Here is a 56,452-nt window from a genome sequence, read left to right on the forward strand (position 1 = left end):
CGTAGTACGGGCCGATGTCGAACAGCGGGCCTGCACCCTGCTGGAACAGGAACGCCGGGTTCGGGTGCCAGGACTCCGGTCCGGGGCTCTGCACGAGGGTGAGCGCGGTCTGCGGCTCGCCGATCGCACCCGACTCGAGCAGGCGACGTGCGGTCTGGATGCCGCCTCCGAGGAAGGTGTCGGGGGCGCACGCCGCACGAACTCCGGCAGCCTTCGCCGCCTGCAGAACCTGCTGCCCGCTCTCGCGGTCGAGCGCGATCGGCTTCTCGCTCCACACGCTCTTGCCTGCGGCGATGATCTGCAGGTCGACCTCGGAGTGCACGGCGGGGATGGTGAGGTTGACGACGATCTCGATCTCGGGATCCGCCAGCAGCTCCTCAACGGTGCCGTGAGCCGGGATGCCGAACTTCTCGGCCTGCGCCTGCGCCGCCTCAGGGATCAGGTCGGCGATGAACCGCACCGTGACATCGGGGAACGACGTGAGGTTCGTCAGGTACTGCGTCGAGATGTTGCCTGCGCCGATCACTCCGACGCCGACGGGTCCTGTCTTGGTCTGCTCGCTCACGCGAGGCCCTCCTTCGTGAGGTAGCTGAAGCTGTCGGCGACAGCGGTGAAACGGTTGTCGTGCGAGTCGTCGAGCTCGATGACCCGCAGCGCGGTGGGTGCGGCCTCGATGATCGCACGGATCGGCAGGCTGCCGGATCCGACCGCCACCTGATCCTTGGTCTCCTTGGTCGCGGGGCCGTCCTTGATGTGCAGCGCGACCACGCGGTCGCCGAGGCGACCGAGCACCTCGACCGGATCCTCGCCACCGACGGCGACCCAGTAGGTGTCGAGTTCGATGACGACCTCGGGGTCGAGCTTCGAGGCGAAGTACTCGAGGGCGTTCTGGCCGTCGATCTTGTTCTCGAACTCGTGGGCGTGGTTGTGGTAGCCGACGCGCACGCCGTGGTCGGCGGCGATCTTCGCCGCGTGGTTGAGCTCGGCCGCGATCGCCTCGACGGACTCGGCCGTCTTCCAGCGCTCGTCGCCGGCGTGCGGATCGATCACGGTCTGGATGCCGATCGTGCGGGCGGCGTCGAAGATGGCGGCGAGCTGTTCGTCGCTCTCGCCCAGGAAGTGCACGTGCACGGTCGGTGCGGTGAGGCCGGCGGCGACGAGCGCGTCGCCGAGGCCGGGGAAGTCGGTGAAGCTGAACGGCTCGACCTGAGTGAAGCCCACCTCGGCGAGCTTGTTCAGGGTTCCCTGCAGGTCGTCCTGCAGCGCTTCACGCACGGTGTAGAGCTGCACGGAAACAGGTGAGGTGGTCACGATTCTCCTCGTCGAGAGCCTCGATGCGGTACACGGACGGGGTCGCCGCGGTCCAGGTGGAGGCCGGATTTTCGTTAGGGCACGCCCGTGCGATGCACTCGGCATGCACACGGAAAGCCCTGGGGTCGAATCGATTGAATCACACTTCTGCCGTCAGTCAAGCAAAAGTTGATAGACATGCGTCAACTTCCGTCATCCGTTCGGCGGTGTGGTTCAATCGGTCTATGTCGGCCCCGTCTGCACCATCAGGCACCCCTCGCGGCGGCCTGGTGCCGAGCGATGCGGCGGAGCTGGTGGGCATCCTGCGCGACGGGATCCCGCGAACCCGCGCCCAGCTCGCGGAGCAGACCGGCCTCGCGCGGTCAACGGTGTCCTCGAGACTCGACGCTCTGATGGATGCCGGGCTCATCACCGCGGCCGCCGACGCCGCGTCATCCGGTGGTCGCCCGCCTGCACGGGTCACGTTCAATGCCGGCGCGCGGTACCTCGTCGCCATCGACCTCGGCGCCACGCACGGCGTCATCGCGCTGGCCGACCTGGCCGGCACCGTGCTGCTCTCCGAGGCCGCCCCGCTGACCATTTCCGAGGGTCCGGAAGTCGTGCTGGACTGGGCGCTCGCGACGGCGAAGCGGCTCGTCAAGTCGTCGAGACGCCCGAGAACGGAGCTCGCCGGAGTGGGGATCGGTCTGCCCGGCCCCGTACAGCACTCGAGCGGCATGCCTATCAATCCGCCGATCATGCCCGGCTGGGATCGCTTCGACGTGCCAGCCTACGTTCGCCGGACGTTCGACGTACCTGTGCTGGTCGACAACGACGTCAACGTGCTGGCTCTCGGCGAGCACGCCGTCTCCTGGCCGACAGAGGACGACCTGCTCTTCGTCAAGGTGTCGACCGGCATCGGACTGGGCATCATCGCGGGCGGACGCCTGCAGCGGGGTGCCGCCGGATCCGCGGGCGACCTCGGTCACGTTCGCGTGCCGTTCACCCGCGAGACGCCGCGCCACGGCGACGAGAACGCCGACCTCGAGGCGCTGGCCAGCGGGCCCGCCATCGCCAGGTACATCGCGGAGCGGGGCACGCCGGCCGCCTCGAGTGCGGATGTGCTGGCGCTGGCGCGGGGCGGGCATCCGGATGCCGTGGCCGGCATTCGCCAAGCCGGCCGCGACCTCGGCGAGGTGCTCGCCACCTGCGTGAACCTGCTCAACCCTTCGGTGATCGTCGTGGGCGGATCCATCGCGCGCGCAGGCGAACACCTGCTGGCCGGCGTGCGCGAGATCGTCTACCGGCAGTCGACGCCGCTGGCGACCGAGCACCTGCAGATCGTGCCCGCCGCCGCGGGCGAGACGGGCGGTGTGCTCGGCGCGGCGATCATGGTCGCGCAGCACCTGCTCGAACCGGCGTAGCGCACGGCTGCTCGCCGATCCATCGTCCCTTCCGTGACTACGGATTGGTCGGCTACTCGACCGGCCCGTCGGCGGCCGGCTCGCCTTCGTCGACGCGAAGGCGCGCGAGCGCTGCGGCGAGCGTCGCAATCTCCGATGCGTCGAGCGCCGCGGTGAGTCGCCTGGAGGTCTCGTCCGACACGATGGCGGATGCCTCGGTGAGCATCCTCGCGCCCCGCGGTGTCACGCGCACGATCGACGACCGTCGGTCATTCGGATTCGCGGCCCGCTCGACCCACCCGCGGCGCTCCAGCCGGTCGACGGACTTGCTCGCGCCGCCGACCGTGATCCGCACGCCACGTGCGATGTCCTGAACGCGACAGTCGGCCGTTCCGTCGATGACGCGGAGCGGCAGGTACTCGATCAGGAGCATGTCGAGCTCTGAACGGAGCCGCCTGTCGACCGCGTTGAACGCCTCGACCTGAACAAAGACGAGGTCAGCGAGGAGTTCACCGTAGTCGAGGCGCATCGCATCATCGGGTTGCATAGTTTAGATTCCCAGGAATAATCTTCTGACTAAGCATGTTCCTGATTGTACAACCGGCCGATGCCCCGGATCCGCCCCGCGGTCCCGGACAGACCGCCACACCGAGGGAGACGAGACACCATGACAACGACGACGACCGACGGATCCGCAGCGCAGGGCACGCTCCCCGAACGAAGCGCTCCGGTCGCGCAGGGCGCTCCGGCCGAGGAGAGCACGCACGCGGAGCAGACCCTCCCGGAGCAGGTGACCGGCACCCGTGCGTTCTACCGCAACGACCTCGGGGTGCGGCCGTATGCGAACGACGTCACGGTCTCCCCGGGCTCGCTGGGCGGCATCCCCACGGTCGAGGTGCGCACGCCCGGCGTGCGCGAGAACGCGGTCCTGTTCTGGGTGCACGGAGGTGCCTACATCGCCGGATTCGCTGCCGCAGCCACCGGAATCGCGGCAGCCGTGGGCCGCGCCGCACACGTGCGAGCCATCTCGGTCGAGTACCGGCTCGCGCCGGAGCATCCGTTCCCGGCGCCGCTGGACGATGTGCTCGCCGCATACCGCGGCCTGCTCGCGAGCGGTGTCCCTGCCGAGCGCATCGTGTTCGGCGGCGAGTCCGCCGGCGGCGGACTCGTGATGGCCGCACTTGTCGCGCTTCGGGATGCCGGCGATCCGCTTCCGGCTGCAGCCGCCGTGCTCTCGCCGTGGGTAGACCTCTCACTCACCGGCGACAGCGTGATCGACCGCGCCGCACTCGACACCGTGCTCTCGCCCGAGGTGCTGCGCGACGCGTCCGAGTGGTACGCCGGGGCGACGGACACTTCGGATCCGCGCCTCAGCACCGTCTTCGCGGACCTGACCCGACTTCCGCCGCTGACGGTTCTCGTGGGTTCGCACGAGATCCTGCTCGATGACGCCATCCGACTGGTGTCGCGCGCCGCACGCGCCGACGTGGCCGCCACACTGACGGTGATCCCGGCGGGAACGCACGGTTCGGAGATGACCGAGATCGAGGATGCCGCTGCCCGCGGACATCTGAAGACCGTTGGCGAATTCCTCGCGGCGCAGCTGCCCGACTGACCACGTCAGCGGTGCGCCGATCCGGATCCGGGATGCCGAAACCCCGGGTCCGGGTCGGCCGGCACGCATGGCCGACGGCAGAATGGACCGGTGACCGACACGATGCTCTCTCTGTTCGACGAGGAGATCGAGGCCACCCTCCGTCCCGCCGGCGCTCGGCAGGATGCCGTGATCCGGCCCGCCGCGGTGCCGTTGCCCCCGCATGAGCGGCGCATCCTGGCGCATTCGTCCGACCGCGTCGCGTGGCTGCGCGCCCGTGCCCGCGGCATCACGGCGACGGACGTCGCGAAGCTGTCCACACCGGCGTCGATTCTGGCTGCCGCGCGGCAGAAGGTGCACGGATCCGGCTTCAGCGGCAACGTCTACACCGAGCACGGCAAGGCCAGAGAGCCGCAGATCGCACAGTGGGTACTGCGCGAGCACGGCATCGAGCACAGCGACGCGCTCTTCCATGCCGAGCGGGATCGCCGCCATCTCGCCACGCCGGACGGACTTGCGCTCCGCGATGACGGACGACTCGAACTCGCAGAGATCAAGACGACGAACAAGCCGTGGCGAAGCATCCCGCGGCATTATCTGCGCCAGGTGTGGTGGCAGCAGTACGTGCTGGGCGCCGAGCGCACGCTGTTCGTGTGGGAAAGGCACGACGGGTTCGTGCCCGTCGGCGACCCCGAATGCCGGTGGGTCGACCGGGACGAGAACGAGATCGAGGCCCTGGTCTCGCTCGCCACCCAGCTGATCGCGACGCTGGCGTCCGGTCGCGTGTAGAGCCTGCCTGGCACCTTTTCGCGCCATTTGCGCATTATTGCGCCAGTCTCGCCGGCGCAGTAGTGCGCAAATGGCGCGGTTGCGGACTTATCCGGCCGCGGACGTCGGCGGATCTGCCGCGGCGCCGAGCGCCTGTTCGAAGACGAAGTCGTCCTCCCAGTTGTCGCCGACCAGGAACCGTTTGACGCCGACCTTCGTGAAGCCGCTCTTCGTGTAGAAGCGCTGCGCGCGCTGATTCTCCTGGTTCACGCCCAGCCAGATGCCGCCGGCACCGCGATCGCGGGCGACGTCCACGGATGCCTGCATCAGGCGCCCCGCGACACCCTGGCCATGGTGCCCCGGCAGCACGTAGCACTTGCTGAGCTCGCTGGCCGGGCGCAGCGTGATGGCGGCGGCGACATCCGCATCGTGCGGTTCCCCGAAGACGACCATCGTGTAGCCGATGGCCTGGCCGTCCTGCTCGGCGAGGAGGAGGACGCGGTCGGGATCCGCGAGGTAGCCGCGGAAAGAGGCCGGCGAGAGGTTCGCGACGACGAAGGATGCGGCATCCTCCCGCGTGGTGTGCGGAGGGCAGGCGAGCGGGAAGGTGACGGCGGCGAGGAAGGCGAGGGAGTCGGCATCCGACTCAGCGGCTCTACGGATCGTCACGTCGGTCATGGCATCACGATAGCGAGGCCGCGGACTCCCCCGGCCGAAGGAGGAGTCCGCGGCCCCGCACTCTGTCGACAGCAGGCCGGGGTGGTCAGCTCACCAACTCATCGACTCGCTGTGACATCCGACCGCCGAGACGGCGGTCGGCGCTGGCGTCGCGGCGGAGGCCAGAAATGGCCTCCGCTTTCAGCTCCAGCGCGCAGGTGTGCTCCAGCGCCGGCTTCGGCGAGGCTGCCGGGGTCTCCGGCGACTCACCGTCGGACAGGTACCGCGTGTACGCGGTGACCGTGAGGAAGGCCGGGTACTCGGGGCGGAGGGCGACCTGCTCGAGGATGCGCGCGGCATCCGCGAACCGGTCCCCCGCGAAGCGCGGCAGCTCCGCGACGATCTCGTCGCGCAGACTCTGCACGAGCGGCACATCGATCAGCTCGCCCTCGGTGGTGACGACGCGGTTCTCGATCCACTGCCACAACTGCGAGCGCGAGATCTCGGCGGTCGCCGCATCCTCCATGAGGTTGTCGATCGCGACCGCGCCTGTGCCGCGCAACCACGCCTCGACGTACCGGAGCGTCACCGAGATGTCGTCGCGGACGCCGGCCAGCGTCACGTCACCGGTCGCACCGGTGAGATCGAGCAGTTCCGATGCCGTCACCCGCACCTCGTCCCTCGTGCGTTCCAGCTGGTTCGGCCGGTCGCCGAGCACGGCGTCGAACTCGGCCTGTGCGGTCGCGATGAGATCCGGATGCGCGACCCACGTGCCGTCGAATCCGTCGCCCGCCTCGCGTCGCTTGTCGTCCGTGACCTTGGCGAACGCGCGTTCCGTGACCTCCGGATCGCGTCGGTTCGGGATGAACGCGCTCATGCCGCCGATGGCATATGCACCGCGCCGGTGGCAGGTGGAGACGAGCAGCTCGGTGTAGGCGCGCATGAACGGCTGCGTCATGGTGAGACGCGACCTGTCGGAGAGCACGAAGCGGCGGCCGCGGGAGCGGAACGTCTTGATGATGCTGAACAGGTAGTCCCAGCGTCCGGCATTGAGCCCGGCGCAGTGGTCGCGCAGCTGGTAGAGGATCTCCTCCATCTGGAACGCGGCCTGGATCGTCTCGATCAGGACCGTCGCGCGCACCGTGCCCTGCGGCATGCCGATGCGGTCCTGCGCGAAGACGAAGATGTCGTTCCAGAGCCGCGCCTCCTCGTGGTGCTCCATCTTCGGCAGGTAGAAGTACGGACCGCGTCCGCCGTCCACCAGGCGCTGGGCGTTGTGCCAGAAGTACAGCCCGAAGTCGGTCAGGCTTCCGGATGCCGGCAGCCGCCTGCCCTGCCTGTCCACGAACTGCAGATGCTTCTCCGCCAGGTGCCAGCCGCGCGGGCGCATCACGATCGTGGGCGTGCGCTCCGCCGTCACCCGATACTCCTTGCCCTCAGGCGACGTGTATGCGATGGTTCCCCGCACCGTGTCGTAGAGCGAGAGCTGGCCCTCGATGACGTTCACCCAGGTGGGGCTCGTGGCATCCTCCTGGTCGGCCAGCCAGACGCGCGCGCCGGAGTTCAGCGCGTTGATGGACATCTTGCGGTCGGTGGGCCCGGTGATCTCGACGCGGCGGTCCTCGAGGCCGGGCGCAGCGCCGGCGACTCGCCAGGTGCGGTCCTCACGGATCCATGCCGTCTCGGGCATGAACTCCGGATCGCGGCCGTTCGCGATGTCGACGCGGCGGCGCATCCGATCCGCGAGCAGCTCGTGCCGTCGGTTCGCGAAGCGGTCGTGCAGTTCGGTCAAGAAGTCGAGCGCGCCCGGCGAGAGGATCTCGTCGTGCCGCTCGCCGAGAGGCGCGACCACCTCGATGCGCGGCTCGTGCTGTTCCGTGTGATTCATGATCGGTTCCTTCGTGTCGGTGACCGTGCGTCCCGCTGGCTGAGCCATGTCGCTGGTTGAGCTTGACCTGCCCTGAGCCTGTCGAAACCAGCGCGTTGAGAGCGTGGGCTGATTTCGACAAGCTCGACCGGCGGTGACAAGCTCAACCAGCGGCGAGGAGCTCGAGCGACTATGCGGTCCGTGCGGTCAGAACTGTTCCTGTTCGGTCGAACCCGCGAGGGCGAGCGTGGCGCTCGACGGGTTCAGTGCCGTGGCGATCAGGTCGAAGTAGCCGGTGCCGACCTCCTGCTGGTGGCGGGTGGCGGTGTAGCCGTCGAGTTCGGATGCGATCTCGGCTTCTTGCAGCTCGACGTACGCGCTCATCTGCCTGCGCGAGTAGTCGCGGGCGAGCGTGAACATCGAGTGGTTCAGGGCGTGGAATCCGGCCAGCGTGATGAACTGGAAGGCGTATCCCATCGCGGCGAGCTCCCGCTGGAACGAGGCGATGGTGTCGTCGTCCAGGTGCCGCTTCCAGTTGAACGATGGCGAGCAGTTGTAGGCCAGCCGCTTGTTCGGGAAGTCCCGGTGGATGCGCTCAGCGAAGCGCCGCGCGAGATCCAGGTCGGGCTCGGAGCTCTCCACCCAGAGCAGGTCGGCGTACGGCGCGTACGCCAGACCCCTGGCGATGACCGGTTCGATGCCGTTCTGCACCTCATAGAAGCCCTCGGCCGTGCGGGTGCCGGTGAGGAACTCGCGATCGCGCTCGTCGTGGTCGCTGGTGAGCAGCGTGGCGGCGAGCGCATCCGTGCGAGCCACGATCACGGTCGGCACGCCGGCCACGTCGGCGGCGAGACGCGCCGCGTTCAGCGTGCGGATGTGCTGCGACGTCGGGACCAGCACCTTGCCTCCCATGTGCCCGCACTTCTTCTCGCTGGCCAGCTGGTCCTCCCAGTGCACGCCGGCCGCACCCGCCTCGATCATGGACCGCATCAGCTCGTAGGCGTTCAGCGGACCGCCGAAGCCGGCCTCGGCATCCGCCACGATCGGCGCCAGCCAGTCGATGCTCTCGCCGGTTGAGCCTGTCGAACCCGCCCCGCTCGTCGCATCGATCTGGTCGGCCCGCAGCAGTGCGTTGTTGATGCGTCGCACGACGGCGGGCACCGAGTTCGCCGGGTAGAGGCTCTGGTCGGGGTATGTCTGGCCGGAGAGATTCGCGTCGGCCGCAACCTGCCATCCGGAAAGGTAGATGGCCTCCAGTCCGGCACGCACCTGCTGCACGGCCTGGTTGCCGGTCAGAGCGCCGAGGGCGGCGATCCACTTCGGGTCGTCGGTCTGCTCGCCTGCCCGCGGAACCTCGGTGCGCTGCAGCTGCTCCCACAGTCGCTCCGCACCGCGGCGGGCGAGCGTGTGCTCCTCGCCGACCCGGCCGCGCAGTGCGATGACGTCTTCCGCTGTGTAGTCGCGACGCACGTCGTCCCACCGCGGATCGGCGCCCCACTCGAGCTCCAGCTCGACGGCGGTCTGCAGCTGGTCGCCCGAACGCTCCGACGTGGGGCGGGAGCTGTTCTGCTCGGTCATGGTGTGTTCTCCTGACGGTCGTTCGCGGGTCGTTGCATCAACACTGCGGGCGGCGAGGCTCGTCGGCGCCCGATTCGGAAGAAGAAGGTGCGGCCGACTTCTGAGCCTCGGAAAATCCCGGACTCCTCCCCCGAACGCAGAAGAACGACGGTTCTTCTGCTCTCCGTCGAGCGGATGCCCAGGCGCACGATGGCAGCATCGGTTCATGATCACCGCGGATCACGCACGCGCCACTCCCGCGCAGAACGCTCGCCAGCAGGGCATCCACGCCCACACCGCCCACCAGCGGAGCGCCCAGGGCGCTGCACCGGAACAGCGCGGCAGCGACGAGCTGGATGCGCTCACGCTCGGCCGTCGCATCCGCGAGCGCCGGCAGCACCTGGGCCTCACGCTCGACCAGCTGGCCGCGGCCGTCGACCGGGCACCGTCCCAGGTCTCGATGATCGAGAACGGCAAGCGCGAGCCGCGGCTGACGATGCTGCGATCCATCGCGAACGCGCTGCAGACATCCGTCGACGAGCTCATGCGACCCGATGCGCCGACGGAACGCGCGGCACTGGAGATCGCTGTGGAGCGGGCCGTGCGCGGACCGGTGTTCGCCTCGCTGGGGCTGCCGGGCATCCGCGCGTCCAAGGGGATGAGCGACGACGTGCTGAAGGCGCTGCTCGGACTGCACGGCGAGATCGAGCGGTTGCACCGCGAGCGCGCGTCGACGCCCGAGGAGGCGCGGCGCGCGAACGCGGAGCTGCGCCGCGAGATGCGCGATCGCGACAACTACTATCCGGAGCTCGAGCGGCGGGCCACCGAGCTCCTGACAGCCGCCGGCCACACCGGCGGACCCGTGTCGCAGCAGACCGTCAGCGACATCGCCGGGCGCCTCGGCTTCACGCTGCACTACGTGAGCGACCTGCCGTATGCGACCAGGTCGGTGACCGACAAGCGCAACCACCGCATCTACCTGCCGGTGCAGCAGTCGTCGTCCCGCGACTCCCGCTCGCCGGTGCTGCAGGCGCTCGCGAGCCAGGTGCTCGGGCACGACGAGCCGCGCAGCTATGCCGACTTCCTGCGCCAGCGCGTGGAGACCAACTACCTGACGGCCGCCATCCTGCTGCCCGAGAAGGATGCCGTCGGCCTGCTCTCCGAGGCCAAGAACCTTCGCCGCATCTCCATGGAAGACCTCCGCGACGCGTTCGCGGTGTCGTACGAGACCGCGGCGCACCGTTTCACCAACCTGGCGACCACACGACTTGGGATCCCGGTGCACTTCATGAAGGTGCACGAGTCCGGCACCATCATCAAGGCGTACGAGAACGACTCCGTGCGCTTTCCCTCTGATGCCACCGGTGCAGTCGAGGGCACGACGGTGTGTCGCAACTGGACGGCGCGAACGGTGTTCGAGGCATCCGACCGCTTCAGCCCCTGGTACCAGTACACGGACACGCCGACCGGCACATACTGGTGCACCTCGCGCATCGAGAAGGCCAAGGAGGGCGAGTACTCGGTGAGCGTGGGCGTGCCGTTCGCGCACGTCGGCTGGTTCCGCGGCCGGGAGACGACGAACAGGGCACGCTCGCTGTGCCCGGACGAGTCGTGCTGCCGCACCGCGCCGCCCGAGCTCGCCGAGGCGTGGGCCGCCAACGCCTGGCCGGCAGCGCGCACCCCCACGTCACTCCTCGCGGCGCTGCCGACCGGCAGCTTCCCCGGCGTGGACGAGACCGAGGTGTACGAGTTCCTGCAGGCACACGCGCCCGTCGCGGAGGGCGGCGAGGCAGCTCACTGATCCAACGGTCCACCGCCACCTCTGGCTCCGCTGTCCCGTTGTGTCGTGACACGGGCCCGGAACCGACACGACGGGACAGCGGAGCGGCGAGGCCGACACGTGCGACGAACCGTAAGGTGGAAGCGGATGCCGCGCCGGCGCACAAAGCCGGCCGACGGCATCCGTATCGCACGACGTCGTAGCGGATCCTGCCGCGACGTTGCAGCCGGAGAAAGGACTCCCATGAGCGACTACGCCGTGGTAAACCCCGCGACGGGTGAGACCGTCAAGGAATACCCGACCATCACCGACGAGCAGTTGGGCGAGGCGATCGGGCGAGCGGATGCCGCCTACCGCGGCTGGGGCCGCACCTCGACGCCTGCGGAACGCGCGGAGCTCATCCGCAGGGTCGGCGACCTGCACTCGGAGCGGCGGGACGAGCTCGCGACCATCATCGTGCGCGAGATGGGCAAGCCGATCGAGCAGGCATACGGCGAGGTGGACTTCGCCGCCGACATCTACCGGTACTACGCGGATGTCTCCCCGAAGGTCCTCGAGGACGAGCCCATCCCGCTGCTCGCGGGCGAAGGCAGCGCGGTCATCCGTCGGAGCCCGCTGGGCGTGCTGCTCGGGATCATGCCGTGGAACTTCCCCTACTACCAGGTGGCGCGGTTCGCCGGGCCGAACCTCGTCATCGGCAACAGCATCCTGCTGAAGCACGCGCCGCAATGCCCGGAGTCCGCCCTCGCCATCGAGCGGATCTTCCAGGACGCGGGGTTCCCCGACGGCGCCTACGTCAACATCTTCGCCACGAACGCCCAGATCGAGCACGTCATCGCGGATCCGCGCGTGCAAGGGATCTCGCTCACGGGGTCCGAGCGCGCGGGCGCCGCTGTCGCCGAGATCGCAGGCCGCAATCTGAAGAAGGTCGTGCTCGAGCTGGGCGGATCCGATCCGTTCATCGTGCTGTCCGCCGACGACCTCGACAAGGTCGCCGAAGACGCCGCTGCCGCACGCCTCGACAACAGCGGCCAGTCCTGCAACGCCGCCAAGCGGTTCATCGTCGTGGACGACCTGTACGAGCCGTTCGTGGAGAAGCTGACGGCCAAGCTGGCGGAATCCCAGCCGAGCGATCCGACGAGCGAGGAGGCCAAGCTCGGCCCCCTCTCGTCGACCGCCGCCGCGGACCGGCTGCAGGATCAGCTCGACCGAGCCGTCGCATCCGGAGCCACGCTGCACGCCACCGGCGAGCGCAACGGCAACTTCTTCGCACCGATCGTGCTCACCGACATCGGCGCGGACAATCCCGTGCGCCGCGAAGAGTTCTTCGGACCGGTCGCCTCCGTCTACCGGGCCGCCGACGAGGACGAGGCGATCGCGATCGCCAACGACATCCCGTTCGGCCTCGGGTCGTACCTGTACACCACGGATCCGGAGCAGGCTCAGCGCGTGGCCGACCGCATCGACGCGGGCATGGTGTTCGTGAACCTCGTGCTCGCTGACGGCGTCGAGCTTCCGTTCGGAGGCGTCAAGCGCTCCGGCACCGGACGCGAGCTTGGCCGCCTCGGCGCGGACGAGTTCGTGAACAAGAAGCTGATCCGCATCGGATGATCGGCGCCGGCCGATCGGTGCTCACGGCTGGTGGTTGACGGTCAGCTCCGCAGCGGGCGGACCAGGATCAGCCACGACTGGTAGTGCTCCTGCACCGTTCCGCCCAGCTCTCGGACGGCTGCGCCGGCCTGCGCCACCTCATCCTGCGACCAGTCGCTGAAGGTGCCGAACAGTCGCTCCACCCGGTCCGCGTCCAGCTCCATGCTCCAGCGATAGGTCGTCGCCGACTCGACCAGGAACGCTCCGTCGCGGGTCAGTCGCTCGGCGGTGGCGTCCATGTTCTCGGCATCCGGGAGTCGCCGGGACGGTTGCAGTGCACCGCGCCGAGCAGGTTGCGATGCACGCCGTCGCACGATCGTCTCGACCCGATCGCGGAACGGCGTCGCCACGTCCGGGTCGCCGAACACGTTGCGCCACACGGCGAACGTCCCCTGCGGCGTCAGGAGTCGCTCCACGATGTGCAGCACGATGTCGAGGTCGAACCAGTGCACGGCGGTCGCCGCGACGACCACGTCGAACGAGGCACCCGGAAGGTCGAGGTCTTCGGCGCGCGAGACCACGACGGATGCCGCGGGGTAGCGCATCCGCAACCGCTCGGCGAGCCGCTCCCCCGGCTCCACAGCGGTCACCTGCAATCCGGCATCCAGAAGCGGACCGGTCGCCAACCCCGTGCCCGCGCCCAGGTCCAGAGCGCGCAGCCCGGGTTGCAGCAGACCGTGGGTGCGCAACGTCTCCCAAAGCGCTGACGGATACGGCGGCCGTGCACTCTCGTAGTCGTCGACGCGCCCGTCGAAGTGCATCGGGTCCGGCGCCGGGGCCGGGGCGGATGCCGATGCGGACGTCCCGGCCGGGATCCGCCGGCCTGCTTCCCGCGGGTCGCTCACGCGGCGTCGATCTCGTGCATCCGCAGGCGGATGAGGTCATCCACCACATCGGCGGGCAGCGGATGGTCGACGCTGAAGCGGACGGTCCCGGTCGACATCGAGAATCCGGAAAGACGATCCGCCACCTGCGAGACGACCTTTCCGCTGAACGGATAGACGGCCAGGTGAGTCTTGGCCTGCATCGTCGACAGCAACCCCTTGCCGCGGTAGAGCAGCGCCGGCATGCCGTAGCTGCGGCCCTCGACGGCGTCGGGCACGAGTTCCAGCGCTCGTCGACGGATGCCGTCGAACAGCGCGCGCACCTCAGCGGGCAGCGTCGCGTAGTACTCGGTCACATCCCCCATGCGCGCCAGCCTACGGCCGCGACCGACCCAGCACGACAGGCGGTTGTGGTCAGGGACCCGCGATCAGCACGCCGCTGGGGACACCGCCGGACGGCGGATGCCTGACGCCTGACGCCTGACGCCTGACGCCAGGGAAGATGCCGCGCATCGCCATCACCTGCGCATCGGTGCAGACACCAGGGGCCGGCCCCGAAGGACCGGCCCCTGGTGCGCTAGGCGACCTCGTGCATCAGTGTCTGCCGAGCGCCAACAGGTGGGCGAGATCGAACGAGATCGCACCCATCCCCGTGACGTCGTCGTAGCCCTTGGTGACCGTCAGCGAGGTGTCCGTGTTGAGGGTCATCAGGAACGATCGCCCGCTCGTGCTGCTCGTGTAGACGACCGCGACCGGCTGCGCCGGCGGCTGCACATCGCGGAACGCCGACGGAGCGATGCGGTTCAGGCCGTACAGCGTCGGGTTCGCGAACCCGATCGTCGTGTGGGTCAGCTGCTGAGCGAGTGCGATCTGCGCAGCCGTGAGCGGGGTCGCCAGCGAGGTTCCGCCGTACGTCTCGTTCACATACGGGCCGGTCTCCAGCGTCGAGTCGTCGACGATCGGCTGGAAGCCGATCTCGAACCCGGTGTAGGGATCGGCCAAGGCGCCGAGATCCGGCGAGACGCGGTGACCCTTCGCGAGCGAATCCGGCACGACGCCCTTCTGGTAGGCGGGTTCCGCGTTCACCGCGCTGACGCCACCACCGGCACCGCCGGCGAACAGCGACCCCGGAACGGGATCGGTGTACTGGAGGTTGCCGGCGTCATCCTTCACGATCACGTCGCCCTGCACACCCCAACCGACCTCCATGGCCAGCTTGCCCTTCTTGTCGACGCCGATCGACGTGCCGCCGACCGAGGTGACGTAGGGCGAGGATGCCGGGAAGTCCGGCGAGGCGTAGCCGAGCGCATCCGCCTCGTCTCCGTTGTCACCGCTGGAGAAGTAGAGACCTACGCCCTCGGCCGCGGCCTGCAGGTGGATGTTCTGCTCGCCCGCGATGACGTCGGCAGGGACATCCTCACCGACGTTGCCGTAGCTGTTGCTCACGATGTTCGCGAGCTTCTTGTCGAGGATGGTCGACATCGCGATGTCGAGTCCGCCGCCGCAGTTGTATCCGCCGACGTAGAGCACGTTCGCCTTCGGGGCGATGGCGTGAACCGATTCGACGTCGAGAGTCTGCTCGCTCTGCCACCCGCTGGGTTCCTGGCAGAGTTCCTGATCGGTGAACTGGCTGGGATCGGGCACGATCTGCGAGTACTGACCCTTCGCCATCGCCGGCTCGCCGTTCTGCGCCGAGTACTGGTTGACGTCGGCGAGGATGCTCGGCGATGCGTATGCATCGATGATCGCGACTGTCTGCCCCGAGCCGTTCACGCCGAGCTTCGACCAGGTGTCGAGGTTGTAGGCGGAGCGGAGCTGACTGGGCACGTACCCGCAGATGTTCGTCGGATACTGCGTCTGCCCGTTGTACGCGGGCGGCACCGTCACCGTGTTCTGACCCCAGTAGGTCGAGCACGGCGCATCGACGGTCGGTGTCGCGGCGGCGAACGACCGCGCCTGCGGCGCGACGGTGCTCGAGGAGGCCGGGATGTCGCCCTGCTGAATCGAATCGGGCCGCGTCAGGGTGCGCGACTGGTCGAGACTGACCGCGCTCACGGATGCTCCGACCGCGGCGGGCAGCGACGGCACCGTCGACGGCGCGATCAGCTGGCGACCGCTGTGCGCGTACGAGTGCAGAGTCGTTCCGAAGGCCGCGTTCAGCTGATCCGTCGTTCCGCGGAAGACCACGTACAGCCGGCTCGCGGGCGTACCGGTGATCGTCAGGCCCTGCGACTGCAGGTACGCGACGGCGGCTTTGTAGTCCCTCTGGGTCGGCGAGTACGTGTTGATCCACTGGTTCGGATTGAGCCAGTGCCGGTACTGCCGGTTGCCAGGAGTGGAGACGGCGAGAGCGAGCTTCGCCGCACCCTGCTCGTCCCTGAGGTTCAAATAGATCTCGCCCTCGACCGTGGTGTCCGCCGCTGCGGCTCCCGTGTCGTTGGCACTCGTCGCCCAGGTGGGCACGGAGCCCGCGTAGTCGACCCGTGTCGCCGCCTGTGCGGCGGGCATGCCCACGGCCGACAGTGCCACAATGCACGCCGCCGCAGAGAGTATGGCCGTCGTGCGCCTTGTGAGCGCCGCCCGGCCGACTCGTATCGTCATCCGATCGATTCCCTTCGATTCGCTCGTGCGCCACCCCTCGGGCGCACGTGATTCGAACGCTATGCCCGCACACACGCCCCTCACAAGGGGGGCACGGGAATGACATCGATCGGAATCACATCGGCGCAGGAGCGCGACATAGCGGGTCGAATCGTAGCGATGGAAGCCCCATGCGGTCTTCCGCCCCTGGTGACCGGATGTCGCTAGCCTGGCGAAGCCCCGCAGACATCGTTCCCGATATTCCCGAGCGGGGCGTCCCGACCGGGGATGACCTGGTCGGGTCACTACCGAAAGGCGGACATGTTCACCCTGTCTTGGCTGCTCCTCATCGGCGTCGGCGCCGGTGCACTCGGCGTGATCGATGGCATCCTGCGTGTGCGCGGTCGCGGGACCTCCGTGCTCGGCATCATCGAGATCATCGTCGCCGCACTGTTCCTGCTCTCTCTGTTCGTGCCTGGCATCCCGTTCGGATCGCTCACCTTGGCGATCGTGCTGCTGATCGTGTTGGTCGTCGCGATGATCGCCGGCCGGCTCAACCTGGCGGTCGCAATCATCGCACTCGTGCTGACCGTGCTGTGGATCGTGCTCAACCTGCACTGGATCACGATCGTCGGCATCAACGCCTGATCGGCGGGAGATGATCCCGCGTGAAAATCACGAAGGGCCCCGCTCGCGCGGGGCCCTTCGTGATGCTCGAGACGAGCCGATGCCTAGATCGCGTTGACGTCCAGCGGGATGCCGGGGCCGAACGTGGTCGACACGGCGCCCTTCTGGATGTAGCGGCCCTTGGCCGCCGACGGCTTGAGGCGAACGACCTCGTCGAGGGCGGTCTTCAGGTTCTCCTGGAGCTGCTCCGACGTGAAGCCGGCCTTGCCGACGACGAAGTGCACGTTGGCGTGCTTGTCGACGCGGAACTCGATCTTTCCGCCCTTGATGTCCTCGACGGCCTTGGCCACGTTCGGGGTCACGGTGCCGGTCTTCGGGTTCGGCATCAGGCCGCGCGGGCCGAGCACCTTACCGAGACGACCGACCTTGCCCATGAGCTCGGGGGTGGAGACCGCGGAATCGAAGTCGGTCCAGCCGCCTGCGACGCGCTCGATGAGCTCGTCGCCGCCGACCTCGTCAGCACCGGCCGCGATGGCGGCCTCGGCTGCGGGTCCCGTCGCGAAGACGATCACGCGGGCGGTCTTGCCCGTGCCGTGCGGCAGGATGACGGTGCCGCGCACCATCTGGTCTGCCTTGCGCGGGTCGACGCCGAGCTTGAGGGCGACCTCGACGGTCGAGTTGAACTTCGCCGAACCGGTCTCGCGTGCGAGCGCGACGGCCTCGTCGGGGCTGTAGAGCTTGCCGTCTTCGATCTTGGCTGCTGCGGCCCGGTAGGCCTTGGACTTCTGTGCCATTTTCTGACCTACCTTTCCTACTCGACCGTGATGCCCATGGAGCGGGCGGTGCCGGCGATGATCTTGGATGCCGCGTCGAGGTCGTTCGCGTTGAGGTCGACCATCTTCGCCTCGGCGATCTCACGAACCTGGGCCGCGGTCAGCTTGCCCACCTTGGTGGTGTGCGGAACGCCGGATCCCTTGGCCACGCCTGCGGCCTTCTTGATGAGCTCGGCAGCCGGCGGGGTCTTCAGGACGAACGTGAACGAACGGTCCTCGTAGACGGTGATCTCCACCGGGATGACGTTGCCGCGCTGCGACTCGGTCGCGGCGTTGTACGCCTTGCAGAACTCCATGATGTTGACGCCGTGCTGACCCAGCGCCGGACCGATCGGCGGGGCGGGGTTGGCGGCGCCGGCCTTGATCTGAAGCTTGATCAGACCCGTGACCTTCTTCTTCGGTGCCATTGATTTTCCTTTCCTCGAGCGGATGCCATGGCTTCCGCTCTCCCACGGTCCCGGCCTTTCCGGGGCGTGGTGAAGCCTGTGCTGACGCACAAACCACACAATCTTACCTGATGCGGATGCGCGGCCTCGCCATCCGCAGTAGCGCGAGCGTCCCAGGCGTCCCGGACATCTCTGGCCCCGGGCGTCCCTCTGCGCGTTCCCACTTCAGGACAGGGCGCAAGCCGGCGACTCTATGCGGCCGGATCCGCGCCCGTCCTGAAGACGGAACACGTCGAGCCGGGCGCCGTGGCCGGCTTGCGCCACACAGGCGAAGAGGCCGCCCACCTCGACGGTGCGCGGCCCCTTCGTGCAGAGTCTGCTACTGCTTGGTGACCTGGTCGAAGCTGAGCTCGACCGGAGTCTCGCGCTCGAAGAGCGAGACGAGGACGGTGAGCTTGCCGCTCTCCGGCTTGATCTCGCTGATCGAACCGGGCAGGCCGGCGAACGAGCCTTCCTTGATGGTGATGGTCTCGCCGATCTCGAAGTCGACCTCGATGGGCGCGACGCGAGCGGCGGCCTTCTGACCCTTGCCCCCAGCGGCCTTGCCGGTCTGAGCCGGCTCGACCTGCACCAGGGACTTGAGCATGTTGAACGCCTCGTCAAAGCGCAACGGCGTCGGGTTGTGGGCGTTGCCCACGAATCCGGTGACGCCCGGTGTGTGGCGAACGACGGACCAGCTGTCCTCGTTGAGGTCCATGCGCACCAGCACGTAGCCGGGGATGCGCACGCGGTTGACCATCTTGCGCTGGCCGTTCTTGATCTCGACGACGTCTTCCATCGGCACCTCGACCTGGAAGATGTAGTCCTCCATGCCCATGGTGGTGGTGCGGTTCGCGAGGTTCTGCTTCACGCGACGCTCGAATCCGGCGTACGAGTGGATGACATACCACTTGCCCGGCAGGTAGCGCAGTTCGCGCTTGAATTCGTCGTACGGGTCGACCTCGACGTCATCGGCCTCGTCGGCGTCCTCCGCTGATGCCTCACCCTCGGCGGAATCCCCGTCGACCTCGTCTTCGTCCTCGATCGCCTCGAACGCGGCCTCCGCCTCGTCGGCGTCGTCGATCTCGAGTGCGTCGTCCACGACGGCGTCAGCCTCGGGGTCGGCGGTCTCCGCCATCGCGTCGAGGACGGCATCCAGGTCGATCTCGTTGCCGTCGGCGTCGGTCACGTGCAGCGCCTCACGTTCGGCGGCATCCACCGACTTCTCCTCGGCTGCCAACTCGTTGCCCTCCTGGGCTTCGTCGTCTCCCGCGGCCTGTTCGGCAGCGGTCGCCCAGTCGACGTCGTCGCGCTCTCGTTCAGACACTTGTTCGATCCCTATCCATTCCTGTTGTTGCGCGGTACGGTCCGCGCCGCCGATTCATCTCAGGCCCGTCGTCACGCGACTCGCACCCCCGCCGGCCTGTCGGCTGTCAGGAGCCAGAAGTTCCGAAGACGAGGATGACGAGCCACGAGAAGAGCTGGTCGAGTCCGTACACGATCGCCATCATGATGATCACGAAGACCAGCACAACACCCGTGTAGCTGAACAGCTCCTTGCGCGTCGGCGTGACCACCTTGCGGAGTTCGCCGAACACCTGCCGGATGAAGAGCGCGATCCGAGAGAAGGGGTTGCGCTTGGCATCCCGCTCCTTCTTGGCGTTCGCGACGACATCCTCGCTGGGCTCGTCGATGACTTTTCGGGCCACCTCATACCTTTCGTGGGTCGGAGCCACAGCACCGACTTGCAGGGCGGACAGGACTCGAACCTGCAACCTGCGGTTTTGGAGACCGCTGCTCTACCAATTGAGCCACCGCCCTTCGGCGAAGAAATCCTGACGGTCCCACCCTGGGTGAACGCTGGATCGGTGACCGGCGGACTCGGGGAGGGGCGTCGTCACCAGTCCCTCTCGCGTCCAATAAAAAGGGCGCAAAAAGCTTGGCTGACTTCAACAACCTCGGTCAAGTGTAGGCGAGCCGGGCCGTCTTGTGCAAAGCCGCGCGACCCCTCCGCTCATTCCGGCCGGTTCGCGTGATCGCAGCCTGTACCCGTCGCTACGATCACACACCGTGGCCGTGCGGAAGCGGCCACCACAACGGCCGAACACAACCATCCCGAAAAACCGACCGCGGCACACCGGACGGGGACCGGCACCACCCCACAACCGCAACACGCTCCACAAGGCGGCGACCCGTACCTCCACCGAGCGAACCATCCCAAGAACCTCGACCGCGGCACGCCGGACGGGGACCGGCACCACCCCACAACCGCAACACGCTCCACAAGGCGGCGGCTTGTACGCCGCCGAACACAACCATCCCAAGAACCTCGACCGCGGCACGCCGGACGGGGACCGGCACCACCCCACAACCGCAACACGCCCCACAAGGCGGCGGCTTGTACGCCGCCGAACACAACCATCCCAAGAACCCAACTGCGGCGCGCCGGGCGGGGACCGGCGCGCAGAACAACTCAGAGAAGCCTTCGCGCGAGCGCCCAAGCCATGAGTTCGTGGCGGGACGAGAACTGCAGTTTGCGCCGCACTGCCGACACATGGGTCTCGACGGTCTTGACCGAGATGAACAGCTCCCCCGCGACCTCTTTGTAGGCGTATCCGCGGGCGATGAGCCGCATCACCTCGCGCTCCCGTGCGGTGAGGCGGTCGAGCTCGTCGACGCTCTCCGCCTGCTCCCCGGATGCCGCGCCGAACGCATCCAGCACGAACCCGGCGAGCCGAGGCGAGAAGACCGCATCCCCTCCCGCCACCGCGTGCACGGCGCGTGTGACGTCGGCGCCGGAGCTGCCCTTGGTGATGTATCCGCGAGCGCCGGCGCGGATGACCGCGACCACGTCCTCGGCGGAGTCGGAGACGCTGAGCGCGAGGAACCGCGTGGCAGGAACGTGGGGTGCGGCGCGGCGCACGACCTCGGCGCCGCCTCCACCGGATCCGCCTGGCAGGTGCACGTCGAGGAGCACGACGTCGGGGTGCAGGGAGGTGACGGTCGCGATGGCGGAGTCGACGGCATCCGCTTCGCCGATCACGCGGATGCCGTCACCGAGGTCAGCACGCAGCCCCGAGCGGAAGATCGAGTGGTCGTCGACGATGACGACCGTCACGTCGGCTGCCGACTCGGCATCGCCGACTGTCGGGTCGACTGCGGGGTGGGCGACGTCGGCCGCCTGGGCCGGGACGCGGTCGGCGGAACCGACCGGGATCCGCTGGTCGGATGAGGCCCCATCGCCGTTCTCGCTCACGCGCGCTCCTCGCCGTACTCGTAGTGCAGACGCACCTCGGTGCCTTCACCCTCTGCGGTGCGCACGGATGCCGTTCCGCCCGCGCGGCGCATCCGTCCCAGGATCGACTCTCGCACCCCCATGCGGTCGACGGGAACGCCATCCAGCGAGAAGCCGGGACCGCGGTCGCGCACGAAGACGTCGAGTGCGGTCGCCGTGCTCTCGATGTAGACGCTCACGTCGCCGCCGGCGTGGCGTGCGGCGTTCGCCATCGCCTCCCTCGCCGCTGCAGCCACCTCGCCGGTGGACCGCTCGCTCGTCTCCCCCACGGCGACGACGTCGAACCGCACCGGATAGTCCAGCTCGAGAGCTGCAGCCACGTTGCGCAGATCGGTGACAAGGTCGCTGTCGACCCGCGCCTCGCCCGAGTACAGCCACTCCCGCAGCTCTCGCTCCTGCGCCCTCGCCAGGCGCGCAACCTCGCTCGAGGCCCCCGCCCGCGTCTGGATGAGCGCCAGCGTCTGCAGCACCGAATCGTGCAGGTGCGCAGCCATCTCGGCACGCTCCTCCTCGCGCACGCGCTTGGTGCGCTCGGCGATGAGCTCCCGCCAGAGCCGCAGCGCCCATGGACCGGCGAGGACCGCGACACCGGCCAGCAGCGCGGCGACGAACAGCAGCCATGCCCAGCCAGGTGCCGCGCTGCCCCAGGCGAAGGGGCCGAGGAAGCCGACCGCGACGAGCACGGCGCCGCTGGAGATCCTGAGCCATCGTGCGGCCGTGGGCGTGCGCGGCGCCTGCGCGTCGACGAGCTGGTCCCAGACGACGGCTGCCGCGCCGAAGACGATCGCCCCCGTGATCGCGGGCAGCAGCGCGGTCGGGGCGACCTCGCCGGCACGGAACGCGCCGCCGAGACCGAACACGATGAGTGCGAACGCCCCGGCGAGAGCCACCAGTATCCACGGCACGGAGACGCGGCGGTGCACGATCCCGTGGGTGCCGTCCGCCTCGGGCTCGAGTGGTGTGAGCGCCCACAGCCATCCGTAGAGCAGGATGCCCGCCCCGCCGCACAGCGCCAGCCCCACCGCGAGCCAGCGGGTGGCCGTCACACCCCATCCGAGGTGGCGCGCCGTGGCGACACACACGCCGCCGAGCACGCTGTCCCGCGGGCGCATCAGCGGCGGACGCTGGACTGTGCCAGGTGCCGCAGCACCATGCCCACCCGTAGCGCGCGCATCCCGAGCCGACGCACCGGTACCGCGCCCGCGCCCCGCCGACCCACCGGAATCGGGCGCGGGAGAGGACCGGGTGGACATACTGGCATCCAATCATCCGAGGGTCGCGGCCGGATCCCTCGGGGGCGGATCTCAGGGACGGATCAGGGGCATCCCCGATCGCGGCGGGCTCCGCCGGTCCGGCACGATCGAGGTATGTCGGATCACAGCAGCACTCCCCCGCCTTCCCCGGATGCCCGGAGGGCGGCATCCGGCGAGAACTCCGCACGATTCTTCGGCTGGCTCCGCAGCCTGGGCATCGCACGCGGCAACGGATGGATCGGTGGAGTCTGCGGCGGCATCGCCGCCAGGCTGGGCATCGATCCGCTCATCGTGCGCGGCATCGCCGTCGTCATCGCCCTTCTCGGCGGACCCGCACTCCTGGTCTATGCGGCCGCTTGGCTGATGCTGCCGGACCGGAACGGCGATATCCATCTGGAACGCCTGATCAGAGGGCATTTCGAACCGGCAATGGTCGGCATTATCGTGATCGCCTTGTTCGCATTCCTGCCGTTCTCGCAGGGCTTCTGGTGGACCGGCGCCCAGTTCTGGAGCGGATTCTCCTGGTTCGCCACCCTCGGCCGAGCGCTCTGGGGCCTGCTGATCATCGGCCTCATCGTCGCGTTCATCGTGTGGGCTGTGCGCAATGGGCGTATCCCCCCGACTTCGCCCCAGCAGTCGTATGACCCTTCCGCGACAAGCCGAAGCGGATACGGCACGACTCAGGGCTCGTGGTCTTCACCCGCCCCGACGGCCGACGCTGCGGCGGGAGGCGGAGCCGCGTCAGCAGCGGGGGCTGCGACGGCCGCGACGACTGGACCATTCACGTCATCGACTTCACTGACGGATGCCGGCGGCGGCGCCACGGATTCGGGTTCCGCAGGCGCCGCCCCGGCATCGACCCCGCAGAGCGCACAGCAGGAGACGCAGCAGGACGCGACCGACATGGCCGACTGGCGCGCCCGACAGGATGCGTGGCGTGCGGACTACGCGGCGTGGACCGCTCAGCAGGAGGATGCCAGGGCGATCCGCGCGCAGCGATCCGCCGAGCTCCGCGCACAGGCCGCCGTACTGACCGCGGAGGCGGAGGAGGCGCGTCGGCGACGACGGGCCGCGAATCCGCGCACGAGCGCTGCTTACGTCTTCATCGTCCTCGGTCTGGCACTCATCGGCGGGGGCGTCGCGGGTGCCGTCGCACTGACGGGCTCAGGTGCCGCGTACGCACTGCCGATCGGAATTGCCGGCGCTGCCACGGTGACCGGTATCGGGATCGTGACGGCGGGCATCCTGCGCAGGCGAAGCGGATTCCTCTCGTTCGTCTCGATCGTGCTCGTGCTGCTCGCGATCGGCACGGCTCTGCCGCCCCGCGGTGGCGGACTCGTCTGGCCGGCGGTGTCGTACACGGATGCCAGCTCGGTGCACATCTACCAGCCGGTGGGGTCGACGCAGCTGCGCTACGAGTCGACGGGCTCCTACGTCGCCGACGTCACGCAGTCCGCGGGCGAGGTCACAGTCGTCGTCTCCGGGGACGTCACAGCACGGATCACCATCGTGCAGCACACGCCGGGAAGCGACATCGACGCGTTGAGAGACCCGATCGACGGGAGCGGCGACAACACCCTTCCGGCCGCGAAGGTCGACCCGTCCAACGGCACGCACACGTACGTGCTCGGCGACGGCCCGGCGCAGGCGAACGTGCACATCGATCAGGGTGCGGGCAACGTGACCATCAGGTACCTGCCGTCCTCCGACTGATGCGCGGATGACACCAAGCGACGCGATCAGCGCACCCGATCCGGCCGGCCCAGGCCGGCACGACGACCTCACGAAAGGACGACCGATGTCCGACTCCACACGACACGACTCCGATGACGCCGATGGCCGCGCCGCCTCGACGGATCCACACAGCATCGGTGACGCTGACGAGAACCCCACTCTCCCGACCGTCCCCCTGAGCTCCGACGCCGGATCCTGGGCCTCGGGCCAAGAGTCCGAGCCGTCGGGTTCGGGCGGTCACTCGAGTCAGGATGCCGACACCGAACGCCTCGGCACGGCGCCGTTGATCACACCCGCTGGCACGCCCCTGACCGGAAGCACTCCGGGCGCCGGCACGCAGGGTGCCGAGGCTCGGGATGCCGGGGCTCGAGGTACCGAGGCCCCGGGATGGGTCGACTCCTCAACGGCCTCGGCCGCCACCACCCCGATGGATACGCTGCTCGGCATGGGCTCCGCCGCGGATGCCGGCGCCCCCGCCCGCCCCCGGGTGCGTTCCGGTGCCATCGCTTGGGGCCTGATCGTGATCCTCGCCTCTGCCGCGCTCATCGCGCTGACCGCGGTCCCCGCCGCTGCGCGCTGGTTCGAGGACTGGACGAATTCGCTCACGCCGGCCGGATTCGCCGTGGTCGCCGTAGTGGTCGTCGGAGCGTTCGTGCTCTTGCTCGCTGGGCTCTCCGCCATCCGCGGGGCGCAGCGTCGCGCCGCGGAGCGGAGCCGCTGAGGCCGTCCAACTGGTCCGCCCGTTCCCACTCGTCGACACCCCGGCGAGTGTGCAGAAACGTCCTTCGAATTCACAGGAAGGACGTTTTCTTCGCACTCGCCGGGTGGGGGGTGGGGGGCACGCAAGCGGCGATGAGGCGGCGGGCACGACCAGCGAAGGTCTAGAGTTCGAGCCCCACCAGCACCGGCTCCGGGTGCAGCAGCACCCCGAACTCGGACTGCACGCGCGACTGCACGTACGACGCAAGCTGGGCGACCTCCAGAGCGGATGCCCCGCCCCGGTTCGTGATCGCGAGCGTGTGCTTACTCGAGATGGCCGCGCGAGATCCCGGCAGCCCGAAGCCACGGGTGATCCCGGCGTGCTCGATGAGCCAGGCCGCGCTGAGCTTCACCCCCGCGGATTCCGAGCGCGTGCGGTGCCGCTCCCGGTCGGCAGCGGCATCCGCGAGGATCCCGACCGCCGTGCTCTCCTCCGCCGTCGAGCCGTCGAGCCGTGCGACAAGATCCGGCTCCTCTTCGGCGAGCGGCCAGCGGGGCGCATCGGACGGCAGTGTGCGCGCAAAATGCGTCGAGACAATGGGGTTGGTGAAGAACGACCCGGCGCTCACGGAGTCGGGGTCATCGGGATCCAGCACCATCCCCTTCGACGCCCGCAGCGACAGCACCGTGCGCCGGATCTCCCCGAGCGACACCTGCGTGCCGACCTCGACGGCGAGGGCGTTCGCCAGCTGCGCGTACGCGATCGGCTCGGCGAGCGCTGCGCCCACCTCGGGGCGCTGCGTCAGCTCCAGCTCGACCGCGATCACCACGCCCTCGAGTCCGCGCTTGAGCACCGAGGTGCGATAACCGAGCTCGAGGTCCGCGGCGGTCATGCGGCGCACGTCGCCGGTGGCCGCGTCGAGGAAGTCGACCGCGACGAGCACGGAGCTGAGCTCCTGCCCGTACGCACCGATGTTCTGCACCGGGGCGGCGCCCACACTGCCGGGGATACCGGACAGCGCCTCGATCCCCGCCCAGCGGTTGCGCCCGGCGAGGGCGACGAGCCCGTCCCAGCTCTCGCCGGCCTGCACGCGCACGCGCACGGCATCCGGATGGGATCCACCAGGCACGTGCTCGACACCACGCGTCGCGATCCGCACCACCGTGCCGTCGAAGCCGTCATCGCTCACGACGGTGTTGGATCCGCCGCCGAGCAACAGCACGGGCCCACCGCTGGCGTAGGCGTCGGCGGTGAGCGCGATCAGCTCCTGCTCGTCCCTCGCTGTCACGAGGTTCAGCGCAGGACCGCCGACGCGCATCGTCGTCAGCTCTGCGAACGTGACTTCACCGGTCATGCGGACGTACACCCCAGCTCACGGGCGACGAACACGCTGCGACGGTCTGGCGTCACGCGAGCGACACCCACGCCTGGGCCTTGCCGAGCACGGTCTGCCCGCCGTAGGTGACGGTCAGGTCGATGCGCGCCCTGGCGCCCTCCGCGTCGAGCGCGCCCACCTTCGCCACGACCGACACCGTCGCGCCGTCGTTGCGGTCAACGACGACCGGGCGCGTGAAGCGCACCTGGTAGTCGACGACCCGGGCCGGATCGCCCGCCCAGCCGACGACGGTCTGCACGGCGACGCCCATGGTGAGCATCCCGTGGGCGAGCACACCGGGCAGACCGACGAACTCGGCGATGTCGTCGCGGTAGTGGATGGGATTGAAGTCTCCGGATGCTCCGGCATAGCGCACGAGGGAATCCCGCTCGAACAGATGCTCGGCGCTGGCCACCTCGTCGCCGACGGCGAGCGTGGAAAGTACAGGGGTGTTCGGCATCAGTCTTCTCCTCGTACGACGAGGGACGACGTCGCGGTCACCACATGCTCGCCTGCAGCGTCACGGATGGCGGTGGCAGCGGTGACCATCGCGTTCCCGCCGAGCAGCTTCACCGAGGTCACGGTGAGCTGCGCGGTGAGTTCGTCTCCCGCCACGACCGGCCGGGAGTACTCGAAGCGCTGATCGCCGTGCACCACTCGGGCGAAGTCGATGCCGGCATCCTCGTCGGCCAGCAGCTGTGCGAGCGTGTGCTCCTGCACGACGACCGGGAACGTGGGCGGCGCGACGACGTCGGCGTGGCCGGCGGCCCGTGCGGCCTCCGGATCGAAGTTGATCGGGTTCGTCGCGAACACGGCTCTGGCGAACTCCCGCACCTTCTCCCGTCCGACCAGATACGGAGGCGTCGGCGGGTACGTCCGCCCTTGAATCTCGGGGTTCACAGGCACGCACCTCATTCTACGGATGCCGCACTCGGCCCCCTCCGCCGCTCGGCCCCCGCGTGGCCGGCAACGCTTGCACCCGCTGAACCGACCGTCGCGTCGTCCGAGTCGCGTCGTCCGAGGAGGCGCGCACGAGAGCGGCGCGCACGAGAGCGGCGCGCACGAGAGCGGCGCGCACGAGAAAGCCCCCGACCTTTCGGCCGGGGGCTCCTCGCAGTTCTGCTACTGCTGTGCGTCTAGCGCTTGCAGACCGTGCCTACTGGCAGCTGTCGCACTGCAGAAGGTCCATCGGGTCGACGGGAACTGCGTAGCCGCCGACAGTGTCGTTTTCGTAGTCCATGATGACCTCCCCTGAATATTCGACCGGAACGGAATTCGCCCGATACGCCTCTCCGCGATTCGGGTGCGGAAACCGGCCCCCCAATGACTCCGGCCCAATGTTCCGTGCGGTGTTCACCCACTATATAACGTGAATCACACGATTGTCATTCCACTAGATGTTGTGTTTGGAGAGATTTTCGTCCTCACGAGTCACGGTAGCCGCAACCCCCGACATTTCGCGGCGGAAACGGTCGCACCGGGTCGGCTCAGGCCGACCAGGAGACGCGGATCTCGGCGTGTCGCCGATCCCCCGGCGCTTCGCCGGGTGTCACCTCGTCGACCGACCGAGAACCTCGACCAGGGGCCGATCAGATCGGCTTCATCTCATAGGACGCACGTACCTCCCCAAAACGGGGGCCATCCCGACGCGCTCCCCTTCTCGATCCCCACGTGTGCTTGTAGCGTCGAGAAAGGTTCGCACAAAGGAGTCCGCTCGTGGATCGCGCCGAGGCACTGCCGCAGCGGAGACTCCTGCGCCTGCTGCTCTGCGGGCTCGGGGTCGCCGGTGGTCTCGTGCTGCTCGGTCTCGCGTTCGGTGCGCTCTCCGCCTCCGCTGAAGAGCCGGGCGGGTCTTCGACTCCCCCTGCATCGAGCCCGGCGTCACCTTCGAGCTCTGGGCTGCTGGGTGCCGTCGGGTCGATCGTCGGGGCAGTCACCGCGCCGGTGACCGACACCGTCGGTGTCGCGACCTCGACGGTGACGTCGGTGATCACTCCCGTGACGCAGACGCTTCCGCAACCGGTGCACGACGCGGTGCAGCCTGTGACGGATGCCGTCACCACCGTGACCTCGTCCGTCTCCGTCACGCAGACCCTCGCGCCCGTCGCCGGCGCCGTCGACCAGCTGGTGAACGCGGTCCCGGCCGTCGGGCCCACGCTCAGCTCCACCCTGGGATCCGTCTCCGGGATCACAGCACCGTTGGCCGGAGCCGTGGACAGCACGCTGGGAGACGTCGAGACCACGACCGGCAGCGTGTTCGGTCCGCCGCCGCCGTCGGCCATCCCGCCGGACCCGGGCGGATGCGGCACGCCGGAATCAGCGGACAACGGCTCCGGACTCGCGGCGGTCGCCACCACGAACACGTCGGGTCCGGTGGCCTGGGGATCCGGCCCATCATCCGCGTCGACAGTGCCCGGATCCGCTTCCGCACCGCCATCGGACGTCGGCGGCCTCGGCACCGGTGACCCGGGCGTTCCGTGGCCGGCGGGTGATGCATCCGTCCCGCCGCCGGGGAGCGGTGCGTCCGGATCCGGTGCGCGTGCAGGCGGCGGCTCTGGGGGCTCCACGGTCGCCGGAACCCCCGAACTTGTGGCCTTCGCTGACTCCGTGGGCGCTCTCGGCGCGGTACCGCGCGACGACAGACTCCCTTCGACGCCCACCTTCGACACCGACTCGTCGCCTGACTGAGCTGGTCCGCTCCGCCGTGCCGTGGTGCGGCATCCGATGCGATGCCCTGCGCCCTGCCCGGCGGAAGACGGGACCCAAGTCTTCCCGCTTCGCGGGGTGCGCTCGCGTCTGAAAGCGGATGCCCACGGGCATCGACGGCAACGCGCGCTCCAGCGGGAAGCAGCAGAACGCTCTTCTCAGGGAGTTACAACCATGAACAGAATCGTGTCGAGAGGACTGTGGTTCACGGTCATCCTCGGCGGCATCTCACTGGCGGGGATCGGCGCGGCGAACGCCGCAGAGCCCTCAACGAGCGGCAACGACGGAGCAGGCTCCGGCGATGTGCTCGGCATCGACCTGAGCGCTCCGATCTCGCTGGCGGGCAACGCCATCAGCGGGATCGGTGATGCGCTCTCGAACGGTGCGACGACCGCGCCATCGTCCGCTCCGGCCGCGACATCCTCGACCTCGACGGGATCGGGGGCACCGGATCCGGGGTCGGGCTCGGCAGCATCGGGCCCGGCGACCTCGGGAGATGGCGGCATCGCATCCGGCGACATCGTGTCACCGACGGTGAGCGTGCCGATCACGCTCTCCGGCGACGCGGTGAGCGTCGTCGGAGACTCGACGAGCACCGACGCGACGACGGCGGCACCGTCGCCCGACAGCTCATCGACATCGACGGGCGGCACAACGACCGGTGACGACAGCCTGCTCGGCGGGCTCGTCGCACCGATCGCGGTGAACGCGCCGATCACCGTCAGTGGCAACGGAATCAGCGTGCTGGGCGACTCGACATCCGACAAGGCGGACACGTCGACCAGCACCGGGGGGCCTGTTGCCACTGCCGGTCCGACGTCCACGGCGGGCAGCGACAGCCTGCTGGGCGGGCTGCTGCTGCCGATCGGCGTGAATGCGCCGATCACCGTCGGCGGCAACGCGATCAGCGTGGTCGGCGATTCGACCACAACCGATGCGACGTCAACGTCCGCCCCCACCGCGGCCTCCGGCCAGGGCGGAGCGGACGACCCAGGCGGCAGTACGACAGGTGATGACAGTGCGATCGGCGGCCTGCTGGCCGACGTCGGAGTGAATGCACCCGTAACCGTCGGCGGCAACGCCATCAGCGGAGTCGGTGACTCGACCACCTCGGATCCCACCACCACAGGTGGGGCTGCAAGCTCCGGCACCAGCGGATCCACCGCCGGCGACGGCAGCCTGCTCGGGGGCCTGCTCGCTCCGGTCGGCGTGGACGTTCCGGTCACGGTCGGGGGCAACGCCGTCAGCGTGATCGGCGACTCCACGACGACCGGATCCGACACGGGAGCCCCGGGAACACCGGGCACACCCGGCGATCCGGGCACACCGGGAACTCCGGGGACGCCGGGTACTCCGGGAACACCCGGAACTCCTGGCACGTCCGGCGGCGTCGTGCCCGCCTCGTCGGTGACTCCGGTCTCCGCCGTGGCGACGAGCGATGTCAGCGCATCCGGCGCACTCGCCGACACGGGATCCGATTCGCTCGGCGCGCTTGCCGCTGCGCTGCTCGGTCTCCTGGCGGGACTGGGCGTTCTGCTCCTGGCGCGACGGGCGACTCGAGCCTGAGCCGGTCGTCAGCGGGCTTCGGGCACAGCATCCGCTCGAAGCCCGCTGACGCACGCCCTGCCAGAGGCAACGGCCCGTCTTCCGCCGTCACGAAGTGCGAGTCGTGCCGGAGCGAACTTCGTGAAAGCGGAGCGCAGCGTGGACGCCGGGTGCGCGCCGTGGCAGAGCGAACGCCGTCGCGGAGTGCTGCCGATCGACCTCAGGCCTGGATGACGGCGAGCACGTTGCCCGCCGGGTCGCGGAACCACGCGATGTCGGGGCCCCACTCCGGCTTGTCCGGACGGGCGATGCCCTTCGCATCGGTCGGGAACTCCGCATCCGAGTAGATCTTGGTCGTCACGCCCGCCGCGTTGAGTTCGTCGACCGCGGCGTCGATGTCGTCGACCACGAAGTTGAGGATCGTGAACGACGCCGGCGTGTGATCCGGCTTGCCGTAGATGAACACCTCGGCTCCGCTGGGCTGCGTGATCCGGATGCCCATGTCGCCCTCGCCCTCCACCCGGAGTCCGAGGACGGTTCCGTAGAACTCCTTGGCCTTCTGCAGATCGTCAACGCTGAATCCGCTGAACGAGTCGATCGCACTGAACATGAGTCACCCCGCTTGTGTCGTCGGGCACCGGCTCATGCCGCGAGCCCACGTGTCACGATCCCATCACCCGGATGCCGTGTCCACCCTTGTCGCGTCAGCCCTGCTCGAGCAGTCTCGCGAGCCGCCGCGATGCGCCGCGACCGTGCAGCACCTCACCCATGACGCCGCGGAGAGCGCTCGTGCCGTCGTCGTCCTGTTCCAGCGCGGCCTGCGCCCGCGTCTGCCGCAGCGTTCGCTCCCCCGCCGCACGGCGGACAGTCTCGTACGCGTCGAGCTCATCGGCTGGGCCGCCGGACCGCAGCACGGCCGTGAGGCGCTCCGCGAGGTCGATCGCGTCGTTCAGGCCGACGTTGAGAGCGGATCCGCCCGCGTTGAAGACGTGCGCGGCATCGCCGGCGATCAACGTCCGTCCCGCACGGTACGCATCCGCCTGCCTGCTGTTCGCGATTGTGCTGCGCTCGGCGGCGGCATCCGTGAACGGCAGGTCGGCTCCCAGCACACGACGAAGGCTCGCTCTGAGCTCCTCGACGGGGAGCGGATCCGTCGGCTCGACCTCGCCTCGAGGCTCGTGGGTGCTGATCAGATAGAGGTCGTCAGGCGCCGAGGGGTCGAGCGCGCGAACGGGAGCGATGGAGAAGCCGCCGCCTGGCATCCTATTCGGGCGCATCGCCGCAACGCTGCCGACCCCACGGATCGTGAGCTTGTCCGCCGTGCGCGTGATCGCTTCCGCCGGAATGGTCACCCGGGCGATGCGGGCGATCCGATCGCTCGTGAAGCCGGGGAATCCGATACCCGCGCGCTTGCGAACGACGCTGTGGGCGCCGTCGCATCCCACGAGGTACAGCGCCCGGACGGATGCCGTCTCCCCGCCGTCTCGGACCTCGGTGTCCACACCGTCGGCGTCCTGGGTGAAGCCGGCAACCTCGCATCCGCGCCGGATCACGGCACCCGCGGCGACCGCACGCCGCTCCAGCAATTCCTCGAGTCGACGCTGGGGCACCGGGAGGATGTGCAAAGGGTTGCCGGGTCCGAAGCCCAGACGCAGTGGCAGCGAACCGAACTGGAATCGCGGCGGAGACACGACGCGCAGCCGCGTTCCCGTGAGGATGCCGCGTTTCGCCAGTGCGACCGCCGCGCTGCCCACGACGCCGTTCGCCTTCGGCTCGGTGTGCGGCTCGGCCGCCTGTTCGAGGACGACGACCCGGACGCCACGCTCGGCGAGATCGCCCGCCAACAGGAGTCCGACGGGGCCGGCACCGACGACGGCGACCTCGGGGTCGCTCTGCGATGCGTTCTGTGGATCCACGACAAGGGACATGGCGTCAGTTTGAGTTGACAACGGGGTTCTTGTCAAGTCAAACTGACACCGTGGAACCTTTCGACCTCGCCGCGCAGCTGCGCGTCGCCGATCCCGCCGTCGGGCTGCGCGCGGCCGACGCGCTGCGTCGTCTCGCCGAGCGCGTCGAAGCCGAGCACGTCGCCCAGGCGCGTCGGCTCGGCTGGTCGTGGGAACAGATCGGGGATGCGCTCGGAGTGACGCGCCAGTCTGTTCACGCCAAGTACGGAAAGGAGTCGCCGGATGTTCGAGCAGTTCGCAGCCCAGGCACGCAAGGCCGTCGATGATGCCAGATCGGAGGCCAGCCGTCGCGGCGATCGACGGATCGGCACCGAGCACCTGCTCGCTGCCCTTCTGAACGACGCCGCGCTTGCAGGCGTGGTGGGAGCGGATGCCGCCGCAGCGCGCACTGCCGCCGACGATCTCGATCGCGTGGCACTGGCATCCGTCGGGCTTCCGTTCACGGGCCTGCTGCCCACCGGTCGCGCCGCGCTCGGGCGGCATGTGCCGTTCACGGTCGGCGCCAAGGCTGTGCTGCAGTCGGCCGTCGCGAGGGCCGTGTCCGAGCGGTCCCGCAGGCTCACGACGCGCCACCTGTTCCTCGCCGTGCTCGATCGCGCGGCGCCGGATCCCGCAGCCACGCTCGTCCACGAGCTCGGACTGCATACCGGCACGATCCGTGAGCGCCTCGAAGCCGCGTACTGACCAGCCGTGCACCGCGCAGACCGTGCGGAAACAGCAAGCCCGATGGGCCGAGGATCTCGGCTCATCGGGCTGGAGTTGGGTAAGCGGGCGAGTGATCAAATGGGCCGCTTGCTCACCGCCCCCACGGAGAGCAATGAACGACCCAAGACGAGCTTGGTCCCGGCCGGCGAGGGTTGTCAAGCGTTGCCGGATCCATTCGTCCGCATGCGACGTGACCTTTTCGCGGGGCGAGCCGAGCTGTTCGCGTTGAGTCCGACAGCAGTTCGCCGGTCGAGGCCAACCCCTGTTCGACGTCGAGATCAATGCTCCTTCGAGGACGGGAACAATCCTCGTTCCACCTACAAATAGCGCTGTTCGCTCCAGGGCGAAGAACGATGGCTGCACACCGAACGGGGTGGGCGCCCGGACTCCGCGTTCCCTGTGCGACGTGGCCCTCGCTGCCTGGGACCGCCGCAACGATTCGGATGACGATCTCGGCGTCCCGCGAAGTCCCGACGTAGCCTGGAAGAGTCGCGATGGGGCGACGCGGGCGAGGGAGATGGTCAGCATGCGCGCAGAGGTGGGCGAGCGCATCGTCATCCGCGGAATGACGGTGGAGACGCCGGACAGGCATGGCGAGATCGTCGAGGTGCGGGGCGAGAGCGGGGCGCCGCCGTACCTCGTGCGATTCGACGACGGACACGAGACACTCGTCTACCCGGGGGCGGACGCGACGGTCGAGCATCCGCAGTAGCCGCCCACCGATCCGGAACCCGTTTCAACTGCAGAAAATGCTCTTCGTCGGTGCGACGAAGAGCATTTTCTGCAGTTGAAACGCGATCTCGGCGAGACGCGATCCCGGCGAGTCCGCGGAGCCGAGCGGAACAGAACCCGCCGCTGGCCTCAGGCGCGGAGGTCGAGCCAGCGCACCTGCTCGGGCGTGAGCGTCACGTCGAGACCGGCCATCGAGGTACGCGTCTCCTCGATGCTGCGCGGCCCGAACAGCGGGAATGTCGGGAAGTCCTGAGCCAGCACGTACGCCAGGGCGACGGCGGTCGGGGCGACTCCGAGCTGCGACGCGAGTTCACGGGCGCGAGCGAGACGCTCGAAGTTGTCGTCGCTGTAGTAGCAGCGCACGAGCTCCTCGTCCGTGGTGTCGGCACGATCCGCTCGGGCGAAGAAGCCTCGCGCCTGCGACGACCAGGGCAGCAGGGTAGTGCCTGAGCGCTCCAGCCATTCGCGGTCCTCGTCGTCGGTGACGTAGCGGCATCCGGCCCACGGCACATCCAGCGCGTGCGCCAGGCCGAAGTGGTCGCTCAGCACGGAGAAGCGCCGGCGGCCGTTGGCATCCGCGTACTCGAGCGCCTCCTGGAACCGGGCGATCGACCAGTTGGAACCGCCGAACGCGCGGATGCGCCCCGCCTTCGCCTGCTCGTCGAGCACGTCGACGAACTCCCCCACCGGAATCTCCTCGTTGTCGCGGTGCATCAGGTAGACGTCCACATGGTCGGTCTGCAGGCGGTCCAGCGTCTCGTCGAGCTGGCGCACGATGGACTCCGGATCGCAGTGCGGCGTGTGCGCGCCCTTGCCGATGATCACGACGTCGTCGCGCAGGCCACGGTTCTGGATCCACTGGCCGAGCAGCCGTTCGCAGCGTCCGCCGCCGTAGATGTAGGCGGTGTCGAACGCGTTGCCGCCGCGCTCCACGAAGTCGTCGAACATGGCGGATGCGTGGCCAAGCGTCTCCTGATTGTCGACGCCCATGACGAGGCGCGACACGTCCTTGTCCAGGCCGGGGATGCGGCCGTAGCGCATGGGCGCATCCGAACGGCGGCGCGGAGCGTGTCCGCTCGCCGGCGGGATGTTCGTGGTTGCGCTCTCGAACGGATACTCGAGTCCCAGCGCGGCGCGCCACCTGTCGAGCGCGGCCGCGTTGCCCAGGCTGTCGGCCCAGCTCATGTGCGGGCTCTGGCCGGCCGCGGCGAACTCGGCGACGGCATCCGCCTGCAGCGCGTACTGGTAGGCCGGCTCGATGCGGATCTGCTCGGGAGCGGCATCCGTCGTGCACACCTCGATGAAGCTCGGCTCGGTCGTGGACGGCAGCCACGGCTGCGGCACCACGATCCGGCCCTTCGATCCGCTGACGACGACGCGGTTGTCATCCGCGACGCGAACGCCGCTCGTCACGTGTGCGGTGATGCCGGATGCGAAGACGAGGGATGCCGTCGCCCACTCGTCCACGCCCGTCTCGCCGAGCGTGCCCTTCGCGGTGAGCGAGACCGGGTTCGCGAACGGTGCGCCCGTCGCGGCGCCTGCAACGAGTCGCGCGACCGAGACGGAGTATCCGCCGACGTCGAGGATTCCGCCTCCTGCGAGCTCCGCATTCATCAACCGGTGCTCGGCCGGCACGTCGGCGCGGAAGGCGAACGACGCCTCGATGTGCTGCACGTCACCGATCGCACCGGATGCGACGAGCTCGGCCAGGCGCACCGTCTGCGGATGGAAGCGATACATGAACGCCTCTGCCAGGTACCGGCCGTTGCGGCGAGCAGCCTCGACGACGGCCATGGCGCCCGCGTGGTCCACGGAGAGCGGCTTCTCGCAGACGACGTGCTTGCCGGCATCCAACGCCTGGATGGCCAGCCGCACGTGATCGATGTGCAGCGTTGCGATGTAGATCGCGTCCACGTCGGGGTCAGCGAAGAGCGCCTCGTAGCTGTCGTGGATCCGGATCGCTCCCGGGGCGCTCTCGAACTCCGCGGCGAACGCGCACGCCCGCTCCGGGCTGCGGCTGGCGAGGGCCACGAGTTCGCCGGTGCGGCTGTGCGGGAGCTGCTCCGCGAAACGGTGCGCGATCCCGCCCGGTCCTGCGATGCCCCATCGCACGTGCTGCAGTGGCTGGTCTGGTGAGTTGGCCATGGCGGTTCCTCCGTCGTCGTCGATCGGTTCTTCGGGTGATGGACCGGACATGCTCCGGCGGCACACGTGCGCGGCGGTCAGCGTTCTGCATAACCGTGAACGTTCACGGTTTGCGAGATTACCAGTACGATTCCGAGCATGGCAACAGGTCGACGCAAGGTCGCAGGAGCGGATTCCGGTCCGGCGGACAGCACCGCACCGGCCATGGGATCCGCCAGACCCGCCACGATCAACGACGTCGCCGCGGCCGCCGGCGTCTCGCGCCAGACCGTGACTCGAGCACTGAACGATCTACCGGATGTGAGCCCCGCGACCAAGCAGCGGGTGCAGGATGCCGCCGCCGCCTTGCACTACCGACCCAACAGGGCCGCACAGCGTCTGGTGCGCGGGCGTGACGTGACGGTCGGGTTCATCGTCGGAGACCTGCGGAACCCGTATTATCCGGAGCTCGCGGCCGAGCTCACCCGCCGGGCCGCCGAGCGCGACTGGGGTGTCGTCGTGTCCGACATCGGCGGGCAGGGCGGGGCCGAACGCATCGAGTCCGTCCTGTCTCGTGTGGACGCGGTGATCGGGCACCTCGGGCCTGCGGGCCGTGGCCTCGTCAGCCCGCGCATCCCCAGAGTCTTCTTGACGGACGATCCGGTCGACGGGGTCGCCAGTGTGCGCTTCGACTACGAGGACGCCGTGCGCGACGCCGTCGAGCATCTCATCGCGCGCGGACGACGGCACATCGCGATGATCGACGGCGGAACGAGGCCGTCACTGCGCGCGCGGCTGCTCCAGGCCGCCCTCGAGCGGCACGGCCTGCCGTCCGCGACGATGATCCCTGCGCCGGACACGCACAGGGGCGGAGTGGCCGCCGTTGCGCGGCTGCTGGAGGCCGCGCCCGGAGTGGACGCCGTGCTCTGCTTCAACGACGTGATCGCGGTCGGGGCGCTGAAGGGGTTCGCGCGGGCGGGCATCCGGATTCCCGACGACGTCGCCGTGATCGGGATCGACGGCCTCGACATCGGAACCCTGGTCACGCCGGAGCTCACCACGCTGGCGATCGACATGGGCACCGTCGCACGAGACGCCCTCGATCTCGCGGACGCGCTGTTCAGAGGGAAGACGGGCAGCGACCTCCGCCGCACCGTGCCACACGCGCTCGTGGTGCGCGAGTCCGCCTAAGGCGAGCACGCATGCCGCGTGCCCTGTTGCACAGACAACAGCGCCATGTGCGCACTGTCGCGCCAGCTCGGCCGGCGCTGCAGTGCGCACATGGCGCTGTCATGGCACGGGTTGGGGTGCTGAGCGTCGGGGTATTCGGTGCCGAGTGCGCCGGCTACTGCACCGACCAGCCGCCGTCGGACGGCAGCACGACGCCGTTGATGTTCACGCCGTCGTCGCTGAGCAGGAACGTGATCGACGCCGCGAGGTTCTCCGCGGTCGCGACCGTGGGGATCATCGCCTGGAACGGCTGCAGCCTGGCCGAGCCCGCCTGCGACACGTTCGGCGGGAACGGGATGCCCGTCGCCACGCCGCCCGGCGCCACCGCGTTGACCCGGATACCCTGCGGTCCGTACATGAACGCGGCGCTCCGGGTGAGGCCGACCACGGCGTGCTTCGACGTCGTGTAGGCGTTTCCGGATGCGTTGCCGCGCAGGCCAGCCTCGGATGCGATGTTGACGACGGATCCCTTGCCCGCCGCGATCATCGCCGGAAGCACCGCACGCGTCAGCTTGAACGCGCCAGTGAGGTTGATGCCGATGACGCGATCCCAGGTGGCATCCGACGTCTCGTGCAGCGGCGAGAAGTCGTCGTTCACACCTGCGACGTTCGCGAGCGCGTCGATCCGGTCGCCTGCGGCCGCGACGATGGCGTCCACGTCGTCCTGTTTCGTGATGTCGCCGACCACGGTGACGATCTGCGCATCCGGAAGCGAGGCGGCGAACTCGGCCAGACGGTCGGCCGACACGTCGACGGCGACCACGCGACCGCCCTCGCGTGCGACGCGGGATGCCGTTGCACGTCCGATCCCGGATGCCGCCCCGGTGATGATCACGGTCTTGCCGGCGAAACGACCGGGGGTGACGACCTCGGCCCATCCGCTCGACTCCGTCTCCTCCGGCATGACACCGCCGTTGGCCTTCAGGACCAGGTCGTCCACGACGGACTGCGGCATCTGCCCCTGGCTCAGTGCGACGAGCTGTTGAAGCGGCAGCCCCTTGATCGGTGCGAGCGTCGACTCGTCGGCACCGCTGGCGGCCAGCAGTCCGCGAACGAGCTGTCCGCCCTCCGGATCGTCCAGCCACTCGCCGATCGTGCTGTTCGCCGTCAACGGCGTGCGTCCCTCTGCCATATCTCTCTCCTTTGTGTGATGGTCGGATCTGGTCTGGTAACGCTGGTCGAGCCTGTCGCCGCTGGTTGAGCCCGGCGAAGCCGGCCTTGCATGGTCCGTGGTTTCGCTCCTCAGCGCGCACGCGTCACGTCGCTGCGCGACGCGCCGGAACCGGCCGCCGGGGCCCCGAGCTCAACCAGCGGAGGTGGCTCGTGCAGTTCGGCACGCTCAACCGGCGGTGGATTGTTCGTCAGCCGGCGATATTCGCAGGCGTTCGAGTCGCGTGGGTCTCGACGGCATCCGCGTTCGCATCGGCTCCCCCCGTCACCCCGTGCAGCGGATGGCTGCGTTCCAAGGATGCGCCTTCCACGTCGACGTCCGGAAGGATGCGGTTCAGCCACTTCGGGATCCACCACGCCGCCTTGCCGAACAGGTGCATGAGGCCGGGCACGAGCACGAGGCGCACGACGAACGCGTCGAAGAGCACGCCGAACGCGAGACCGAACCCGAGCGGCCGCACCATGTTCAGCTCGGAGAAGACGAATCCGCCGAACACCGAGATCATGATGATCGCCGCCGCAGTGACCACCGCCCGGCCACCGCGTAGCCCCGAGACCACCGCCTGTTTAGCGGGCAAGCCGTGCACGTACGCCTCACGCATGCCGGACACCAGGAACAGCTGGTAGTCCATGGCAAGGCCGAACAGCACGCCCATCACGATGATCGGCGCGAAGCTCAGCACAGGCCCGGGATCGTGCACCCCGAAGACAGCGCTCAGCCAGCCCCACTGATACACGGCGGTCATTCCACCGAACGCCGCGAACAGCGAGAGCACGTAGCCGCCGGTTGCGATGAGCGGCACGAGCAGTGAGCGGAACACGATGATCATGATGATCAGGGAGAGGCCGACGACCACCGCGAGGTAGAGCGGGAGCACGGCGGCCAGCTTGTCGGAGATGTCGATGTTGGCGCTGGCCTGACCGGCGACGCCGACCGTGACATCCGATCCGAAGACGGTCCCCTCGCGCAGGCTGTGCACGAGCTTCTCCGTCGACTCACTGCTCGGGCCGTCCTGCGGCACGACCTCGAACGCGATGAAGTCGCGGGTGTCTGACGCACCGATCGGCGCGACGGCGACCACGTCATCCACGGCCATCAGTTTGTCGGCGAGCGCCGCCTCGGTGGGCAGCAGGTTCGCCTCGGTGACACCCTTGGGCAGCGTGGCCGTGACGATGAGCGGACCGTTCTGACCCGCGCCGAACTTGTCGGCCACCGCTTCGTACGTCGTGTACTGCGTCGAGCTCGTGGGTTCGGACGAGCCGTCGGGAAGGCCGAGCCGCATGGAGAGCGCCGGGATCGCGATGATCAGCAGCCCGATCACGGAGGCGACAACGGAGACCACGACGCGCCCGGTGCGCATCGGACGCACGACAGGGGCTCGGTGCTTCTCGTGTCCGATCTGCGCGCGTGCTTTCGTGCTGAGCACGCGGTGCTTCAGCAGGCCGAGCAGCGCCGGCGTCAGGGTGACGGCCACGAGCACGGCGATCAGCACGCAGGCTGCGCCGACGGTGCCCATGACGCCGAGGAATCCGATGCCGCTCACGTTCAGCGCGAGGAGCGCGACGAGCACTGTCGCCCCTGCGAACACGACGGCATTGCCTGCGGTGCCGTTGGCGAGTCCGATGGATTCCTTGAGCTCCATGCCCGCCAGGAGCTGTCTGCGATGTCGGTTCACGATGAAGAGCGAGTAGTCGATCCCGACAGCAAGTCCGAGCATCAGGCCGAGCACCGGGGTCACCGATGACATGTCCACGACACCGGAGAAGGCCATAGCGCCCGCCACGCCGACGCCGACGCCGATCAGCGAGGAGATCAGCGGCATCAGTGCGGGCATCAGGGCGCGCATCATCACGATGAGCACGATGAGCGCGATCACCACACCGGTGATCTCACCCGGGCCGATGAGGCCGGAGATCGAGGTGGCGATCTCCGACGAGTAGTTCACCTCGACGCCCGAGATGTGCGTGGCATCCAGCTTGTCCGCCACCGCGGTCTTCACCGACTGCGGCAGGTTGAACATGTCCTCCTCGAACTGCACCATGCCGATCGCGGTCGTGCCGTCGGTGGAGACCGTCTTGATGTCGGCTGAGGCGTCCATGAGCTGCATGCCGGCATCCGTCTGCTTCTGCGATGCCTCGAGCTTCTTCTGCGACTCGTCCAGCTGATTCTGCGACGCGTCGAGCTGGGCCTTGGAGGCATCGAGCTGTTGCTGCTGCGCCTGGAACTGAGCGGATGCCTGGTCGTACGTTCCTGCCGACTTGGCCTGTGCGATGGCGGCGTCCAGCTGCTGTTGTCCGGCCTCCAGTTGCTGGCGGCCCGATGCCACCTGAGCCTGCCCCTTGGCGAGCTGGTCCTTGCCCGCTTCGATCTGAGCCTGGCCGTCGCTGAGCTTCGTAGCCTGTTCGTCGCGCTGCGCTGCGGTCGTGAACGGATCAACGACACTGTCGACGCCGTCGACCTTGGCCACCGAGCCGAGCAGATCGCTGACCTCGGACTTCTGGGAGTCGCTGAGCTTCGAGCCGTTCGTCGTCTGGAAGACGACCGTTCCGGTTGCACCACCGCTCTGGTTCAGCTCCGACTTCAACTGGGCGGTGACCTTCGACGTCTCGGTTCCGGGGATGTCGAAGCTCGTGGCGAGTGTGCCGCCGAACGCGAGGAACGCACCGGCGGCGATGCCGAGGGCGACGATCCATCCGATGAGAACGGTCCACGGTCGACGCGCCGAGAACAGTCCGAGGCGGTTGAGCAGATTTGCCACGGGCGAGCCCTTTCGATTCAGAGGGTTTGTGGGTGCGCGCGACGGTGCGACGGTGAACAGTGGCGACGGCATCCACGATATCCGACACCTGTCGGTTATCCGTCACATGTCGGAGAACTCCCAGCGAACCCCTCAGCGACAGTCACCGTCGTGGCAGAATCGCGAAGCATGGATGCCCGCATCGCCCGCACGCGCACGCACCTGCAGGACGCCCTGCTGGAGCTCGCCCGTGAACGCAGCCTCGACGAGATCACGGTCGCGGACATCGTCGACCGAGCCGGAGTGAACCGCAGCACCTTCTATCAGCACTACTCCGACAAGGACGTGCTCCTGGCCGACGCTCTCGACGCCGCCGTCGAGCAAGCGGGAGAGCGCCTCGTCAAGCTGACGGTCCCGGTGTCAGGGCCGCCGGAAGATCTGCTCGCCTACCTGAAGCACATCGAGCAGAACGCGAGCCTGTACTCGCGCGTGCTCGGCGACCGCGGATCGGCGATCGTCACCGCTCGCGTGCGCGATCGCGTCGAACGCGTGGCACTGGAGGGCATCAGCCGATCGAATGTGCCCGCCTACGAAGGCGTGCCGCTGGAGATCGTCGCCGCCGGCATCACCGGATCCGCGATGGGCGTTGTGCGGGCGTGGCTGGAACGGGATCCGCGACCGCCGGTCGAGACGGCCGCAGCATGGCTGTGGCAGGTGCTGCTCGGTCCCGGCACGGCGTGGACGTTCGGCGACGCCGACGCGAGCTCCGGTCAACACTCTGCGGAGGCCGCACCGCGGTAGCACCGTCGCGTTTCGAAAGTCCCGGAACACACCGATCGCGCCTGTCTTCGCGATCGGAACGAGAACGTGTCTGTCGTCGCGTGGCTACGGCGCCGGATGCTCGCGGTCGCTTTGGTGCAGGTGCTCGCGATGATGCGCGGGCGTGCCTTCGGCCACGATCGCGTCGATCTGCTCCTCCGTGATGCGCTCGGCATCGGAGTCGGACGCGACGGTCGCGGCATCCTGCCGCCAGAGCTTCGACGGCCACCAGATGGCACGGCCGATGTCGTACGACACGGCCGGCACCAGCAGCGAGCGCACGATGAGCGTGTCGACGAGCACGCCGAACGCGACGATGAACGCGATCTGCGCCAGGAACAGGATGGGGATGACACCGAGCGCCGCGAACGTCGACGCCAGCACCAGCCCCGCCGACGTGATGACGCCGCCCGTGACGGCGAGTCCGCGCAGGATCCCCTGCCGCGTGCCGTGCAGCTGAGACTCCTCGCGCACGCGTGTCATGAGGAAGATGTTGTAGTCGATGCCGAGTGCGACGAGGAAGACGAATCCGTAGAGCGGCGCGGCGGGATCCGCTCCGGGGAATCCGAACAGGTCGTTGAACACGAATGCGGAGACGCCCAGCGAGGCCGCGAACGAGACCACGACAGAGAGCACGAGCAGCACGGGCGCGAGGATCGCCCGCAGCAGCAGCATCAGGATCACGAGGATCACCACGAGCACGATCGGGATGATGGTGTTGCGGTCGTGGATCGACGCATCGTTCGAGTCGATGGCCACGGCCGTGACGCCGCCGACCAGGATGCCGTCGTCCACCCTGGCGAGGTCGGTGCGGAGCGAGCGCACGGTCGCCTCCGCGGCGTCGGAGTCCGCCGGGTCGCTGAGTGTGGCCTCCAGCATGACGTCGCCGTCGACCGTCGTCGGTTCGGGCAGCGGAGAGCCGGGTGCGCCAACGGGCTGAACGCCGTCCTTCGTCACTGGCGCGGTGCCACTCGGCGAATCCTTCGCGACGACGGTCACCGACGAGACGCCGTCGTGGTCGAGCAGCACGTCGGCCATGGGCTGGAGCTCCGAGACCGGCCCGACCACGAGTGCGGGGCTTCCGGATCCGCCGGGGAAGTGGTCGGCCAGCACCTTCTGGCCGTCGCGGGCGTCCGAATGTCCGAGGATGAGGTCGCTCTGCGGCACGCCGTCCGCCTTCAGCTGCAGCACGCCTGTGGCGCCGGCGAGCAGGGCGATGGTGCAGACGATCCAGATGATGCGCGGCGCACGGCGGATCCATCCCGCGACGCGGGCCCACAGCCCCTTCGCATGCGGGCCGACGACCTGCGGATGCTCCGACCCGAGCTTCGGCCGCACCGGCCAGAATGCCGCACGCCCGAACGCGAACAGCAACGACGGCAGCAGCGTCATCGCCGCGAGGAAGGCGAACACGATGCCGATGGATGCGACCGGTCCGAGCGCCTTGTTCGAGTTGAGGTCGCTGAACAGCAGGCACAGCAGACCGACGATGACCGTTCCGGCGGAGGCGACGATCGGTCCGAACGCCCCTCGAATGGCGGTCCACGTGGCACGCCACCTGTTCTGCTCGTCGCGCAGCGCCTCCCGGTATCTCGACACGTAGAGCAGCGAATAGTCGGTGGCCGCCCCGATCACGAGGATGAACAGGATGCCCTGCACCTGCCCGTTCAGCTGCACGAGACCCCACTTGGCCAGCCACCACACCACGAGCAGCGCGACGCAGAGGCCGAACATCGAGGTGGCGAGCACGAGGATCGGAAGCAGAGGCGACCGATAGACCACGACCAGGATGAGGAACACCGCGGCGAGCGCCACCGCGAGCAGGATGCCGTCGATCCCGCCGAACGCGGCGACCAGATCCGCCGTGAACCCGGCGGGGCCCGTGACGTACGAGGTGACGCCGTGCGGAGTGCTCGTGTCGAGATGGTCGCGCAGTCCGGCGACGTTGCTGTCGAGATCCGAATCGTCGGCGAACGGCACGAACATCTCGGCGGCCTTGCCGTCCTTCGAGGCGATCGGCGGCGAGACGTCGCCGTGCACGCCGGGGAGGTCCGCGATGTCTTTTGCGTCATCCGCGATCGCAGCGAGGTCGTCCTTGCTGAGGCCGGACGAGCGCTGATACACGACGATGGCGGGAACGGCGTCGCTGCCGCTGAACTTCGCCTGCAGGTCGGCGACCTGCGTGGCATCCGCGCTGGCCGGCAGGTAGCTCGCCTGATCGTTACTGGAGACCTCCGAAACGCGCCCGAAGTACGGCCCGCCGACCCCGGCGAGCGCCAGCCACACGACGATGAGGACGGCCGGCAACAGGATCCGCAGCCAGCGGGGAACTCGGCCGCTCGTCTGCTCGGCGCGGGGCTCTGGAGCCTTCATCGGACGCTGTTCCTCTCGATGGATGAGCTGTGCCGACCGTCGGTCAGGAGCGCATCGGTCGACCAGTCGATCATGTCAGCATTTCCCTCGCCCGGCAATTAGCTAGCTCGTCTTGCAATCTCCCAGGATTACGATACGCGTATGGATGCGCCCCATACACCGGACGTGCAGCGAGCGAATGCGCTGCTGGATCCCCGCGTCATCGATCCGGCACAGGAGCTCGTGGCACACGGCGCCCTGACCGACGCCGAGATCGACCAGATCGTTCGAGTGCTCGCCGGGATCCGCGACTGGCGGGAAGCCGAGCAGGAGATCGGCTTCCGTTCCCGCAGCGACATGAAGCTGAACGAGACGGACATGCGAGCACTCCGGTTCCTGGTCGCCGCCAAGAACCAGGGCACGATCGTCACGCCGAAACTGCTGAGCGACCACCTGGGCATCTCGACCGCGTCCACGACGAAGCTGCTGGACCGGCTGGCGGCAGCCGGCCACATCGAACGAGCACCGCATCCGACCGACCGCCGCGCGCTCATGATCACGATCACACGCCGGACCCACGAACAGGTTCGCGACAGCGTCGGCCGCACCCACGCCCAGCGCTGGGAAGTCGCGGCCTCACTCAGTCCCGAGGAGCGCGAGGTGGTCATCCGCTTCCTCGAACGGCTCAGCGCTACGGCTCGGCCAGCCACCGCTCAGCCAGCCATCCCCCGGCCGCCGTCCGACGACGTGCAGTCGCAGCGAGCCGAGCCGGATCAGAGCGCCTGACGAAGCGCCTCCCCAGGGGTCGCCGCCGCCGGGATATACGTGCAGCCCTCGTAGAGCGGCCAGACCGCCCAGCCGTGCTGGTCGTTGCGGTACAGGTATCCGAGCACGGTGTCGCCGCGCAGGATGTTCCACTGCTCGCCGTCCTCGGACTGCACCAGCGTGAACGGCGTGTTGTTCACGACAACGACCTGGCTGCCGGGCTGTGGCTGGAAGTTCTCAAGCATCGTGCTCGAATCATAAACGGCACGGATGCGGGTGCCGAATCGGCGTCGGTGGGCCCGATCCACGACGGCACACGCGATTCTGCCGGGCGCACGCGCACGGTCAGGGTGCTTTCGCAACTCCGATCAGGCTGAGGTACGCCCACACGTTGTCGACGGTCGGGGTCGCATCCGCGCAGTACGCCTCCTGGAAGGTCGTGCCGTCCGAGATGGCCATGAGCTGCTCCGCCGCGGTCTCGGCCGTGATGTCGACGGCGGTGTGCGGATGCGCGGCGAGTTCCTCGCCCAACGCAGTGACGAGCATCCGACGCACCAGCTTGTAGCGGCGCACGAAGTGCTCGTGCGCCGCATGATCCTGTGCCGTGGCCTCCATCGCGATGCGGAGGAAGAGGGATGCCGCGCCCTGCTCGGACTCGTTCCCCTCCAGGCGCGACATGAACCAGCGCAGCTCGGGTGTGCGAAGGCCCCGCCACCGCGGATCGTCCGGATCGGCGTCGCGCACGAAGTCGGAGAGGTGGTCCCGTTCGACGTCGTCGCGATGGATCATGAGGTCGGTGAGCAGCTCGTCCTTCGACGAGAAATAGTGCAGCACGGTGACGTGCGTGATGCCTGCACGCGCTCCGATGTCGCGAAGCGAGACAGCCTGGAATCCGCGCTCGCGGAAGAGGTCGAGAGCGGAGTCGAGAATGCGCTGCCGGGTTCGTTGGCCCTTCGTCAGCGTGGGCTTCGCGCCGGGCTCGCTGATCGCGCCGGCGGGCGGGGCGCCCGCGTCGTCTCGGGCGGTCGGGGCTGTCATCCGTCGATGCTAACGCCGGGGTCGCGACCGGTTCGGCGGCGGATGAAGCCGACCATCCGCTCCATCACCGACCGTGCCTCCGCCAGGCGGAGATCGACGGCGAACTCGTGCGGCAGCTCCGGATGATGGTCGTCGGGATAGAACGCCTCCTCGACAGGCACACCATGCTCCGCGAGCGCCCTGGCCAGCTGTCGCGAGTCCTCCAGCATCGCGTCCGTGGTTCCGGCGGAGATGAAGGCCGGCGGGAACGAGGCGGCCAGGTCGTCAACCAGGGATGCGGCGCGCACTGCCGGAACGCGGAGATAGTCGCGGTGCCCCGTGTAGGCCCGCAACAGCAGATCGCCGAAGCGGCCGAGGGCGCCGTCGGTGTGTTGCCTGCCGTCGGCGGGTCCGAGCCGGAACGGCCCCGAGGTGAGCACGACACCGCGGATGTCTGACCCGACGCCCTCGGCGAGCCCGATGCCGGCGCGCTCTGCGTGGCCGGCATCCGTCATCGCACGTGCGAGCTGTGCCGCGATGTGGGCGCCCGCGGAATCACCCGCGAGGACGACGCGATCGGGATCCGCGCCCAGCCCGTCCGCATGCGAGCGAACCCACGCCACCGCCCTGCTCGCCTGCACGATCTGGATCGGGTAGTGCGCTTCCGGCGCCCACGTGTAGTCGACGCCGACCACGACGAATCCGTGCGAGGCCAGCACCGCAAGGTAGGAGCGGAGGTCGTTCTTGGTCCCGCCGATCCAGCCGCCCCCGTGCACCCAGATCACCGTCGGCAGCGGTGCGGATGACGCGCTCGGCCGGAATACATCGAGCAGTTCGGCAGGGTCTTCGCCGTACCGGGCGTCGAGCGTGCGGTCGACGTCGGCGGGCTCGTACGCTGCCATCGCCGACACGAGCGTGGCGTCCTCCAGGAGCGGACCCAGCGCGCGGATGGCCGGAAGCGTCATCCACACCGGCGCTCTGAGACGCACGGCGAGCGCGATCCAGAGCGCTCGCAGACGGAACCAGGCGCGGGGCCAGCCGGAGAGCAGGTCGGCGGGCCGTGTCGGGAGGCTTGTGTCGTCAGGGCTCACGCGTCCTCCTCCCCCAACGTCGGCTCGCTCCTGTCGCCGACGATCTCGACGGACCTGTACCACGCGCCGAATCCCAGGCGCTCCCACGCGGGAGCATTGCGCAGCAGTCGGGCCGCCGTGGACTCCCATGGCGTGCTCGCCGGATTCCAGGCCCGCTCGGCGACGATCGCGAGCCGAGGCAGCAGCAGGAGGGCCAGGTCGTCGAACGAGGTGATCGTCTCGCCCCACATCGCCGCTTCGACACCGGCCACTGTCGCACCCGCCGCGTTCTGCGCCACCCAGTCGAACGGGTTCCAGTCGGCCAGCTCGGCCGTGCTCTCGGGCGGATAGTCGGGGAATCCGAGCCGGTCACCGGCCACCGTCTGCGCCGGATCACTGCTGGCGTCGGAGTACGGACGATTCAGATAGAGCGGCGACGACGGCGACAGGATCAGCGGGATCCCGGCCGCGACCGCTCTCGGACCATCGCCCGGCGCCTGCGCCGCAGTCTTCGCAGCCTGATCCACCAGCTCGTGGAACGCCTCCGGCGTGCGGGCCTTGACTGTCTCCGCGTCGAACGCGTCCGTGTCGGAGATCCAGAGCTGTGCGAGGTCCGGCCCCACGCATTCCGCCGGCTCTGATCCCGGGAGCTCCATCGAAGGGCCTGGCACCGAAGGGTCGGATCCTGAAGTCGTCGGTGCGCCGCCGCGGAGCGCCCCGGATCGCGTCGTCTCCTGCCATCCGATGGCACGACGAGGGATGGCGTGCACGTGGTCGAGCACGTGCGCAACGAACGAGGAGTAGGCGGGCTCGGGCATCCCGAACGCCTCATCGCCTCCGATGTGCAGGAACGTGGAAGTGGTCAGCTCCGCTGCCTCGGTGAGCACGTCCGTCGCGAACCGCAGCGTCGCCGGCTGCTCGGGATCGAGGTACGGGAGCAGCGGATGCGCGAACTCCACCCCGCTCGCCAATTCCGGATACGCCGCGAGCGCCGCTGCAGTGTGTCCCGGCATGTCGAGCTCGGGCACGATCGTGACGAAGCGTTCGTCGGCGAATCGGATGAGGTCGCGGAACTCTTCGCGCGAGTAGTGCGGGGTGCCGCCCGTTGTGAGGAGCGGCCAACGCTCGGATTCGAGCCGCCACGCCTGCGAGTCGGAGAGGTGCAGGTGAAGCACACTCATGCGATGCCAGGCAAGGAGGTCGATCACGCGCTTCACATCCTCGACGCCGAAGAAGTGCCTGGCGACGTCGAGCGACAGGCCACGCCAGGCGAACGTCGGCGCGTCGCGGATGGCGCCGGTCGTCGCGCGGATGCCGTCACTCGCCTCGAGCGACTGAAGCAACGCCGTCCCTCCGCGGAACGCGCCGGCAACTCCGGCCGCGCGTACCGTCGCGCCGGCATCACCGACGGTGAGCTCGTAGCGCTCGTCGACGATGCCTGCGAGGGAGGCGCCTTCTCCGATCGGATCCGGCAGATCGCCGAGCTCTGCGTCGTCGACGAGCTCGAAGCTGACAGCAGGACGGACCCGCGGCTCGCCGGGGGCTGTCCCGCTTCCCGTCAGTCGGATCCCGATCGTCCGTCGCGCCAGTTCGCCGAGCGACGGCAGAATCCGTGCGACCAGATCCGGATGGCCGCCCACCACCAGCGTCGAATCGGACGACAGCCGGACCGCGGGTCCTTCCAGGCTCCCTTCACGCGGCAGCGGCAGCAGAGCGCTCATCGACGAACGGCCGTCCCGGCGTCGTCCGCCCGACGTGCAACTCCCTCGTGCTCGGGGACCTCGTGCTCGGGGATCTCGCGCATCGAGCTGTCGTGCTCCGTGCGGTGCTCGCCGTCTGCGTCGACGAGCACGCGGCGCTTCGCAAGTCCGCCCAGCCAGTGCGCCGACGGCTTCGGCGTACGAACGAACGTGGTGCGATCGACGGCGATCAGCCCGAAGATCGGGGCGAAGCGTCCCCATTCGTAGTTGTCGAGCAACGACCAGTGCAGGTAGCCGCGCACGTCGATGCCGTCGACCATGGCATCCGCGAGTCCACGGAGCGCCGCGCGGGTGTAGACGATGCGCCGCTCGTCGTCGGCCACCGCGACGCCGTTCTCCGTCACGATGATCGGCACACCAGGCACGACTGCCGCCGTGTGGCGCACCGCTTCGGCCAGCGCCGCCGGGTAGAACTCCCAGCCGGTGAGCGTGCGCTCGTCGTCCGGCGAGACCGGGACGATGCCGTCGCGCCCGACGATCGTGCGCGTGTACGACTGCACGCCGACGAAGTCGTCTCCCTTGCTGTGCTCGAGGAACCAGTCCTCGCGAGTGCGTCGGTAGTCATCCGCGTTCGCTTCGCCGCCCGGTACCGACTGCACCGCCTGGTTGGCGATGCTCCAGCCCGCGCGAACACCCGGATGCCGTCGGTGCAGCCGCTCCACCGCACGGTGGTGCGCTTCGGCGAGGCGTTCGGCTGTTGGCGTGTGCGGTGCGGGGAGTCCGCCGAGCAGCCCGCCATCGAGCGATGCGTCTCCGCGGATGATGGCATGCATGACGGCCAGGATGTTGGGCTCGTTGATCGTCACGACGGTGCGCACGCCGGCGTCGATGACGGGAGCGACGGCATCCAGATAGCGCTCGAAGAGGGTGAGTGCGTCGTCGGCCAGCCATCCTCCGTCGGCCATGAACCAGAGTGGGTGCGTGAAATGGTGGAGCGTGACGACCGGCTCGAGTCCGATGCTGCGGGCGTAGCGGACCATCTCGACGTAGTGCGCGACGGCGGAGTGCGAGATCCGCCCCCTCACGGGCTCGACGCGCGCCCACTCGATGCTGAACCGGTAGCTGTCGAAGCCGAGGGAGCGCAGCAGGTCCATGTCTTCGCGCCAGCGCAGGAAGCTGTCGCAGGCGTCGCCGCTCGGCTCCGTCACCGGACTCCCCTTCGCGTTCTCGAAGGCCCACCAGTCGCTGGCGACGTTGTTCCCCTCGATCTGGTGGGCGGACGTGGAAGCGCCGAAAAGGAATCCTTCGGGGAGGCGTTCATGCATCCCTTCACCATAGTTACCGGTTGGTAGATTTTCTACGCCGAGATGGTGATACTAGGGAGCGGCACAGAACTGACCACCCGGTAAGGTCTGTGCCGATCCCATCCACCGCATCCCCCAGACAATGGAGTTCGACGATGCCACAGGACGCCCCCACACCAGCACCCCCTTACGACCCGAACAGTGCCACGAGCGTCGCTCCGCAGGACGCGGACGTCGCCGCACCCGGCAGCTTCGCCTCGGACGAGTCGCCGACGAACGACCTCGGCGAACGTCGCTTCGTGACCCGCCTGGGCTGGTTCGGCCCGGTCAACATGCTGATGATCCTCGGCGCCGCCATCCCCACCTCCGCCGTCGCGGGTCTGATGGCCTACAACTTCACGGCACGGCTCGACGAGGCCGCCGCGAACGCGTCGATCGGTGCCGCGAACGTCTTCGGAGCCTTGTTCGGCGCGCTGGCGGCGATCGTTGCAGGCAACGTCTCCGATCACACCCGCACCCGGCTCGGCCGCCGCAACCCGTGGATCATCACGGGCACCGTCATCGCCTCGATCTGCATCCTGGGGCTGACCTTTGTGCCCTATACGGCCGTGTGGGCCGTGGTCATCCTGTTCTGCGGATTCCAGGTGGGCCTCAACACCACACTCGCGAGCTACACCGCGCTGCTGCCCGACCGCGTGAACTCGAAGCTGATGGGTCGTGCGTCGGCGTTCGCCAGCTTCGGCACCCTGCTCGGTTCGGCCCTGGGCGGCATCGTGGTGAGCGTGCTGGTCGGGGTGTTCGGCGTGGAGCACCTCAGCGTCGGATTCCTCGTGCTGCCGTGGACGATGGTCGCGATGATGCTCGTGGTGGTGCTCGCCATTCCCGGGGCGCGACTTCGCCGTGCGCCGGGCGAGAAGCTGTTCGACCTCAGGGAGATCTTCTCGACCTTCCGACCGCCCAAAGATCGCGAGTACTGGCTCGTCTACCTCGGCCGGCTCGTGTTCATGGTGGGCCTCATGATGCTGGTGCAGACGCAGACCCAGCAGCTGCGGTACCACTTCGGACTCACGATCGAACAGTCGGCCTCGCTCGGCGCCGTTCTCGGGATCCTGCTCGCCGTCGCCGCAGCGGTGGCGACAGCCATCGCCGGTCCGCTTTCCGACAAGCTACGCAGGCGCAAGGCGCCCGTCATCGTCAGCGTCGTGCTGTTCGTCGCCGGGGTGGCGGTGCTGCTGCTCAGCACGCAGACCTGGGTGCTGTACGTCAACATCCTGCTGGCGGCATTCGCGTTCGGTGCGTTCTCGTCGGTCGACCAGGCGCTCATGGTCGAGATCCTGCCGAACAAGGAGACAGCCGCCCGCGACCTCGGATTCCTCACCACGACGAACACGCTTTCCGGCGTGATCGGCGGCGGAATCGGCGCCATCATCATCGGCACGCTGGGCTACACGGCACTCTTCATCATCGCGGGGCTGCTCGCGCTGGCCTGCATCGTGTTCTTCGTGCCGATCAAGCGCGTGCGCTGAGGCTCGGCCCCGAAGGGTGCCGCGCCGAAAGTGCTCAACGCTGGGCTCGAGCGGGCCGGACTTCGGACCCGAGAGTGCTGCCGCGGACGGATGCCCGCCGCGGCGGCACCGCTCCGATCGGACTCCGGTAGAGTCCCCTCGGCGGTCACCGCGACGATCGGCGCGACATCCGCCGGGCCTGCGCAGTCACCGCCCCTTCGTGAGCATCACAGCAGACGGCGGCGCCTGCACTTCGGGTCGCAACACGAATCCCGCGGCGATGTACATCCGCTGATTGCGCGTGCTGTGCGCCCCCGTGAACAGCTCGAAACCGAGCGCCTCGGTCGGCGCGACGCTCTGGATGTGGTCGAGGAGTCGGCGTCCGAGGCCGGATCCCTGCAGGTCGGGCGCGACCATCAGCCGGCCGATGTCCCACACCGGCGTGCCGCCCGCGCCGACCGTGAGCCGCCCGCGCACCGATGCCACCAGGCGGGCGCCCGCGCGCACGACATACGTGTCCCACCGGTCGATGTCGGCTCGCACCTGGTCGAGGCTTTCGTGGAGCGCCGGGATGTCGAGGGTGTCGTTCGCGAGCGCCTCCTGAACCCAGCAGGCGCGGGTCAGAACGAGGAGCTCGGGGGCGTCGGCATCCGTTGCGGGAACGATTTCGAGGTCGGGCACGGTGACAGCGTACGGATCCGCCGGTCGCGACGGAACGGTCTCGGGCGTGGGTCAGATCCCGTCCGGATCCAGGTTCAGGGTCGTGCCTTCGTAGAGGTACTGCTGGTCGCCGAACACCTGCAGGTTCTCGTTGAGCCAGATCAGGTCGGCGACCGAGATTCCGAAGCGTGCGGCGACGACATCCGTGATGTCGCCCGGTGCCACCAGGTAGCTCTTCGGCGCACCGCCGGCAGTCGTGGCCGTCACCTTGCCGGTGGCGAAGGTGCGCGATCCGCCGTCCGAGGGATGCACGTTCGACTGCCGCACCGGTACGGACCACTTCACGGTGTTCACCGCCAGCACCTTGTTCGGGCCGAGCTCCACCGGAACACCGTCGGCGGACGCCACGGAGGAATAGGTGACGATCGCAGTCAGGTAGGAGGGCTGGTCCTCCGAGCCGAGTGACCCTGACGATGATGTCGCAGTGGTCGTCGGTCCGCCGAGCAGATGGTCGCCTACACCATGCCAGGTCAGGCCGTCTCCGACGTTCGGCGCGATGTCGATGAACGTGACTGACACCGGGATGGGCACGGTTGACGTGAAGCCCGAATACTGAGTGGTGTAGGTGTTGTCCCCGTTCGCGGCGACCCGGTAGTGGTAGTGGATGCTCCCCTTCGGCGACGCCACGTCGCCCTCGGCCACGACCGTGCCGGCCGGAACGGGGAGAAGAGTCGGCGCCGGCTCTGGCGTGCTCGCCGGCTCAACGGTCGCGGGGTGCGACAGGGCCGGATTCGGAGCGGATGCCGTGGGTCGCGCCGACTTCGTGGCGTGCGGCTTGTGCGTCGGCGTCCCGTGAGCCGAGGCGTTGCTCGCGGGCACGCAACCGGCGAGCGCAGCCAGGATGGTCATGGCGACGCCGACCGTCGCGATCCGTCGCCAGCGAGCCGAACGCTTCTGACCCGGAGTACCGCCACGACTGCGTCCACCCACCACGATTCCTCCTGAGCCGCCGGCACCTGCACCGGCACAACGAGCCCGAACGAATCCGGTATTTCGACACCGTTCCAGGCTGTTCAGACCCTAGTGGTCTACCCCTCCGGAAGGAAACGATTTCCACCCTCTGCACGAACGTGCGGCTCATCGCGCAGGTCGTCTCAGTCGTGACGCACTGCGTAGCGGTGCATGACGACGCCGTTGTCGAATCCCCGCTGTTCCAGCAGGTCGAGTCGGATCGTGCGCGGACCGCCGTCGAACAACGGTCGCCCCGCACCGAGGATCACCGGATGCTGGAACACCAGCAGTTCGTCGAGGATCCCCGCGTCGAGCAGCTGTGTCGCCACCGTCGCGCCGCCCACTCCGATGTCGCCGTCGGACTCGGCGCGAATGGCCGCAAGCCGTTCGATCGCATCGTCGCCGCCGACGATACGGGTGTTGTACTGCGCCTGGCTGCGCGTGCGCGACACCAGCACCTTGGGTGCCGACGTCCAGATCTCTCCGTATTCGCGGATGACATCGGACGCCGATTCGTCGTGCCGAGCCGCCGGCCAGTACGACTCCATCGTCTCGTAGATGACGCGGCCCTCGACCATCGACGTCATCGCGGCCGCACGCCTGTTGAACTCGCGGTGCAACGGCTCGTCGATGCTCAGCCAGTCACCGCCGCCCTGCTCCCCTGGCGTGCGCTCGATGAAGAGGTCGAGGGATGTGTTCATCCAGTACACGAATCGAGCGGGCATGGGCACCCCCAAGTGCATGCTGACGCGGTGACGAGCCCGACCGGCCCGGCGTCCTGTCCACTCTAGGCGGGACGGATGCGCGCGGCACGGAAAAGGGACCGCCGCATCCCGCAGGTGGCGCGGAATGCGGCGGTCTCGAACGGGTGGTGCTGAACGCCCTCGGCCGCTCAGCGCACGAGCGGCGCGAGCGTCTCGCCCAGAGCCGTCACGACGCCCGGCACGTGGCCGTTGAACGGCGAGTTGACGATAACGCCGTCGACGCCGGCGCCGAGGATCGACTCCTGGATGCGCTCGGCCAGCACATCCGCGGTTCCGACGAACGCGCGGCTGCGTCGCTCCTCTGGAACCTTCGCGAGGATCACGTCCGCCTCGGCCTGCGTCTCCACCAACGCGACGCTGGCGAGGTAGCTCGTCTTCAGCGTCGCCGGATCCCGGTCGATCTCCTCCGCCCGCTGCTTGAGCACCTGTACCTTGCGCGGCAGATCGTCGATCGCGCAGATGATGTTCATGTGATCGGCGTACCGCGCCGCGAGCCGGAAGGTCTTCCGCTCACCCTGTCCACCGAGCATGATCGGGATGCTCTCCCTGAAGCGCGGCACGTTCATCGCCCCGTGCGCCCGGTACCACTTGCCGGTGAACTCCGGACGCTCGTCCCGCAGCATCGGATGGATGATCTGCAGCGCCTCGTCGAGCTTCTCGAAGCGCTCGGTGAAGGTGTCGAAATCGAAGCCCAGCTGCTCATGCTCGAGCTCGAACCACCCGGCGCCGATGCCCAGGATGGCGCGCCCGTGGCTGATCACGTCCAGCGTGCTGACCGTCTTGGCCAGCATCGTCGGATTCCGGTACGTGTTGCCCGTCACCAGCGCCGACAGCTGGATCGTGCTGGTGGACGCCGCGAGCGCCGCCAGCGTTGAGTAAGCCTCCATCATCGGCTGATCAGGTGTTCCGATGCCGGGGAGCTGGTAGAAGTGGTCCATCACGAGGACCGTGTCGAACCCGCTGGCCTCCGCCTCGCGCGCCTGCGCCAGCACGGTGTCGAACAGCGTCTCGACGCCGCCCGGGTAGGTGAAGTTGGGGATCTGGTATCCGAGGGAGATCGTCACGGAAGTCACGCTAGGGCAGCAGACGCGGGCCCGCAGGCGTTTCGGCAAGTCCAAAGGACCGAGGCGAAGAGCCGGCTTCGCCGCAAACCCTTCGTCCTGCCTGAATGCGGAAACGGCGCACTCGTGGATTCGGCTCGGCCTCGCGCGTCAGACGCGGAAGGATCCGGTCGTTCCGCTCCGACTTCGCGCCTGTTAGCGTCGTGGCCGTGGCAGAGACCAGTCCGCCGACACTCTTTCTGACCGTCGGTCTTCCCGGAACCGGCAAGACCACAGCCGCGCGCCGCATCGAGGTCGAGCACGACGCGCTTCGTCTGACGAAGGACGAATGGATCAGGGCCCTCTACGGCGAGGAGAACCCGGAATCGGCATCCGACGTCATCGAGGGGCGCCTGATCCAGATCGCCCTGCGCGCGCTCGAACTCGGCGCCAACGTCGTCATCGACTTCGGACTGTGGAGTCGAGACGAACGATCCGCACTGCGACAGGCGGGAGCGGATGCCGGCGCGAGGGTCGAGGTCCTCTTCTTCGCGCTGCCGTCGATCGAGCAACGCCGTCGTCTCGACCAGCGGTTGGCGGATGCCCCGCACGCCACGTGGCCGATCTCGGATGACGAACTGGCGCAGTACGAGGCGCGGTTCGACATCCCCTCCCCCGACGAGCTGGACGGATCCGCTTCGATCGACGGTCCACCCGACGGCTTCGCGACCTGGCGCGAATGGATCGCCTCTCGCTGGCCGGCGGCCGTGACCTGAGGGGATCCGCGATCCCTCGGCTGCAATACCGGTTGTGTGCTTCGACCACTGCTCAGCGCGCGGAAGTGGATGCGACCTGGCGTGCGGGAAAGAGCAGCACGGCGGCGGCCATGCCGATCAGGGCACCGATGAATTGGGCCGGCAGGAAGGCGAGGGCGGAGATCGGTGCGATGCCCGCGAAGCTGTCGGTGAACATCCGTCCGATGGTGACGGCAGGGTTCGCGAAGCTGGTCGAAGAGGTGAAGAAGTACGCCGAGGCGATGTACGCGGCGACCGCGACGGGCACCGCTTCGTGTGCCGCACCGCGAGCCAGGGTGAAGATCACGAGGATGAGCCCGGCGGTCGCGACGACTTCGGCGGCGAGATGTGCAGCGGAGACCCTGTCGGCGGTGCCGATGGAGACCGGGGTCTGACCGAAGATCGTATTCGCGAGGACGGTCCCGAGGACGCCGCCGACGACCTGTGCAGGCAGGTAGCCGGCCAAATGCTTCCAAGGTCGCCTGCCGAGCAGGACGTCGACGAGGGAGACGACCGGATTCA

At 68.6% G+C, this 56,452-nt stretch carries 52 protein-coding genes and 1 tRNA gene (2 of these 53 running past the window's edge); 18 read left to right on the top strand and 35 right to left on the bottom strand.

Going from position 1 to position 56,452, the window contains the following annotated elements:
* Together ACX9R5_RS17240 and ACX9R5_RS17245 are read right to left on the bottom strand one after the other, a co-directional pair.
* A protein-coding gene (locus ACX9R5_RS17240; protein WP_459410289.1) for a Gfo/Idh/MocA family protein crosses the window boundary here: on the bottom strand, positions 1–565 show its 5' portion. It extends 545 nt beyond the left edge of the window; only the first 565 of its 1,110 coding nucleotides appear in the window; it begins with the start codon at positions 563–565; its stop codon lies off the left edge, out of view.
* Entirely contained in the window at positions 562–1,311 is a 750-nt protein-coding gene (locus ACX9R5_RS17245; protein WP_459410290.1) for a sugar phosphate isomerase/epimerase family protein, read from the bottom strand. Before ACX9R5_RS17245 ends, ACX9R5_RS17240 begins: the two co-directional genes overlap by 4 nt.
* A 224-nt stretch (positions 1,312–1,535) precedes the next feature.
* On the opposite strand from ACX9R5_RS17245, the gene ACX9R5_RS17250 reads away from it, so the two are divergent.
* On the top strand, positions 1,536–2,714 hold the full coding sequence (locus ACX9R5_RS17250) for an ROK family transcriptional regulator (protein WP_459410291.1): 1,179 nt from the start codon (positions 1,536–1,538) through the stop codon (positions 2,712–2,714).
* A 52-nt stretch (positions 2,715–2,766) separates the two neighbouring features.
* Here the strand turns inward: ACX9R5_RS17250 and ACX9R5_RS17255 are convergent, their stop codons facing one another.
* On the bottom strand, positions 2,767–3,240 hold the full coding sequence (locus tag ACX9R5_RS17255) for a MarR family winged helix-turn-helix transcriptional regulator (protein WP_459410292.1): 474 nt from the start codon (positions 3,238–3,240) through the stop codon (positions 2,767–2,769).
* A gap of 120 nt (positions 3,241–3,360) precedes the next feature.
* Here ACX9R5_RS17255 and ACX9R5_RS17260 point away from each other — a divergent pair, with 120 nt between their 5' ends.
* On the top strand, positions 3,361–4,308 hold the full coding sequence (locus tag ACX9R5_RS17260) for an alpha/beta hydrolase (RefSeq protein ID WP_459410293.1): 948 nt from the start codon (positions 3,361–3,363) through the stop codon (positions 4,306–4,308).
* Between the two features lie 90 nt (positions 4,309–4,398).
* Positions 4,399–5,076 carry a YqaJ viral recombinase family protein gene (locus ACX9R5_RS17265; RefSeq protein ID WP_459410294.1) on the top strand — a complete coding sequence of 226 codons (678 nt, stop codon included), beginning with the start codon at positions 4,399–4,401 and terminating at the stop codon, positions 5,074–5,076.
* 87 nt (positions 5,077–5,163) lie between these two features.
* Here ACX9R5_RS17265 and ACX9R5_RS17270 read toward each other — a convergent pair whose 3' ends face one another.
* From ACX9R5_RS17270 to aceA, 3 genes are all read right to left on the bottom strand, one after another.
* The gene (locus ACX9R5_RS17270) at positions 5,164–5,733 is read right to left on the bottom strand and encodes a GNAT family N-acetyltransferase (protein ID WP_459410295.1); all 570 of its coding nucleotides are present in this window, start codon (positions 5,731–5,733) and stop codon (positions 5,164–5,166) included.
* An 85-nt stretch (positions 5,734–5,818) separates the two neighbouring features.
* Positions 5,819–7,600, bottom strand: coding sequence for a malate synthase A (gene aceB, locus ACX9R5_RS17275; protein ID WP_459410296.1), 1,782 nt, complete (start codon positions 7,598–7,600; stop codon positions 5,819–5,821).
* Between the two features lie 186 nt (positions 7,601–7,786).
* On the bottom strand, positions 7,787–9,157 hold the full coding sequence (aceA, locus tag ACX9R5_RS17280; protein WP_459410297.1) for an isocitrate lyase: 1,371 nt from the start codon (positions 9,155–9,157) through the stop codon (positions 7,787–7,789).
* Between the two features lie 205 nt (positions 9,158–9,362).
* On the opposite strand from aceA, the gene ACX9R5_RS17285 reads away from it, so the two are divergent.
* Positions 9,363–10,937: a helix-turn-helix domain-containing protein gene (locus ACX9R5_RS17285; RefSeq protein WP_459410298.1), complete on the top strand. Its 1,575-nt coding sequence runs from the start codon at positions 9,363–9,365 to the stop codon at positions 10,935–10,937.
* Positions 10,938–11,159: 222 nt separating this feature from the next.
* Positions 11,160–12,527: an NAD-dependent succinate-semialdehyde dehydrogenase gene (locus ACX9R5_RS17290; RefSeq protein WP_459410299.1), complete on the top strand. Its 1,368-nt coding sequence runs from the start codon at positions 11,160–11,162 to the stop codon at positions 12,525–12,527.
* A gap of 41 nt (positions 12,528–12,568) precedes the next feature.
* Here the strand turns inward: ACX9R5_RS17290 and ACX9R5_RS17295 are convergent, their stop codons facing one another.
* From ACX9R5_RS17295 to ACX9R5_RS17305, 3 genes are all read right to left on the bottom strand, one after another.
* Complete coding sequence (locus ACX9R5_RS17295) at positions 12,569–13,411, bottom strand: class I SAM-dependent methyltransferase (RefSeq protein ID WP_459410300.1); 843 nt, start codon at positions 13,409–13,411, stop codon at positions 12,569–12,571.
* Positions 13,408–13,755: an iron chaperone gene (locus ACX9R5_RS17300; protein WP_459410301.1), complete on the bottom strand. Its 348-nt coding sequence runs from the start codon at positions 13,753–13,755 to the stop codon at positions 13,408–13,410. Before ACX9R5_RS17300 ends, ACX9R5_RS17295 begins: the two co-directional genes overlap by 4 nt.
* A gap of 229 nt (positions 13,756–13,984) precedes the next feature.
* Positions 13,985–15,898, bottom strand: a complete 1,914-nt coding sequence (locus tag ACX9R5_RS17305) for a S53 family peptidase (RefSeq protein WP_459410302.1) — start codon at positions 15,896–15,898, stop codon at positions 13,985–13,987.
* Between the two features lie 393 nt (positions 15,899–16,291).
* Here ACX9R5_RS17305 and ACX9R5_RS17310 point away from each other — a divergent pair, with 393 nt between their 5' ends.
* Complete coding sequence (locus tag ACX9R5_RS17310; RefSeq protein ID WP_459410303.1) at positions 16,292–16,618, top strand: hypothetical protein; 327 nt, start codon at positions 16,292–16,294, stop codon at positions 16,616–16,618.
* A gap of 83 nt (positions 16,619–16,701) precedes the next feature.
* Here the strand turns inward: ACX9R5_RS17310 and rplA are convergent, their stop codons facing one another.
* The 7 genes from rplA to ACX9R5_RS17345 form a co-directional block, all read right to left on the bottom strand.
* Positions 16,702–17,391, bottom strand: a complete 690-nt coding sequence (gene rplA, locus ACX9R5_RS17315) for a 50S ribosomal protein L1 (protein ID WP_459410304.1) — start codon at positions 17,389–17,391, stop codon at positions 16,702–16,704.
* Positions 17,392–17,408: 17 nt separating this feature from the next.
* Positions 17,409–17,837 (bottom strand): 50S ribosomal protein L11, encoded by a 429-nt coding sequence (gene rplK, locus ACX9R5_RS17320; protein ID WP_459410305.1) that lies wholly within the window; start codon positions 17,835–17,837, stop codon positions 17,409–17,411.
* Positions 17,838–18,195: 358 nt separating this feature from the next.
* Complete coding sequence (gene nusG, locus ACX9R5_RS17325; RefSeq protein WP_459410306.1) at positions 18,196–19,182, bottom strand: transcription termination/antitermination protein NusG; 987 nt, start codon at positions 19,180–19,182, stop codon at positions 18,196–18,198.
* Between the two features lie 106 nt (positions 19,183–19,288).
* Positions 19,289–19,564 carry a preprotein translocase subunit SecE gene (gene secE, locus ACX9R5_RS17330; RefSeq protein WP_170027425.1) on the bottom strand — a complete coding sequence of 92 codons (276 nt, stop codon included), beginning with the start codon at positions 19,562–19,564 and terminating at the stop codon, positions 19,289–19,291.
* A gap of 39 nt (positions 19,565–19,603) precedes the next feature.
* Positions 19,604–19,676, bottom strand: a tRNA-Trp gene (locus ACX9R5_RS17335).
* Positions 19,677–20,328: 652 nt separating this feature from the next.
* Entirely contained in the window at positions 20,329–20,973 is a 645-nt protein-coding gene (locus ACX9R5_RS17340) for a LuxR C-terminal-related transcriptional regulator (protein ID WP_459410372.1), read from the bottom strand.
* Between the two features lie 134 nt (positions 20,974–21,107).
* Complete coding sequence (locus ACX9R5_RS17345) at positions 21,108–22,262, bottom strand: PspC domain-containing protein (protein WP_459410307.1); 1,155 nt, start codon at positions 22,260–22,262, stop codon at positions 21,108–21,110.
* A 255-nt stretch (positions 22,263–22,517) separates the two neighbouring features.
* Between ACX9R5_RS17345 and ACX9R5_RS17350 the strand changes: the two genes are divergently transcribed.
* Positions 22,518–24,116 (top strand): PspC domain-containing protein, encoded by a 1,599-nt coding sequence (locus ACX9R5_RS17350; RefSeq protein WP_459410308.1) that lies wholly within the window; start codon positions 22,518–22,520, stop codon positions 24,114–24,116.
* A gap of 85 nt (positions 24,117–24,201) precedes the next feature.
* Entirely contained in the window at positions 24,202–24,858 is a 657-nt protein-coding gene (locus ACX9R5_RS17355; RefSeq protein WP_459410309.1) for a hypothetical protein, read from the top strand.
* A gap of 160 nt (positions 24,859–25,018) precedes the next feature.
* Here the strand turns inward: ACX9R5_RS17355 and ACX9R5_RS17360 are convergent, their stop codons facing one another.
* The 3 genes from ACX9R5_RS17360 to ACX9R5_RS17370 are packed head-to-tail and all read right to left on the bottom strand — an operon-like array spanning position 25,019 to position 27,118.
* The gene (locus ACX9R5_RS17360; protein ID WP_459410310.1) at positions 25,019–26,191 is read right to left on the bottom strand and encodes a UDP-N-acetylmuramate dehydrogenase; all 1,173 of its coding nucleotides are present in this window, start codon (positions 26,189–26,191) and stop codon (positions 25,019–25,021) included.
* A 52-nt stretch (positions 26,192–26,243) separates the two neighbouring features.
* Positions 26,244–26,672 (bottom strand): MaoC family dehydratase, encoded by a 429-nt coding sequence (locus ACX9R5_RS17365; protein WP_459410311.1) that lies wholly within the window; start codon positions 26,670–26,672, stop codon positions 26,244–26,246.
* Positions 26,672–27,118, bottom strand: coding sequence for an FAS1-like dehydratase domain-containing protein (locus tag ACX9R5_RS17370; RefSeq protein ID WP_459410312.1), 447 nt, complete (start codon positions 27,116–27,118; stop codon positions 26,672–26,674). The genes ACX9R5_RS17365 and ACX9R5_RS17370 overlap by 1 nt, the downstream gene beginning before the upstream one ends.
* Positions 27,119–27,928: 810 nt before the next feature.
* Here ACX9R5_RS17370 and ACX9R5_RS17375 point away from each other — a divergent pair.
* Positions 27,929–28,900 (top strand): hypothetical protein, encoded by a 972-nt coding sequence (locus tag ACX9R5_RS17375; protein WP_459410313.1) that lies wholly within the window; start codon positions 27,929–27,931, stop codon positions 28,898–28,900.
* Positions 28,901–29,092: 192 nt separating this feature from the next.
* On the top strand, positions 29,093–30,484 hold the full coding sequence (locus ACX9R5_RS17380; protein ID WP_459410314.1) for a chaplin family protein: 1,392 nt from the start codon (positions 29,093–29,095) through the stop codon (positions 30,482–30,484).
* Positions 30,485–30,683: 199 nt separating this feature from the next.
* Here ACX9R5_RS17380 and ACX9R5_RS17385 read toward each other — a convergent pair whose 3' ends face one another.
* Both ACX9R5_RS17385 and ACX9R5_RS17390 read right to left on the bottom strand, forming a co-directional pair.
* A complete protein-coding gene (locus tag ACX9R5_RS17385; protein ID WP_459410315.1) occupies positions 30,684–31,073 on the bottom strand; it encodes a VOC family protein in 390 nt (129 codons plus the stop codon).
* Positions 31,074–31,167: 94 nt separating this feature from the next.
* On the bottom strand, positions 31,168–32,391 hold the full coding sequence (locus ACX9R5_RS17390; protein ID WP_459410316.1) for an FAD-dependent monooxygenase: 1,224 nt from the start codon (positions 32,389–32,391) through the stop codon (positions 31,168–31,170).
* Between the two features lie 50 nt (positions 32,392–32,441).
* On the opposite strand from ACX9R5_RS17390, the gene ACX9R5_RS17395 reads away from it, so the two are divergent.
* The 3 genes from ACX9R5_RS17395 (at position 32,442) to ACX9R5_RS17405 (ending at position 33,847) form a co-directional block, all read left to right on the top strand.
* Positions 32,442–32,696: a helix-turn-helix domain-containing protein gene (locus ACX9R5_RS17395; RefSeq protein WP_459410317.1), complete on the top strand. Its 255-nt coding sequence runs from the start codon at positions 32,442–32,444 to the stop codon at positions 32,694–32,696.
* A complete protein-coding gene (locus ACX9R5_RS17400; RefSeq protein WP_459410318.1) occupies positions 32,653–33,114 on the top strand; it encodes a Clp protease N-terminal domain-containing protein in 462 nt (153 codons plus the stop codon). The genes ACX9R5_RS17395 and ACX9R5_RS17400 overlap by 44 nt, the downstream gene beginning before the upstream one ends.
* Before the next feature lie 547 nt (positions 33,115–33,661).
* Entirely contained in the window at positions 33,662–33,847 is a 186-nt protein-coding gene (locus ACX9R5_RS17405; RefSeq protein ID WP_459410319.1) for a DUF1918 domain-containing protein, read from the top strand.
* A gap of 149 nt (positions 33,848–33,996) precedes the next feature.
* Here ACX9R5_RS17405 and ACX9R5_RS17410 read toward each other — a convergent pair whose 3' ends face one another.
* Positions 33,997–36,012, bottom strand: coding sequence for an aldo/keto reductase (locus ACX9R5_RS17410; RefSeq protein WP_459410320.1), 2,016 nt, complete (start codon positions 36,010–36,012; stop codon positions 33,997–33,999).
* Positions 36,013–36,150: 138 nt separating this feature from the next.
* Here ACX9R5_RS17410 and ACX9R5_RS17415 point away from each other — a divergent pair, with 138 nt between their 5' ends.
* Positions 36,151–37,182 (top strand): LacI family DNA-binding transcriptional regulator, encoded by a 1,032-nt coding sequence (locus ACX9R5_RS17415; protein ID WP_459410321.1) that lies wholly within the window; start codon positions 36,151–36,153, stop codon positions 37,180–37,182.
* Between the two features lie 154 nt (positions 37,183–37,336).
* Here the strand turns inward: ACX9R5_RS17415 and ACX9R5_RS17420 are convergent, their stop codons facing one another.
* On the bottom strand, positions 37,337–38,353 hold the full coding sequence (locus ACX9R5_RS17420) for an SDR family NAD(P)-dependent oxidoreductase (RefSeq protein WP_459410322.1): 1,017 nt from the start codon (positions 38,351–38,353) through the stop codon (positions 37,337–37,339).
* A 229-nt stretch (positions 38,354–38,582) separates the two neighbouring features.
* Entirely contained in the window at positions 38,583–41,150 is a 2,568-nt protein-coding gene (locus ACX9R5_RS17425) for an MMPL family transporter (protein WP_459410323.1), read from the bottom strand.
* A gap of 150 nt (positions 41,151–41,300) precedes the next feature.
* Here ACX9R5_RS17425 and ACX9R5_RS17430 point away from each other — a divergent pair, with 150 nt between their 5' ends.
* Complete coding sequence (locus tag ACX9R5_RS17430) at positions 41,301–41,930, top strand: TetR/AcrR family transcriptional regulator (protein WP_459410324.1); 630 nt, start codon at positions 41,301–41,303, stop codon at positions 41,928–41,930.
* Between the two features lie 84 nt (positions 41,931–42,014).
* Here ACX9R5_RS17430 and ACX9R5_RS17435 read toward each other — a convergent pair whose 3' ends face one another.
* A complete protein-coding gene (locus tag ACX9R5_RS17435) occupies positions 42,015–44,321 on the bottom strand; it encodes an MMPL family transporter (protein ID WP_459410325.1) in 2,307 nt (768 codons plus the stop codon).
* A gap of 141 nt (positions 44,322–44,462) precedes the next feature.
* Between ACX9R5_RS17435 and ACX9R5_RS17440 the strand changes: the two genes are divergently transcribed.
* Positions 44,463–45,086, top strand: coding sequence for a MarR family winged helix-turn-helix transcriptional regulator (locus ACX9R5_RS17440; protein ID WP_459410326.1), 624 nt, complete (start codon positions 44,463–44,465; stop codon positions 45,084–45,086).
* Here ACX9R5_RS17440 and ACX9R5_RS17445 read toward each other — a convergent pair.
* The 5 genes from ACX9R5_RS17445 to ACX9R5_RS17465 all read right to left on the bottom strand — a co-directional run bounded on the left by ACX9R5_RS17445 (position 45,074) and on the right by ACX9R5_RS17465 (position 50,177).
* Positions 45,074–45,310, bottom strand: a complete 237-nt coding sequence (locus ACX9R5_RS17445; protein ID WP_459410327.1) for a hypothetical protein — start codon at positions 45,308–45,310, stop codon at positions 45,074–45,076. The two genes, ACX9R5_RS17440 and ACX9R5_RS17445, sit on opposite strands and share 13 nt — an antisense overlap.
* Before the next feature lie 100 nt (positions 45,311–45,410).
* Positions 45,411–46,103 (bottom strand): TetR/AcrR family transcriptional regulator, encoded by a 693-nt coding sequence (locus tag ACX9R5_RS17450; RefSeq protein WP_459410328.1) that lies wholly within the window; start codon positions 46,101–46,103, stop codon positions 45,411–45,413.
* The gene (locus tag ACX9R5_RS17455; protein WP_459410329.1) at positions 46,100–47,173 is read right to left on the bottom strand and encodes an alpha/beta hydrolase; all 1,074 of its coding nucleotides are present in this window, start codon (positions 47,171–47,173) and stop codon (positions 46,100–46,102) included. The genes ACX9R5_RS17450 and ACX9R5_RS17455 overlap by 4 nt, the downstream gene beginning before the upstream one ends.
* On the bottom strand, positions 47,170–48,873 hold the full coding sequence (locus ACX9R5_RS17460; protein ID WP_459410330.1) for a family 20 glycosylhydrolase: 1,704 nt from the start codon (positions 48,871–48,873) through the stop codon (positions 47,170–47,172). The genes ACX9R5_RS17455 and ACX9R5_RS17460 overlap by 4 nt, the downstream gene beginning before the upstream one ends.
* Complete coding sequence (locus ACX9R5_RS17465; protein WP_459410331.1) at positions 48,870–50,177, bottom strand: glycoside hydrolase family 1 protein; 1,308 nt, start codon at positions 50,175–50,177, stop codon at positions 48,870–48,872. The genes ACX9R5_RS17460 and ACX9R5_RS17465 overlap by 4 nt, the downstream gene beginning before the upstream one ends.
* A gap of 134 nt (positions 50,178–50,311) precedes the next feature.
* Between ACX9R5_RS17465 and ACX9R5_RS17470 the strand changes: the two genes are divergently transcribed.
* Positions 50,312–51,682: an MFS transporter gene (locus tag ACX9R5_RS17470; protein ID WP_459410332.1), complete on the top strand. Its 1,371-nt coding sequence runs from the start codon at positions 50,312–50,314 to the stop codon at positions 51,680–51,682.
* A 186-nt stretch (positions 51,683–51,868) separates the two neighbouring features.
* Here ACX9R5_RS17470 and ACX9R5_RS17475 read toward each other — a convergent pair whose 3' ends face one another.
* The 4 genes from ACX9R5_RS17475 to ACX9R5_RS17490 all read right to left on the bottom strand — a co-directional run bounded on the left by ACX9R5_RS17475 (position 51,869) and on the right by ACX9R5_RS17490 (position 55,160).
* Entirely contained in the window at positions 51,869–52,342 is a 474-nt protein-coding gene (locus ACX9R5_RS17475; RefSeq protein ID WP_459410333.1) for a GNAT family N-acetyltransferase, read from the bottom strand.
* A 51-nt stretch (positions 52,343–52,393) separates the two neighbouring features.
* Entirely contained in the window at positions 52,394–53,314 is a 921-nt protein-coding gene (locus tag ACX9R5_RS17480; protein WP_459410334.1) for a LysM domain-containing protein, read from the bottom strand.
* Positions 53,315–53,475: 161 nt separating this feature from the next.
* Positions 53,476–54,057 (bottom strand): dihydrofolate reductase family protein, encoded by a 582-nt coding sequence (locus tag ACX9R5_RS17485; RefSeq protein ID WP_459410335.1) that lies wholly within the window; start codon positions 54,055–54,057, stop codon positions 53,476–53,478.
* A 167-nt stretch (positions 54,058–54,224) separates the two neighbouring features.
* Positions 54,225–55,160 (bottom strand): LLM class F420-dependent oxidoreductase, encoded by a 936-nt coding sequence (locus ACX9R5_RS17490; RefSeq protein ID WP_459410336.1) that lies wholly within the window; start codon positions 55,158–55,160, stop codon positions 54,225–54,227.
* A gap of 206 nt (positions 55,161–55,366) precedes the next feature.
* Between ACX9R5_RS17490 and ACX9R5_RS17495 the strand changes: the two genes are divergently transcribed.
* Positions 55,367–55,912, top strand: coding sequence for an ATP-binding protein (locus tag ACX9R5_RS17495; RefSeq protein WP_459410337.1), 546 nt, complete (start codon positions 55,367–55,369; stop codon positions 55,910–55,912).
* Positions 55,913–55,964: 52 nt separating this feature from the next.
* Here ACX9R5_RS17495 and ACX9R5_RS17500 read toward each other — a convergent pair whose 3' ends face one another.
* Positions 55,965–56,452, bottom strand: the 3' portion of a protein-coding gene (locus tag ACX9R5_RS17500; protein ID WP_459410338.1) for an aquaporin. Its footprint extends 205 nt past the window's final position; the window shows 488 of its 693 coding nt (coding positions 206–693); its start codon lies off the right edge, out of view; its stop codon occupies positions 55,965–55,967.

This window comes from Rathayibacter sp. CAU 1779, assembly GCF_054551755.1.

Bases quoted from the DNA above. Each gene is read 5' to 3' on its own strand.
- ACX9R5_RS17250 (WP_459410291.1), top strand. From the start codon at position 1,536: ATGTCGGCCCCGTCTGCACCATCAGGCACCCCTCGCGGCGGCCTGGTG.
- ACX9R5_RS17255 (WP_459410292.1), bottom strand. From the start codon at position 3,240: ATGCAACCCGATGATGCGATGCGCCTCGACTACGGTGAACTCCTCGCT.
- ACX9R5_RS17260 (WP_459410293.1), top strand. From the start codon at position 3,361: ATGACAACGACGACGACCGACGGATCCGCAGCGCAGGGCACGCTCCCC.
- ACX9R5_RS17270 (WP_459410295.1), bottom strand. From the start codon at position 5,733: ATGACCGACGTGACGATCCGTAGAGCCGCTGAGTCGGATGCCGACTCC.
- aceB (WP_459410296.1), bottom strand. From the start codon at position 7,600: ATGAATCACACGGAACAGCACGAGCCGCGCATCGAGGTGGTCGCGCCT.
- aceA (WP_459410297.1), bottom strand. From the start codon at position 9,157: ATGACCGAGCAGAACAGCTCCCGCCCCACGTCGGAGCGTTCGGGCGAC.
- ACX9R5_RS17285 (WP_459410298.1), top strand. From the start codon at position 9,363: ATGATCACCGCGGATCACGCACGCGCCACTCCCGCGCAGAACGCTCGC.
- ACX9R5_RS17290 (WP_459410299.1), top strand. From the start codon at position 11,160: ATGAGCGACTACGCCGTGGTAAACCCCGCGACGGGTGAGACCGTCAAG.
- ACX9R5_RS17300 (WP_459410301.1), bottom strand. From the start codon at position 13,755: ATGGGGGATGTGACCGAGTACTACGCGACGCTGCCCGCTGAGGTGCGC.
- ACX9R5_RS17305 (WP_459410302.1), bottom strand. From the start codon at position 15,898: ATGCCCGCCGCACAGGCGGCGACACGGGTCGACTACGCGGGCTCCGTG.
- ACX9R5_RS17310 (WP_459410303.1), top strand. From the start codon at position 16,292: ATGTTCACCCTGTCTTGGCTGCTCCTCATCGGCGTCGGCGCCGGTGCA.
- rplA (WP_459410304.1), bottom strand. From the start codon at position 17,391: ATGGCACAGAAGTCCAAGGCCTACCGGGCCGCAGCAGCCAAGATCGAA.
- rplK (WP_459410305.1), bottom strand. From the start codon at position 17,837: ATGGCACCGAAGAAGAAGGTCACGGGTCTGATCAAGCTTCAGATCAAG.
- ACX9R5_RS17345 (WP_459410307.1), bottom strand. From the start codon at position 22,262: ATGCGCCCGCGGGACAGCGTGCTCGGCGGCGTGTGTGTCGCCACGGCG.
- ACX9R5_RS17350 (WP_459410308.1), top strand. From the start codon at position 22,518: ATGTCGGATCACAGCAGCACTCCCCCGCCTTCCCCGGATGCCCGGAGG.
- ACX9R5_RS17355 (WP_459410309.1), top strand. From the start codon at position 24,202: ATGTCCGACTCCACACGACACGACTCCGATGACGCCGATGGCCGCGCC.
- ACX9R5_RS17360 (WP_459410310.1), bottom strand. From the start codon at position 26,191: ATGACCGGTGAAGTCACGTTCGCAGAGCTGACGACGATGCGCGTCGGC.
- ACX9R5_RS17365 (WP_459410311.1), bottom strand. From the start codon at position 26,672: ATGCCGAACACCCCTGTACTTTCCACGCTCGCCGTCGGCGACGAGGTG.
- ACX9R5_RS17380 (WP_459410314.1), top strand. From the start codon at position 29,093: ATGAACAGAATCGTGTCGAGAGGACTGTGGTTCACGGTCATCCTCGGC.
- ACX9R5_RS17385 (WP_459410315.1), bottom strand. From the start codon at position 31,073: ATGTTCAGTGCGATCGACTCGTTCAGCGGATTCAGCGTTGACGATCTG.
- ACX9R5_RS17390 (WP_459410316.1), bottom strand. From the start codon at position 32,391: ATGTCCCTTGTCGTGGATCCACAGAACGCATCGCAGAGCGACCCCGAG.
- ACX9R5_RS17400 (WP_459410318.1), top strand. From the start codon at position 32,653: ATGTTCGAGCAGTTCGCAGCCCAGGCACGCAAGGCCGTCGATGATGCC.
- ACX9R5_RS17405 (WP_459410319.1), top strand. From the start codon at position 33,662: ATGCGCGCAGAGGTGGGCGAGCGCATCGTCATCCGCGGAATGACGGTG.
- ACX9R5_RS17410 (WP_459410320.1), bottom strand. From the start codon at position 36,012: ATGGCCAACTCACCAGACCAGCCACTGCAGCACGTGCGATGGGGCATC.
- ACX9R5_RS17415 (WP_459410321.1), top strand. From the start codon at position 36,151: ATGGCAACAGGTCGACGCAAGGTCGCAGGAGCGGATTCCGGTCCGGCG.
- ACX9R5_RS17420 (WP_459410322.1), bottom strand. From the start codon at position 38,353: ATGGCAGAGGGACGCACGCCGTTGACGGCGAACAGCACGATCGGCGAG.
- ACX9R5_RS17435 (WP_459410325.1), bottom strand. From the start codon at position 44,321: ATGAAGGCTCCAGAGCCCCGCGCCGAGCAGACGAGCGGCCGAGTTCCC.
- ACX9R5_RS17440 (WP_459410326.1), top strand. From the start codon at position 44,463: ATGGATGCGCCCCATACACCGGACGTGCAGCGAGCGAATGCGCTGCTG.
- ACX9R5_RS17445 (WP_459410327.1), bottom strand. From the start codon at position 45,310: ATGCTTGAGAACTTCCAGCCACAGCCCGGCAGCCAGGTCGTTGTCGTG.
- ACX9R5_RS17450 (WP_459410328.1), bottom strand. From the start codon at position 46,103: ATGACAGCCCCGACCGCCCGAGACGACGCGGGCGCCCCGCCCGCCGGC.
- ACX9R5_RS17460 (WP_459410330.1), bottom strand. From the start codon at position 48,873: ATGAGCGCTCTGCTGCCGCTGCCGCGTGAAGGGAGCCTGGAAGGACCC.
- ACX9R5_RS17465 (WP_459410331.1), bottom strand. From the start codon at position 50,177: ATGCATGAACGCCTCCCCGAAGGATTCCTTTTCGGCGCTTCCACGTCC.
- ACX9R5_RS17470 (WP_459410332.1), top strand. From the start codon at position 50,312: ATGCCACAGGACGCCCCCACACCAGCACCCCCTTACGACCCGAACAGT.
- ACX9R5_RS17485 (WP_459410335.1), bottom strand. From the start codon at position 54,057: ATGCCCGCTCGATTCGTGTACTGGATGAACACATCCCTCGACCTCTTC.